Annotated in this window: 48 protein-coding genes and 3 tRNA genes (1 of these 51 only partly in view); 24 read left to right on the plus strand and 27 right to left on the minus strand. The window is 56.4% G+C overall.

What is annotated here, in order from left to right; genetic code table 11:
- Positions 1-403: 403 nt before the first annotated feature.
- Positions 404-2,101: an AMP-binding protein gene (locus CJF39_RS11000; protein WP_094993452.1), complete on the minus strand. Its 1,698-nt coding sequence runs from the start codon at positions 2,099-2,101 to the stop codon at positions 404-406.
- Between the two features lie 207 nt (positions 2,102-2,308).
- Between CJF39_RS11000 and CJF39_RS11005 the strand changes: the two genes are divergently transcribed.
- The 4 genes from CJF39_RS11005 to CJF39_RS11020 all read left to right on the plus strand — a co-directional run bounded on the left by CJF39_RS11005 (position 2,309) and on the right by CJF39_RS11020 (position 7,956).
- Complete coding sequence (locus tag CJF39_RS11005) at positions 2,309-3,472, plus strand: isovaleryl-CoA dehydrogenase (RefSeq protein ID WP_094993453.1); 1,164 nt, start codon at positions 2,309-2,311, stop codon at positions 3,470-3,472.
- A 10-nt stretch (positions 3,473-3,482) separates the two neighbouring features.
- Positions 3,483-5,090 (plus strand): carboxyl transferase domain-containing protein, encoded by a 1,608-nt coding sequence (locus CJF39_RS11010; protein ID WP_094993454.1) that lies wholly within the window; start codon positions 3,483-3,485, stop codon positions 5,088-5,090.
- A gap of 110 nt (positions 5,091-5,200) precedes the next feature.
- Positions 5,201-6,019: a gamma-carboxygeranoyl-CoA hydratase gene (locus tag CJF39_RS11015; protein WP_094993455.1), complete on the plus strand. Its 819-nt coding sequence runs from the start codon at positions 5,201-5,203 to the stop codon at positions 6,017-6,019.
- Positions 6,016-7,956, plus strand: a complete 1,941-nt coding sequence (locus CJF39_RS11020) for an acetyl-CoA carboxylase biotin carboxylase subunit (RefSeq protein WP_094993456.1) — start codon at positions 6,016-6,018, stop codon at positions 7,954-7,956. The genes CJF39_RS11015 and CJF39_RS11020 overlap by 4 nt, the downstream gene beginning before the upstream one ends.
- A gap of 72 nt (positions 7,957-8,028) precedes the next feature.
- Here the strand turns inward: CJF39_RS11020 and CJF39_RS11025 are convergent, their stop codons facing one another.
- Positions 8,029-8,685, minus strand: a complete 657-nt coding sequence (locus CJF39_RS11025; RefSeq protein ID WP_094993457.1) for a LexA family protein — start codon at positions 8,683-8,685, stop codon at positions 8,029-8,031.
- A gap of 229 nt (positions 8,686-8,914) precedes the next feature.
- Here CJF39_RS11025 and CJF39_RS11030 point away from each other — a divergent pair, with 229 nt between their 5' ends.
- Positions 8,915-9,163, plus strand: coding sequence for a DUF6124 family protein (locus CJF39_RS11030; protein ID WP_249275349.1), 249 nt, complete (start codon positions 8,915-8,917; stop codon positions 9,161-9,163).
- 65 nt (positions 9,164-9,228) lie between these two features.
- On the opposite strand, the gene CJF39_RS11035 is transcribed toward CJF39_RS11030, so the two are convergent.
- Complete coding sequence (locus tag CJF39_RS11035; RefSeq protein ID WP_094993458.1) at positions 9,229-10,281, minus strand: Glu/Leu/Phe/Val dehydrogenase dimerization domain-containing protein; 1,053 nt, start codon at positions 10,279-10,281, stop codon at positions 9,229-9,231.
- Positions 10,282-10,469: 188 nt separating this feature from the next.
- Here CJF39_RS11035 and CJF39_RS11040 point away from each other — a divergent pair, with 188 nt between their 5' ends.
- From CJF39_RS11040 to CJF39_RS11050, 3 genes are all read left to right on the plus strand, one after another.
- Positions 10,470-10,937 (plus strand): Lrp/AsnC family transcriptional regulator, encoded by a 468-nt coding sequence (locus CJF39_RS11040; protein WP_047276552.1) that lies wholly within the window; start codon positions 10,470-10,472, stop codon positions 10,935-10,937.
- Between the two features lie 535 nt (positions 10,938-11,472).
- On the plus strand, positions 11,473-12,624 hold the full coding sequence (locus tag CJF39_RS11045; protein ID WP_094993459.1) for a M14 family metallopeptidase: 1,152 nt from the start codon (positions 11,473-11,475) through the stop codon (positions 12,622-12,624).
- Between the two features lie 159 nt (positions 12,625-12,783).
- Positions 12,784-14,094, plus strand: coding sequence for a protein kinase (locus CJF39_RS11050; RefSeq protein WP_094993460.1), 1,311 nt, complete (start codon positions 12,784-12,786; stop codon positions 14,092-14,094).
- Between the two features lie 126 nt (positions 14,095-14,220).
- On the opposite strand, the gene CJF39_RS11055 is transcribed toward CJF39_RS11050, so the two are convergent.
- Positions 14,221-14,925 carry a YebC/PmpR family DNA-binding transcriptional regulator gene (locus CJF39_RS11055; protein WP_094993461.1) on the minus strand — a complete coding sequence of 235 codons (705 nt, stop codon included), beginning with the start codon at positions 14,923-14,925 and terminating at the stop codon, positions 14,221-14,223.
- 155 nt (positions 14,926-15,080) lie between these two features.
- The gene (locus tag CJF39_RS11060; RefSeq protein WP_094993462.1) at positions 15,081-15,950 is read right to left on the minus strand and encodes a LysR substrate-binding domain-containing protein; all 870 of its coding nucleotides are present in this window, start codon (positions 15,948-15,950) and stop codon (positions 15,081-15,083) included.
- A 114-nt stretch (positions 15,951-16,064) separates the two neighbouring features.
- Here CJF39_RS11060 and CJF39_RS11065 point away from each other — a divergent pair, with 114 nt between their 5' ends.
- Together CJF39_RS11065 and phnX are read left to right on the plus strand one after the other, a co-directional pair.
- Complete coding sequence (locus CJF39_RS11065; RefSeq protein WP_094993463.1) at positions 16,065-17,174, plus strand: 2-aminoethylphosphonate--pyruvate transaminase; 1,110 nt, start codon at positions 16,065-16,067, stop codon at positions 17,172-17,174.
- Positions 17,175-17,242: 68 nt separating this feature from the next.
- On the plus strand, positions 17,243-18,070 hold the full coding sequence (gene phnX, locus CJF39_RS11070; protein WP_094993464.1) for a phosphonoacetaldehyde hydrolase: 828 nt from the start codon (positions 17,243-17,245) through the stop codon (positions 18,068-18,070).
- A gap of 71 nt (positions 18,071-18,141) precedes the next feature.
- On the opposite strand, the gene CJF39_RS11075 is transcribed toward phnX, so the two are convergent.
- Positions 18,142-18,702, minus strand: a complete 561-nt coding sequence (locus tag CJF39_RS11075) for an NADPH-dependent FMN reductase (RefSeq protein WP_094993465.1) — start codon at positions 18,700-18,702, stop codon at positions 18,142-18,144.
- 205 nt (positions 18,703-18,907) lie between these two features.
- On the opposite strand from CJF39_RS11075, the gene CJF39_RS11080 reads away from it, so the two are divergent.
- Complete coding sequence (locus CJF39_RS11080) at positions 18,908-19,132, plus strand: hypothetical protein (protein WP_094993466.1); 225 nt, start codon at positions 18,908-18,910, stop codon at positions 19,130-19,132.
- Between the two features lie 125 nt (positions 19,133-19,257).
- Here the strand turns inward: CJF39_RS11080 and CJF39_RS11085 are convergent, their stop codons facing one another.
- From CJF39_RS11085 to CJF39_RS11100, 4 genes are all read right to left on the minus strand, one after another.
- A complete protein-coding gene (locus CJF39_RS11085; RefSeq protein ID WP_094993467.1) occupies positions 19,258-19,830 on the minus strand; it encodes a GNAT family N-acetyltransferase in 573 nt (190 codons plus the stop codon).
- 96 nt (positions 19,831-19,926) lie between these two features.
- Positions 19,927-20,685, minus strand: a complete 759-nt coding sequence (dnaQ, locus tag CJF39_RS11090; protein ID WP_094993468.1) for a DNA polymerase III subunit epsilon — start codon at positions 20,683-20,685, stop codon at positions 19,927-19,929.
- Positions 20,678-21,130 (minus strand): ribonuclease HI, encoded by a 453-nt coding sequence (gene rnhA, locus CJF39_RS11095; RefSeq protein WP_094993469.1) that lies wholly within the window; start codon positions 21,128-21,130, stop codon positions 20,678-20,680. Before rnhA ends, dnaQ begins: the two co-directional genes overlap by 8 nt.
- A 96-nt stretch (positions 21,131-21,226) precedes the next feature.
- On the minus strand, positions 21,227-21,985 hold the full coding sequence (locus CJF39_RS11100; RefSeq protein ID WP_094993470.1) for a class I SAM-dependent methyltransferase: 759 nt from the start codon (positions 21,983-21,985) through the stop codon (positions 21,227-21,229).
- A gap of 73 nt (positions 21,986-22,058) precedes the next feature.
- Here CJF39_RS11100 and gloB point away from each other — a divergent pair, with 73 nt between their 5' ends.
- From gloB to fabI, 8 genes are all read left to right on the plus strand, one after another.
- Entirely contained in the window at positions 22,059-22,838 is a 780-nt protein-coding gene (gloB, locus tag CJF39_RS11105) for a hydroxyacylglutathione hydrolase (RefSeq protein WP_094993471.1), read from the plus strand.
- 99 nt (positions 22,839-22,937) lie between these two features.
- On the plus strand, positions 22,938-24,338 hold the full coding sequence (locus CJF39_RS11110; RefSeq protein WP_094993472.1) for a transglycosylase SLT domain-containing protein: 1,401 nt from the start codon (positions 22,938-22,940) through the stop codon (positions 24,336-24,338).
- Positions 24,339-24,493: 155 nt separating this feature from the next.
- Entirely contained in the window at positions 24,494-26,323 is a 1,830-nt protein-coding gene (locus CJF39_RS11115) for an extracellular solute-binding protein (protein WP_094993473.1), read from the plus strand.
- Positions 26,320-28,161 (plus strand): extracellular solute-binding protein, encoded by a 1,842-nt coding sequence (locus CJF39_RS11120; protein WP_094993474.1) that lies wholly within the window; start codon positions 26,320-26,322, stop codon positions 28,159-28,161. Before CJF39_RS11115 ends, CJF39_RS11120 begins: the two co-directional genes overlap by 4 nt.
- The gene (locus CJF39_RS11125) at positions 28,162-29,235 is read left to right on the plus strand and encodes a microcin C ABC transporter permease YejB (RefSeq protein ID WP_094993475.1); all 1,074 of its coding nucleotides are present in this window, start codon (positions 28,162-28,164) and stop codon (positions 29,233-29,235) included. It begins immediately after the preceding gene.
- 1 nt (position 29,236) lies between these two features.
- Positions 29,237-30,256 (plus strand): ABC transporter permease, encoded by a 1,020-nt coding sequence (locus tag CJF39_RS11130; protein WP_094993476.1) that lies wholly within the window; start codon positions 29,237-29,239, stop codon positions 30,254-30,256.
- A gap of 1 nt (position 30,257) precedes the next feature.
- Positions 30,258-31,868 (plus strand): ABC transporter ATP-binding protein, encoded by a 1,611-nt coding sequence (locus tag CJF39_RS11135; RefSeq protein ID WP_094993477.1) that lies wholly within the window; start codon positions 30,258-30,260, stop codon positions 31,866-31,868.
- 19 nt (positions 31,869-31,887) lie between these two features.
- Positions 31,888-32,682, plus strand: a complete 795-nt coding sequence (fabI, locus tag CJF39_RS11140) for an enoyl-ACP reductase FabI (protein ID WP_047276587.1) — start codon at positions 31,888-31,890, stop codon at positions 32,680-32,682.
- Positions 32,683-32,928: 246 nt separating this feature from the next.
- Here the strand turns inward: fabI and CJF39_RS11145 are convergent, their stop codons facing one another.
- The 9 genes from CJF39_RS11145 to CJF39_RS11185 all read right to left on the minus strand — a co-directional run bounded on the left by CJF39_RS11145 (position 32,929) and on the right by CJF39_RS11185 (position 42,137).
- Positions 32,929-34,800 (minus strand): SurA N-terminal domain-containing protein, encoded by a 1,872-nt coding sequence (locus CJF39_RS11145; protein ID WP_094993478.1) that lies wholly within the window; start codon positions 34,798-34,800, stop codon positions 32,929-32,931.
- A 229-nt stretch (positions 34,801-35,029) separates the two neighbouring features.
- Positions 35,030-35,302, minus strand: a complete 273-nt coding sequence (locus tag CJF39_RS11150) for an HU family DNA-binding protein (RefSeq protein WP_003183171.1) — start codon at positions 35,300-35,302, stop codon at positions 35,030-35,032.
- A 147-nt stretch (positions 35,303-35,449) separates the two neighbouring features.
- Positions 35,450-37,846, minus strand: coding sequence for an endopeptidase La (gene lon, locus CJF39_RS11155; RefSeq protein ID WP_094993479.1), 2,397 nt, complete (start codon positions 37,844-37,846; stop codon positions 35,450-35,452).
- Between the two features lie 164 nt (positions 37,847-38,010).
- The gene (gene clpX, locus CJF39_RS11160; RefSeq protein WP_094993480.1) at positions 38,011-39,294 is read right to left on the minus strand and encodes an ATP-dependent Clp protease ATP-binding subunit ClpX; all 1,284 of its coding nucleotides are present in this window, start codon (positions 39,292-39,294) and stop codon (positions 38,011-38,013) included.
- A 106-nt stretch (positions 39,295-39,400) separates the two neighbouring features.
- Entirely contained in the window at positions 39,401-40,042 is a 642-nt protein-coding gene (gene clpP / locus CJF39_RS11165) for an ATP-dependent Clp endopeptidase proteolytic subunit ClpP (RefSeq protein WP_094993481.1), read from the minus strand.
- A gap of 91 nt (positions 40,043-40,133) precedes the next feature.
- The gene (gene tig / locus CJF39_RS11170) at positions 40,134-41,444 is read right to left on the minus strand and encodes a trigger factor (protein WP_047276601.1); all 1,311 of its coding nucleotides are present in this window, start codon (positions 41,442-41,444) and stop codon (positions 40,134-40,136) included.
- Between the two features lie 359 nt (positions 41,445-41,803).
- Positions 41,804-41,888: transfer RNA gene (locus CJF39_RS11175), tRNA-Leu, on the minus strand.
- Positions 41,889-41,944: 56 nt separating this feature from the next.
- Positions 41,945-42,020, minus strand: a tRNA-His gene (locus CJF39_RS11180).
- 40 nt (positions 42,021-42,060) lie between these two features.
- Positions 42,061-42,137 (minus strand) — tRNA-Arg (locus CJF39_RS11185).
- 280 nt (positions 42,138-42,417) lie between these two features.
- Between CJF39_RS11185 and folD the strand changes: the two genes are divergently transcribed.
- Entirely contained in the window at positions 42,418-43,272 is an 855-nt protein-coding gene (gene folD, locus CJF39_RS11190; protein WP_094993482.1) for a bifunctional methylenetetrahydrofolate dehydrogenase/methenyltetrahydrofolate cyclohydrolase FolD, read from the plus strand.
- A 112-nt stretch (positions 43,273-43,384) separates the two neighbouring features.
- Here the strand turns inward: folD and cysS are convergent, their stop codons facing one another.
- Both cysS and CJF39_RS11200 read right to left on the minus strand, forming a co-directional pair.
- The gene (gene cysS, locus CJF39_RS11195) at positions 43,385-44,767 is read right to left on the minus strand and encodes a cysteine--tRNA ligase (RefSeq protein WP_094993483.1); all 1,383 of its coding nucleotides are present in this window, start codon (positions 44,765-44,767) and stop codon (positions 43,385-43,387) included.
- A gap of 21 nt (positions 44,768-44,788) precedes the next feature.
- Positions 44,789-46,486, minus strand: a complete 1,698-nt coding sequence (locus tag CJF39_RS11200) for a glutamine--tRNA ligase/YqeY domain fusion protein (protein WP_094993484.1) — start codon at positions 46,484-46,486, stop codon at positions 44,789-44,791.
- Between the two features lie 275 nt (positions 46,487-46,761).
- On the opposite strand from CJF39_RS11200, the gene CJF39_RS11205 reads away from it, so the two are divergent.
- Both CJF39_RS11205 and lpxH read left to right on the plus strand, forming a co-directional pair.
- Positions 46,762-47,265 (plus strand): peptidylprolyl isomerase, encoded by a 504-nt coding sequence (locus CJF39_RS11205; protein ID WP_094993485.1) that lies wholly within the window; start codon positions 46,762-46,764, stop codon positions 47,263-47,265.
- Positions 47,262-48,011 (plus strand): UDP-2,3-diacylglucosamine diphosphatase, encoded by a 750-nt coding sequence (lpxH, locus tag CJF39_RS11210; protein WP_094993486.1) that lies wholly within the window; start codon positions 47,262-47,264, stop codon positions 48,009-48,011. The genes CJF39_RS11205 and lpxH overlap by 4 nt, the downstream gene beginning before the upstream one ends.
- Positions 48,012-48,118: 107 nt before the next feature.
- On the opposite strand, the gene CJF39_RS11215 is transcribed toward lpxH, so the two are convergent.
- The 5 genes from CJF39_RS11215 to CJF39_RS11235 form a co-directional block, all read right to left on the minus strand.
- Entirely contained in the window at positions 48,119-49,648 is a 1,530-nt protein-coding gene (locus CJF39_RS11215) for a DHA2 family efflux MFS transporter permease subunit (protein WP_094993487.1), read from the minus strand.
- A 63-nt stretch (positions 49,649-49,711) separates the two neighbouring features.
- Complete coding sequence (locus tag CJF39_RS11220; RefSeq protein WP_094993488.1) at positions 49,712-50,917, minus strand: efflux RND transporter periplasmic adaptor subunit; 1,206 nt, start codon at positions 50,915-50,917, stop codon at positions 49,712-49,714.
- A 15-nt stretch (positions 50,918-50,932) separates the two neighbouring features.
- On the minus strand, positions 50,933-52,402 hold the full coding sequence (locus tag CJF39_RS11225; RefSeq protein ID WP_094993489.1) for an efflux transporter outer membrane subunit: 1,470 nt from the start codon (positions 52,400-52,402) through the stop codon (positions 50,933-50,935).
- Complete coding sequence (locus tag CJF39_RS11230) at positions 52,399-52,872, minus strand: MarR family winged helix-turn-helix transcriptional regulator (RefSeq protein WP_094993490.1); 474 nt, start codon at positions 52,870-52,872, stop codon at positions 52,399-52,401. Before CJF39_RS11230 ends, CJF39_RS11225 begins: the two co-directional genes overlap by 4 nt.
- 197 nt (positions 52,873-53,069) lie before the next feature.
- Entirely contained in the window at positions 53,070-53,678 is a 609-nt protein-coding gene (locus CJF39_RS11235; RefSeq protein WP_094993491.1) for a tRNA-(ms[2]io[6]A)-hydroxylase, read from the minus strand.
- Between the two features lie 211 nt (positions 53,679-53,889).
- On the opposite strand from CJF39_RS11235, the gene CJF39_RS11240 reads away from it, so the two are divergent.
- Complete coding sequence (locus tag CJF39_RS11240; RefSeq protein ID WP_094993492.1) at positions 53,890-54,753, plus strand: universal stress protein; 864 nt, start codon at positions 53,890-53,892, stop codon at positions 54,751-54,753.
- A 7-nt stretch (positions 54,754-54,760) separates the two neighbouring features.
- Here the strand turns inward: CJF39_RS11240 and CJF39_RS11245 are convergent, their stop codons facing one another.
- Positions 54,761-55,231 carry a DUF1289 domain-containing protein gene (locus CJF39_RS11245; protein ID WP_094993493.1) on the minus strand — a complete coding sequence of 157 codons (471 nt, stop codon included), beginning with the start codon at positions 55,229-55,231 and terminating at the stop codon, positions 54,761-54,763.
- A 405-nt stretch (positions 55,232-55,636) separates the two neighbouring features.
- Here CJF39_RS11245 and acnB point away from each other — a divergent pair, with 405 nt between their 5' ends.
- A protein-coding gene (acnB, locus tag CJF39_RS11250) for a bifunctional aconitate hydratase 2/2-methylisocitrate dehydratase (protein WP_094993494.1) crosses the window boundary here: on the plus strand, positions 55,637-57,671 show its 5' portion. Its footprint extends 566 nt past the window's final position; only the first 2,035 of its 2,601 coding nucleotides appear in the window; it begins with the start codon at positions 55,637-55,639; the stop codon falls past the right edge of the window.

Raw genomic sequence — 57,671 nt, forward strand, 5'->3', positions numbered from 1 at the left:
CTGCTATCTCTATGGCATAACAAGAATAAAAACCGCAGCAACATAATAAAAACAATACGAAACGACTCTGGCATAACAAAAACAACACGGCAGAGACGCAGCTAACTGATTTTTTTGGAGAAGGTTTACTTTTCCGAGGAGCCAAAAGCCACCTCGCAACCGGGCAGAGAACAATAAAACTACCTTCAGGTAGCACCCGTTCAGGTTGGATCACAGGTTTCAACGCCGGTGATAAAAGTGGATCAGCGCTCAAAAAAATACGTTTGCTCTTGATCCCGGATGGGGATCGCCAAAACAGCAGTGAAGGGCCACGGTTACAAAAACAACAACAGACCGCCCCTCAATAATAAAAAGAGCAGGCAACAACACATTAAAGGGGAGCTTCGGCTCCCCTTTGTGTTGCTCAGGATTTGTCTTGCGCCTGCTTCCCAAGCTCCTGAATGCTGACTTCACGCATTTTGAATTTCTGGATTTTGCCGGTCACGGTCATCGGGAACGTGTCGACAAACTTGAAGTAACGCGGGGTTTTGAAGTGCGCAATACGGTCCTTGCACCAAGTCTGCAACTCCAGTTCGTTGGCGCTGTGGCCGGGGTGAAATTTGATCCATGCGACGATTTCTTCACCGTACTTCTCATCTGGAATGCCCACAATCTGCACATCCGCCACCGCCGGGTGGGTGAAGAAAAATTCTTCCAGCTCACGCGGGTAAATGTTTTCGCCGCCGCGAATAATCATGTCTTTGTTACGCCCCACGATGCGCACATACCCCTGCTCGTCCATTTGCGCCAGATCCCCAGTGTGCATCCAGCCTTCGCTGTCGATAGCGTCCCGCGTGGCGGGCGGGTTGTTCCAGTAGCCGAGCATCACGCTGTAGCCGCGTGTGCACAGCTCACCGATCTCACCTCGTGCAACGATCTGTCCTTGAGCGTCAATTAGCTTGTTCTCCAGGTGCGGTTGAGTGCGCCCGACAGTGGTCACGCGCAATTCCAGCTCGTCTGCAGGACCGGTCTGAATGGATACAGGGCTGGTTTCAGTCATGCCATAAGCAATTTGTACCTCGCTCATGTGCATGTCGCTAATGACGCGGCGCATCACTTCAATCGGGCAGGTGGCGCCCGCCATAATGCCTGTGCGCAAGCTCGACAGGTCAAAACCGGCACGCTGCGGGTGATCAAGCAGGGCAATAAACATGGTGGGCACCCCGTAAAGCCCGGTCGCACGTTCATGCGCGATGGCCTGCAGGGTCAGGCCGGGATCAAACGCTTCGCTGGGGTAAATCATCGTGGTGCCGTGGGTGATGCACCCCAGGTTGCCCATGACCATGCCAAAGCAGTGGTACAGCGGCACCGGGATCACCAGCCGGTCCTTGGCCGTCAGCCCGAGGCTTTCGCCTACCATAAAACCGTTGTTGAGAATGTTTCGATGGCTGAGGGTCGCGCCCTTGGGAAAGCCCGTGGTGCCTGAGGTGTATTGAATATTCACTGGCTGCTCGGGCATCACCGTAGCCTTGCGCGCCTGCAATTGTTCAAGCTTGACACCTGCCCCCAGCGTGGCCAGTTGCGCCCAAGGCAAAAAGCCGGGCGCCGGGGCTGCGGCGAGGCTGATTACCCCCCGCAAATCCGGCAGGTTCGCACTGCATAGGTGGCCAGGCGAGTGCGCACTCAGCTCCGGTACCAACGCCTCAATCATTGCGTGGTAGTCCGAGGTTTTGAACGCCCCTGCGCACACCAGCCACTGACATGCCGATTGCTTGAGCACGTAGTCCAGTTCTGAAAGTCGATACGCCGGGTTGATGTTGACCAGAATCACGCCGATCTGGGCGCTGGCAAATTGGCAGATAAACCACTCAAGGCAATTGGGCGCCCATATCCCCAGCCGATCCCCGGCTTGCAGGCCCAGCGCCATGAAGCCACGGGCATGCAAGTCGACGGCACGGGACAATTGCGCCCAGCTCAGGCGCTGGTCTTGATGGCGCACAATCAGCGCCTCGCGCTCGGGGTAACACGTGGCCGTGCGATCGAACGCCTGGCCGATGGTCAATGCCAGCAGGGCTTTGTCCTGTGCCCCGCGGCTATAACTGGGAACGGATTGCGACGTCATGACAACTCCTCTTGTGATTGTTGTTGGGAGTATGGGAAAGCGCACACACGCGCCCTCTTCATCAGAAGAATAGCAATCACTCTGGCTCAAGTTGACGTTAACGTAAAGGTCATTGACAGGCTCAGGTGCCAAGTTTACGTTTACGTAAAGCTTCTCCCGGGGCGACGCCGTCGCCGCCTCTTACAAGAACAATGAACAAGGTGCCCCATGAGCTACCCGACTTTGAACTTCGCCCTGGGCGAAACCATCGACATGCTGCGCGAACAGGTCCAGTCATTCGTCGCCGCTGAACTGGCGCCCCGTGCAGCGCAAATCGACAAGGACAACCTGTTCCCGGCGGACATGTGGCGCAAGTTTGGCGACATGGGACTGCTCGGCATCACGGTCCCGGAAGAATACGGCGGCACCGGCCTCAGCTACTTGGCCCATGTGGTGGCGATGGAAGAAATCAGCCGTGGCTCGGCGTCGGTTGCGCTGTCCTACGGCGCACATTCAAACCTGTGCGTGAACCAGATCAACCGCAACGGCAGCCACGCTCAAAAACTTCGCTACCTGCCCAAACTGATCAGCGGTGAACACATCGGCGCGCTCGCCATGAGCGAACCCAACGCCGGTTCTGACGTGGTTTCGATGAAATTGCGCGCCGACAAGCACGGCGACCATTACGTGCTCAACGGCAGCAAAACCTGGATCACCAACGGCCCCGACGCCGACACTTACGTGATCTACGCCAAGACTGACATCGAAAAGAAGGCCCACGGCATCAGTGCCTTTATCGTCGAGCGCGACTGGAAAGGCTTCAGCCGCAGCAAACATTTTGACAAGTTGGGCATGCGCGGCTCCAACACCGGCGAGCTGTTTTTCGACAACGTCGAGGTGCCTGAAGAAAACCTGCTGGGCCCTCTGAACGCCGGGGTCAAGGTGTTGATGAGCGGCCTCGATTACGAGCGCGTCGTACTGTCGGGCGGGCCGACCGGCATCATGCAAGCGTGCATGGACTTGGTAGTGCCCTACATCCATGACCGCAAACAGTTCGGCCAAAGCATCGGCGAGTTTCAGCTGATCCAGGGCAAAGTGGCTGACATGTATACCCAGCTCAATGCCAGCCGTGCCTACCTGTATGCGGTTGCGGCCGCCTGCGAGCGTGGCGAAACCACCCGCAAGGACGCCGCCGGGGTGATTTTGTACAGCGCCGAGCGCGCTACGCAAATGGCGCTCGATGCCATCCAGATCCTCGGCGGTAATGGCTACATCAATGAATTCCCGGCCGGACGTCTGCTGCGCGACGCGAAGTTGTACGAAATCGGAGCGGGCACCAGCGAGATCCGCCGGATGCTGATTGGCCGCGAACTCTTTAACGAAACCCGCTAAGGAGTGGCCCATGTCTATCTTGCACAGCACCATCAATCCGCGTTCCCCGGAGTTTGCCGCCAATCGCGAGGCCATGCTCAAACAAGTGGACGCCCTGCACAGTTTGCTCGCCCATGTGCAACAGGGTGGCGGCGCCCGCGCTCAGGAGCGGCACACCGCCCGAGGCAAGCTGCTGCCGCGCGAGCGCATCGACCGGCTGCTCGACACGGGCTCGCCTTTCCTCGAACTGAGTCAGCTGGCGGCGTACGAGGTGTACGGCGAAGACGTTCCGGCAGCCGGCATTATCGCCGGGATCGGTCGAGTTGAAGGTGTGGAATGCATGATTGTGGCCAACGACGCTACGGTCAAAGGCGGTTCGTACTACCCGCTGACGGTCAAAAAGCACCTTCGGGCACAGACCATTGCCGAGCAAAACCGGCTGCCCTGCATTTACCTGGTGGATTCGGGCGGCGCCAACTTGCCGCGTCAGGATGAAGTGTTCCCGGACCGCGAGCACTTTGGGCGCATCTTCTTCAATCAGGCCAACATGAGCGCCGCGGGGATTCCGCAAATCGCCGTGGTCATGGGCTCGTGCACAGCGGGCGGCGCCTACGTGCCCGCGATGGCGGACGAAGCCATCATGGTGCGCCAGCAAGCCACCATTTTTCTCGCCGGGCCGCCGCTGGTCAAAGCGGCGACCGGAGAAGTGGTCAGCGCCGAGGACTTGGGCGGCGCCGATGTGCACTGCAAGATCTCCGGGGTGGCCGACCACTACGCTGAGAGCGACGAGCATGCACTGGCGCTGGCCCGGCGCAGCGTTGCCAACCTCAATTGGCGAAAGCTGGGTCAAGTGACCCGGCGGACGCCGGTGCCACCGCTGTATGCCAGCGACGAGCTGTACGGCATCGTCCCGGCCGAGGCCAAGCAGCCGTTTGATGTGAGAGACGTGATTGCCCGGCTGGTGGACGGCTCGGTATTCGATGAGTTCAAAGCACTGTTCGGGACCACGCTGGTGTGCGGGTTTGCCCATTTGCAGGGGTATCCGGTGGCGATTCTGGCCAACAACGGCATTTTATTTGCCGAGGCGGCGCAAAAAGGCGCGCATTTTATTGAGCTGGCCTGTCAGCGCGGAATCCCGTTGGTGTTCCTGCAAAACATCACCGGTTTTATGGTCGGGCAAAAATACGAAGCGGGCGGGATCGCCAAGCATGGCGCCAAGCTGGTTACCGCCGTGGCGTGCGCCAAGGTGCCGAAATTCACAGTGATCATCGGTGGCAGTTTTGGCGCGGGCAACTACGGGATGTGCGGACGGGCCTATGACCCGCGCTTTTTGTGGATGTGGCCCAACGCCCGCATCGGCGTGATGGGAGCGGAACAGGCCGCTGGCGTGCTGGTGCAGGTCAAACGCGAACAGGCGCAACGTACCGGCGATGCCTTTAGCCCTCAGGACGAAGCCGATATCAAGCAGCCGATCCTCGACCAGTACGAACATCAGGGCCACCCCTACTATTCCAGCGCCCGGCTGTGGGATGACGGCGTGATCGACCCGGCACAAACCCGTGACCTGCTGGCACTGGGGTTGTCGGCAGCCTTGAGCGCGCCCATCGACACGACGCGCTTTGGCGTATTCCGCATGTAACCCGCTACCGGGGCAGGCCTCTGTCGGCGCGAGACCTTGAACCCGCCGCGCCGCTGCCTGCACCCCATGCGCACTCATCTACACGTACAGCCATCCAAGGACTGACGGACATGATCGATTTCAACACCCTTGAACTGCACACCGACCCCCGGGGTTTCGCCACCCTGTGGTTGAGTCGCGAAGCGAAAAACAATGCCTTCAATGCCGAGATGATCCGCGAGCTGATCCTCGCGCTGGACGCCGTGCAAAGCGATGCCAGCCTGCGGTTTCTCGTACTGCGCGGACGCGGCAAACATTTTAGCGCCGGGGCCGACCTGGCCTGGATGCAGCAGTCGGCCGAACTGGATTACAACACCAACCTCGACGACGCCCGGCATTTGGCTGAACTGATGTACAACCTGGCCAAGCTGAAAATGCCAACACTGGCCGTGGTGCAAGGCGCGGCCTACGGCGGCGCGCTGGGCCTGATAAGCGCCTGCGACATGGCCATCGGCACGGATGACGCGCAGTTCTGCCTGTCGGAAGTCCGCATTGGCATCGCGCCTGCGGTCATCAGTCCGTTTGTGGTGCAAGCCATTGGCGAACGCGCCGCGCGCCGCTATGCACTGACCGCCGAACGCTTCAGTGGCGAACGCGCCCGTGAGTTGGGGTTGCTGTCCGAAAGCTACCCGGCGTGCGAACTCGATCAGCAGGTCGCTCGCTGGATCGACACGCTGCTGCTCAACAGTCCATTCGCGATGCGTGCCTGCAAAGACCTGCTACGCGAAGTCAGCCATGGCGCACCGACGCCAGCCATTCGCCGCTACTGTGAAAACGCTATTGCGCGCATTCGGGTCAGCCCCGAAGGCCAGGAAGGTCTGCGGGCGTTTCTGCAAAAGCGCGCGCCCAGTTGGCAGATCGACTCACCCCAACAGGAGCCGCGCCCATGAGTGCCTCGACCATTACAACCGTGTTGGTGGCCAACCGTGGCGAAATTGCCTGCCGTGTGATGCGCACTGCCAAGTCCCTCGGCCTGACCAGCGTTGCCGTGCACAGTTACACCGACCGCGACGCCCGCCACTGCCGCGAAGCCGACAGGTGCGTGAATTTGGGGGGCAACAAAGCGGCCGACAGCTACCTGCAAATCGACAAAATCATTGCCGCGGCCAAGGCCAGCGGCGCGCAAGCGATTCATCCAGGTTATGGATTTTTGTCCGAAAACGCCGGGTTCGCCCGAGCGGTTGAACAAGCCGGTCTGATCTTCCTTGGCCCACCTGCCTCGGCCATTGACGCAATGGGCAGCAAGTCCGCCGCCAAAGCCTTGATGGAAGTGGCCGGAGTGCCTCTGGTGCCGGGTTATCACGGCGAAGCGCAAGATCTGGAAACCTTTCGCACAGCGGCTGAGAAAATCGGCTACCCGGTGTTGCTTAAAGCTACCGCCGGGGGTGGCGGAAAGGGCATGAAAGTGGTGGAAGATGAAAGCCAACTGCCCGAAGCACTGGCTTCGGCTCAGCGTGAAGCGCTGTCGTCGTTTGGCGACGCACGCATGCTGGTCGAAAAATACGTGCTCAAGCCCAGGCACGTCGAGATTCAGGTGTTTGCTGATCAGCACGGCCATTGCCTGTACCTCAACGAACGGGATTGCTCGATTCAGCGCCGTCACCAAAAAGTGGTCGAAGAAGCCCCCGCGCCAGGACTCAGTGCCGAACAGCGGCGCGCCATGGGCGAGTCGGCCGTGCGGGCTGCGCAGGCCATTGGCTACGTGGGCGCCGGTACTGTGGAGTTTTTGCTGGATGCACGCGGCGCGTTCTTCTTTATGGAGATGAACACCCGGCTGCAGGTGGAACACCCGGTCACGGAAGCCATCACCGGGCTTGATCTGGTGGCCTGGCAAATCCGCGTCGCACGCGGCGAAGCGCTGCCCATCACCCAGGCGCAGGTGCCACTGCGAGGGCATGCCATCGAAGTGCGCCTGTACGCCGAGGACCCGAGTCATGATTTCCTGCCCCAGACTGGCCGTCTGGCGCTGTATCGCGAATCGGCGCCGGGCCCGGGCCGGCGGGTAGATAGCGGGGTCTGCGAAGGCGATGAAGTCTCGCCGTTTTATGACCCGATGCTCGGCAAGTTGATCGCGTGGGGTGAAGACCGCGAGCAGGCACGTTTGCGCTTGTTGGCGATGCTTGATGAGTTCGCTATAGGCGGCTTGAAAACCAACCTGAGTTTCTTGCGCCGAATCATCGCTCACCCTGCGTTCGCGGCGGCCGAACTGGACACGGGCTTTATCCCGCGCTATGAGGCGCAATTACTGCCAAAAGCTGAACCCTTGTCTGACGCGTTTTGGTCAGCGGCAGCCTCTGCATTCGTACAAACCCTGCCGCCCGATTTTCGCGAAGACGATGCGGGCTCCCCGTGGGCGCAGCGCAACGGGTTTCGCAACGGATTGCCCGCGCAAACACTGCTGGCCTTGAACTGTAAGGGTGAACACAACGTTGTTGCCCTGACCGCAGAGCAGCCTAAGGTGCAGGACGATCTTCTGGTGATTGAGCAACACGGCGTACGCACTCGGCATATGGCCATTCGTCGCGCAGAGACGGTGTATGTGCAGTGGGACGGCGAACTGCAGGCCGTGAACGCTTGTGATGCGTTGGCCTCGACCAGCGCCCGGCAGACGCAGGAAGGCGGATTGAGCGCGCCCATGAATGGCAGCATTGTGCGCGTGATGGTGGCCGTCGGGCAAAACGTGGCAGCGGGTGCACAACTGGTCGTGCTCGAAGCCATGAAGATGGAACACAGCCTGCGGGCGCCACGCGACGGGGTTGTCAAAGCCGTATTCGGCCAGGAAGGTGACATGGTTGGAGAAGGCGCGGTCCTGATCGAACTGGAATAACATTGCGCGCATGAAAAAGGCGGCTACCGGTTTCGGTCGCCGCCTTTTTAGTGGATGTCTGGAAGCTGCGCTTCAGAACTTGGTTGTGGCCTGCACCACTACGCCAAGAATGCGGCAGTCTTCATCAAACAGGATTTTGGGATAGGTCGGGTTAAGCGGCTTGAGGTAACGCTGGCCACTGTCTTCGATTAGCTGACGGAACATGGCGCTTTCAGAATCCGGGGTGCGTACAACCACCATTTTGCCGGGTTCGACCTCGATATCCGGGTCTACCAGAATCATCATGCCCTGAGAAATGCTGAGGCCCATCGGGGCAGTCATCGCATCCCCTGTGACCTGCAACCAAAAGGCATCGCCTTTGGCGTAGTGATCACTCATTTCAAATACCGTGGCGGCCGAGTACCCCTCCTGGGGCGTCTCATTGATCTCGCCTGCCTTGTCCCACTCCCGCACGGGATAGCGGAATGCTGAGGTGATGACGTACGTGTTTTCTTCAGGGTTGTGGTCGTCGTTACTGGCCTTGCGTTCACGCACGACCAACGCCACCTCAAGGTGCCCAAGCCCAAGGGCATGCAGCACTTTGTTCATGGTTTCGAGGTCGGGTTGACGACGTTTGTTAAGCCAATGACCAACGCCGCCCTGGGAAGCCCCCACGCGTTCGGCGAGTTTTTCTTGCGTGAGCTTGAGCTCGCGCAATTTCGTTCTGACTAAAGCGATCCATTTATCCATTCGCCGAACAATACGGATTGCCCGCCACGCAACAATACACATATTGTATTATTTATTTCTATAGATGAAATACTATCTGTACTAATCTGCAGCCTGCTGATTCGATTAACCCCAGAAACGCAGGCAAATCATGACTCCAATAACAAAAATACCGCTCAAGATTGAAGCTGATACAGAGCTTGAAGCCCTCAAAGACAGCGCCGCAACCTAGCGCGCGCTGGACTATTATTTGAAACCATCTGTAACTCAGCGCTGCAATGAGCAAAAAGTGTTCAACGTCAGCGACGATGTGAGCCAGGAAGAAGCCTTGGTACACGCGTCCGAGTTGCTACGATTTGCATTGACTTACTCCCAAAACGGCGCGGGGAATGTACAAGGCCCTCAACTGGACCTTATCAGGGGCATGGCGCACTTTGTGGAAATGGCCAAAGACCTGATCGACAAGACTGTCGACAAGCAAAAAGTACCCGCTCACTGAGCGCAAGACCGGGTTGATTTGTGACAGGCTGCGCCCGAAGGTGCAGCCTGGGGTGATGTGTTACATCAAGCGTTGAGCCGTTCGTGGGCAAGGCTGTCGGCAATCAGCGTGGTGTTGCGATCTTCAGCCTTCGCTCGCTCAAAAATCTGACGTAGTGTTTCCCCAATGCCTTCAACGTGCTGACGCACCTGCTCAGGCGTCCCGCCGTTGTACTCGTAAGACACGTCGATAATGCCCCCGGCATTGATTGCGTAATCAGGTGCATGCAGGCAGCCCCGGCGCCACAGCATGTCGCCGTGTTCGGGACGGGCCAGCTGGTTATTGGCTGCTCCGGCAATTACCGGGGCGCGCAGCAATTGCAGGGTCTCGTCGTTGATCACCGCGCCCATGGCGCAGGGCGAGAACACATCGACATCAAGTCCGTAGATGTCCTGTGCACTGACCGCGTGGGCCCCCAGCTCTTCCACGGCGCGGCGAACGTTGGCCTCCTGAATATCGTGCACCCATAACTCGGCACCGGCTGCCTTGAGCTGTTGGGCCAGATTGAACCCGACTTGCCCGAGGCCTTGAATCGCAACGCGCAGGCCACTGAGGTCGGATCGCCCCAGACGCTGGCGCACCGCCTCGCAAAGGCCGATGTACACACCCAGCGCCGTGGCAGGCGACGGATCACCGCTGCGCGTGCCGCCGCCCAATTGTTCGCGCGTACCGGCACCCACCACGTGGCGGGTGCGTTGGCCCATTTGCGCCATTTCAGTTACACCGGTGCCCGAGTCTGCGGCGGTGATGTAGCGACCGCCCAGGCTTTCGACAAAGTCGCCCATGGCCTCAAACAACGCCTCGGTCTTGTCCTTGCGTGGATCGCCGATGATCACGGCCTTGCCGCCACCCAAGGGCAAGCCGGCCAGTGCCGATTTGTACGTCATGCCCCGTGACAGGCGCAGCACGTCATTCAGCGCCTGTTGCTCATCGCCGTAGGGCCACATCCGGCAACCGCCCAGAGCCGGGCCCAGACGCGTATTGTGCACCGCGATAATGGCTTTGAGGCCGCTGGCCTTGTCATTGCAGAACATGACCTGTTCGTGTTGATCAAACTCGGGATGAGCAAATATCGGCATTTCATTTCTCTCTTGTTGTTAGCGCGTAGGGCGTTAGACCAGAAGGTCAGTTTTCGACCCGCTGAAGGGTTGCGAAGTCAGTCTCAAGAGAGTGAAGGGTTGCAGGAGGATTTTTCTTTCTAATTTTTAGGAAATGCAGTGCTACGCTGCATGAATCATTCAACAAAAATAAGAAATCCGAAAAAGTCATGCCGATTAAATTAAGCCCCATCGACCGTAAGATTCTGCGCCTGCTGCAACATGATGCCGACCTGTCTGCCGCCGAGGTCGCCGAACGCGTCGAACTATCCCAATCGCCCTGCTGGCGAAGGATTCATCGCTTGCAGGAAGAAGGCTTGATAGAGCGCAAAGTCGCCCTGCTCAGCCCGAAGAAACTGGGGCTCAACGTCGTGGTATTCGTCAATGTGCGGTTATCGGGGCACGGGCGCCGTCACCTGACCGAATTCGAAGAAGCCATCACCCATTACCCAGAAGTCATCGAGTGCTACACCATGGCGGGAGATATGGATTACCTGCTGAAGGTGGTCACGCACGACATCGACAGTTACGAGCGCTTTTTGCGCGACCATCTCTTGCAGAAACCGCACGTGCAAGAAGCTCACTCCAATATCGCCATGAGCGAAGTCAAACGCACCACTGAGTTGTTGCTCGATTAGCGGGCTAGAGCCTTGGGCGGGGAAAAGAGAGCAGAATTCAGAAAAGCGCAGAAAAAAACACTTGCTTTGCAAATGATAATGATTACTATTGCATGCAGCTGGTCGCGAGATCAGCTGATCATTCAAGGGACCTTAGGTCGGTGCTTTGAATAATCTCCTCATCAGGCTAATCACGGTTATTTGACCCGGCTTATGGCCGGGTCTTTTTTTTGTGGCCAGTTATCTGGCTCAGCTTGCTTCAGGCTAATGAAGTCGGGTGTGCGACCGGTTTTTTTTCGGTGGTCGCTACGATGCCGGCGATGATAGCAAAAGAACATCGACCGAAGAAAGCCTGAAGCCTATGACTATAGGGGTAATGGCAATTTAGCACTTGAGAATCACTCGCAAAAACACTAAAATTGCGCCGCGTCAGGGATGACGCCCCCCTCCGCTTATCTCCCCCCCTTCTCTCTTCAAATACCTGCATTTTCGTATTGGCCCCACGCCATGGCGAGTTACAGTAACGCCCACAATTCTCAACTCAGGGATCTGGACGATGACTGTGGCGCCCTCTTCACTTCACATCAGCAGTGACTTCGACAGCGGCAATATTCAGGTGCTGGATGCCAGCGATCCGTTCGACGTGAAACTGGCGATCAAATCCGATACTAAAAGCCCACACTTCCAGTGGTTTCATTTCAAGGTCGACGGCCTCACGCCCGGGCAAACCCATCACTTTCATCTGACCAACGCCAGCCAGTCTTCCTACAACAAAGCGTGGGACGGCTACCGCGCGGTCGCTTCTTACGACCAGGAACACTGGTTCCGAGTGCCTACAGACTTTGATGGTACTGCGCTCAATTTCAGCCTTGAACCTCATCAAAGCACAGTCTGGTTTGCCTACTTCGAACCCTACAGCCGCGCGCGTCACGAGACGTTGATCAGCGAGGCGAAACAATGGGCCGGTTGCGAAGTGTTGGCGGTGGGCAAAAGCGCCGAAGGGCGGGACATTCCATTGCTGCGCAAAAGTAACGGCCTCTCCCCTAAACACAAAATCTGGATCATTGCGCAGCAGCATCCCGGCGAACACATGGCCGAGTGGTTCATGGAGGGCATTTTCAAGCGCCTCGAGCAAGGCAGCGACCCGCAACTGCTCAAGCTACTCGATTACGCCGATTTGTACCTGATTCCTAATATGAACCCGGACGGCGCGTTCCACGGGCATCTGCGCACCAATGCAAACGGCCAGGACTTGAACCGCGCCTGGCAAAACACCAGCCCCCAGCTCAGCCCTGAGGTGTTCTTCGCGCTAGAACAAATGAACACATACGGCGTCAGCCTGTTTCTGGACATTCACGGCGACGAAGAAATCCCCTATGTCTTCACCGCAGGCTGCGAAGGCAACCCGGGCTATACCGACCGGATTGCCAGGCTCGAAGAACGTTTTCGTTCGCACCTGAGCCAGCTGACAAAAGACTTCCAGACGACCCATGGCTACACTCGCGACGAACCCGGCCAGGCCAACATGACCTTGGCCTGCAACAGTGTTGGTCAACGCTTCGACTGTTTGTCACTGACGCTGGAGATGCCGTTCAAGGACAACAACGACGCGCCCGACCCCATCACGGGCTGGGATGGCAAACGTTCGAAGCAACTGGGCATGGATGTACTGACCACACTGTCAGCGATGGTCAGAGAGCTGGATTAAATAGCGCGATGCACACAGGCCGGGGCAGTGGCTGCGGCCTGTTACGCAAAAGCCGGACAGCCGCCGCGACAAAGGCTGTATTGCCTGAATCTTGCGAGCGATAAATCGCTATCATGCACGGCACTTCTACTGATCGACACGAGTGCACATCGCCTGCTTATGGACACCCTCGCTAAACTGCGCGCCGGTCAACTGACGGGGCTGAAACGTCTGGATCTGTCCTGTGGGCTGACCGAGTTTCCTGAAGAAATCTTTCAACTGGCGGACTCGCTGGAAATCCTCAATCTGAGCGGCAACGCCCTGCGCAGCCTGCCCCACGACCTGCATCGCCTGACGCATTTGCGGGTGCTGTTCTGTTCCGACAATCTGTTCACGACCCTGCCCGAATGCCTGGGCCAATGCGCGACACTGAGCATGATCGGCTTCAAGGCGAATCAGATCTGCGAGGTGCCAGGCAGCGCGTTGCCACCGCGACTGCGCTGGTTAATCCTCACCGACAACCACATCAGCCAGCTGCCGGATGAACTGGGCCGCCGTCCCTTGCTGCAAAAATTAATGCTGGGGGGCAACCGTTTGCAGGCGTTGCCGCGCAGCCTGGCTGGCTGCGAGCGTCTGGAGCTGATTCGTCTGGCCTCCAACCAACTCCGCGAACTGCCGGACTGGTTACTGGCGATGCCCGGCCTGAGCTGGCTGGCTTATTCGGGCAATCCGTTGGCGGACGAACTGAATGCCGAACACACCCCTGACAGCACGGCACACATCGACTGGTCAGAACTGGAACTGGCGCAGCAACTGGGCGAAGGTGCATCCGGGGTGATTTACCAGGCCAACTGGCGGGCACCGGGTCAGCCGGTACGCCCGGTGGCAGTCAAACTGTACAAAGGCACTATCACCAGTGATGGCTCGCCGCTTCACGAAATGCACGCCTGCATTGCTGCGGGCCAACATCCAAACCTGATTAACGTATTCGGGCGTGTGGTGGGCCATCCGCAACAACAGGCCGGGTTGGTGATGGAGCTGATTGCGCCCTCTTTCCGCAATCTGGCCGGGCTGCCGAGTCTCGACAGCTGCAGCCGTGACGTCTACGCCGATAGCACAGGTTTCAATGCTCAAAGCGCACTGCGTCTGGCACGTGGCATTGCATCGGTCGCCGCGCACCTGCACGCACAAGGCATCTGCCACGGCGATTTGTACGGGCACAATATTCTGTTCAATGAACGGGGGGACTGCTTGCTGGGCGACTTCGGGGCCGCGTGCTTCCACGCCACCGACAACAGCCCGCGCACACGCGCCTTAAAGCGTATCGAGGTGCGCGCGTTCGGCATTCTACTGGGGGAGTTGCTGCACAGGATCCACTCGGGGTTGAGCGATCAACAGCGTGCAGAATTGCAAGACTTGCAAACGCGCTGCATTCAGCCTGACGTCCTCGCCCGGCCGGACTTCATTGAAATCTGCAGCGCCCTGGGCTGAGGTCAGCCCGATCGCCACCTCGTACCTCGTCAGCAACACACTCATCGGCTGTCGTTGACGAGGCACGAGGCCAGGCCCGACGACATACTGCGTCGTAAACGGACCAATTAAATGACGGGCTCGGGTTCAGGCCAGCGCTACAAACATATCCTGCACGTCGTCCTGCTCTTCCAGCTTCGCCAGAAACTCCTCTACTTCGACCATTTGCTCGTCAGTCAGCCCCGTCACCGGGTTTTTAGGTGTGTAGCCCAACTTGGCCGACAACACGGTAAAACCCTGCTCAGGCAGCGCTTTTTGCACGGCATCCAGGTCAGTGGTCTCGGTGATGAACAAGGTCGTGCCTTCTTCTTCACCGTCTTCAAAATCCTGGGCGCCCGCTTCAATTGCCGCCATTTCAGGATCAGCATCCGGGGTATCAGGCTTGGCTTCGATCAGGCCGACATGGTTAAAGTCCCAGGCCACGGAGCCCGACGCGCCCAATTGCCCCTTGCGGAACGCCACACGGATTTCAGCCACGGTACGGTTGACGTTATCAGTCAGGCACTCGACGATCAGCGGCACCTGGTGCGGGGCAAAACCTTCGTAGGTCACACGGTGGTATTGCACAGCCTCAGTGCCGATCCCCGCGCCCTTGTTGATTGCACGCTTGATGGTGTCAGCCGGCATGGATGCTTTTTTGGCTTGTTCGTACACCAGACGCAGGTGCGAGTTCATATCAGGGTCGGCGCCGTTACGGGCTGCAACGGTCAGCTCTTTGGCCAGTTTGCCGAAAACCTTGCCGCGGCTATTGGCGGCTTCCGCTTTGTGTTTAACCTTCCACTGTGCGCCCATTTCTCACTCTCTCAATCGTGTGTGTCGCGGCACGCGGGCCGTCGAAAGTGCGCCAGTTTATACGCCCGCAAGTTCTCAATCGACCAAAAAATCCAATCCTGCCCGGCTCAACTGCTATCGGCCCGGTGCAGTGCTACGAACGCGGCGACTGACGCCTACGCGGCGGACGACGGCGCCAGTGACATGAACGCCTTTATCAGCCGCAATTGGGCACGTCGCTCCATACAGCCAAGCATGTGCCGATTGGTCAGGCCGTGCCCGTTGATCGGTACGGCGCACACCCGCGGGTCCTGACTGACTTCCGCCGACGAAACAATGCCCACCCCGAGCTGTGCTGCCACCGCTTCGGTCACCGCTTCGCGACTGTCCAGCTCCAGCAACACACGAGGGCTTACCCCTGCCTGCTTGCAGGCTTGGTCAAACGTGCGACGGGTCGTGGACGCGGGTTCGCGCAAGACCATGATCACCTGATCCAACTGCGCCATCTCAACCCCGCCCGTGAGCGCCTGCCAAGGATGACTGGACGGCACTAATGCACAGATATGCGATTGCTTCAGCGGCCGTAACATCAAGCCATTGCGCGGTTCGACCTCGGTCAGCACGGCCACGTCCGCGTGCTCTGACAGCAAGGCGGCCAGGGTTTCCTGTGCATTGCCCAAGCGTAAATTCACGGTGATACCGGGGTAACGCTCGCGCAGGCTCGCCAGCATGGGCATCACCAGATGCGGGCCATCTGCCGCCACTTCGAGGCGTCCGGTGAGCAATTGGCGATTGGCTTCAAGCATGACCTGCGCTTCATCCACCAAACCAAACATGGCACGGGTGATAGCCGCCAGTTTGATGCCCTCTTCGGTCAATTCCACACGCCGGGCTGTGCGGCGCAATAAGGTGATCTGGTAATGCTCTTCGAGGGTTTTGATATGCCCGGTGACCGCTGGCTGGCTGATGAACAACCGGGCGGCTGCCCGGGTGAAGCTGCCTTCACGTGCCACCGCATCGAAGGCCCGGAGTTGGAACAGGTTCATGAATAACTCCTGCTGATGGCTGGCATAACAACAAACAATTTGAATGATGATACATCAACCTGCAATTTAGCCGGTGTATCCAGTTGCTATCTCACCGCTTGCGAGGAACCCCGAATGAACACCGTCGCGCCGATCCTGCTGACCCCCGGTCCCCTGACCACCTCCGCGCGAACGCGTAAGGCCATGATGGTTGACTGGGGTTCCTGGGATGAGCGTTTCAACCAATTAACGGCGAGTGTGTGCGAGCAACTGCTGGCCATCATCAACGGCGCCAGCAGCCACCACTGCGTCCCGTTACAGGGTAGCGGCACCTTCGCCGTTGAAGCGGCCATCGGCACATTGGTACCGCGTGACGGCAAGGTGCTGGTGCTCATCAACGGCGCCTATGGCAAGCGCCTGGCGAAAATCTGTGCGGTGCTGGGTCGCCGTTTCAGCACATTTGAGACCGCCGAAGATCAACCCACCACAGCCGCTGATGTAGAACGCCTGCTCAAGGCTGACCCCGAGATTACCCATGTGACGTTGATCCATTGTGAAACCAGCACCGGGATTCTCAACCCACTGCCAGACATTGCCGACGTCATCGCCAAACAGGGCAAGCGTCTGATCATCGATGCCATGAGCGCCTTCGGCGCACTGCCCGTTGACGCTCAAAAAGTACCGTTCGACGCGCTAATCGCTGCCTCTGGCAAATGCCTCGAAGGGGTGCCGGGCATGGGCTTCGTGTTGGCCCGTAAAGAGTCTCTGGCCCATGCAACGGGCAATGCCCACTCACTGGCGATGGACTTGCAGGATCAACACGCCTACCTGGCAAAAACCGGGCAATGGCGCTTCACCCCGCCCACCCATGTGGTCGCTGCCTTGCACGAAGCCTTACTGCAATACAACGAAGAAGGCGGCCAACCCGCCCGTTTGGGCCGCTACGCCAACAACTGCCAGACGCTGCTGGATGGCATGGCCATGCTGGGAATTCGCAGCTTCCTGCCTGCAGCCATTCAGGCACCGATCATCGTCACCTTCCACGCCCCGAAAGACCCGCGCTACCAGTTCAAGGAGTTCTACGAACGCGTCAAGGCCAAAGGTTTCATTCTGTACCCAGGTAAATTGACCCAAGTCGAAACATTCCGCGTGGGGTGCATTGGCCACGTCACCTCCGTCGATATGCAGGCAGCGGTCGATGCCGTGGCGCAGGTACTGCAAGAAATGGAAGTGCTGGTCATCTGACGGCACAGACGCAAGTTGAACGTAAATTTCTCCGTGCGGTTACGACCGCTCTCACAGGATCCAACGACATGAACTACACCAACCCCACCACGCTTCAAGCCGCCATCCTCGACTGGGCGGGCACCGTGGTCGACTTCGGTTCTTTCGCCCCGACGCAGATTTTCGTTGAAGCGTTTGGCGAGTTCGATGTGCAAGTATCAATCGAGGAGGCGCGCGGCCCCATGGGCATGGGCAAGTGGGATCACATTCGAACCCTGTGCGATCAGCCGCAGATTGCCGAGCGGTACAAAAAAGTCGTTGGCCGCACCCCGACCGACGATGACGTGACCGCCATTTATGAACGCTTCATGCCGCTGCAAATCGAGAAAATCGCCGAGCACTCGGCGCTGATCCTCGGTGCGCTTGAGACGATTGCCGCACTGCGCGCCCAAGGCATCAAGATCGGCTCTTGCTCGGGCTACCCGGCGCAGGTCATGGCCAAGGTCGTTGAATTGGCAGCCACCAACGGCTACGTCGCCGACCACGTGGTGGCAACCGATGAGGTGCCCAACGGGCGCCCGTGGCCTGCACAGGCACTGGCCAACGTCATCGCGCTGGGCATTGATGACGTGGCCGCCTGTGTAAAGATTGATGACACCGTGCCGGGCATTCTTGAGGGGCGCCGCGCAGGCATGTGGACAGTGGCGTTGGTGTGCTCGGGCAACGCACTGGGCCTGTCATGGGAACAATACAAAGCGCTTGATGCGCAGACACTGGCGAGCGAACGCACGCGCATTCATGCCCTGTTCGAGGGGGCACGCCCGCACTACCTGATCGACACCATCAGCGACTTGCCGCAGGTGATTGCAGACATCAATACCCGCCTGAAAAACGGGCAAATGCCACAAAGCCACTGACCCAGCGCCGCTGAGGACAGCTGCCAATGGCGCCGCTGCCCTCAACCTCATCGACGTTCACACGTGCACATTCAGGCGGGCTTGGTTAGCTCGACCCACTGTGCGTACGCATCAATAAAGGCTTGCAGGAAGGGACGTGTTTTTTCCGAAAGCGCCCCTGAGGCATCGAACGCATTGCCCGCCCCACCCAGATAGGCTTCAGGCTGCTGCATGCACGGAACATTCAGAAACACCAGCGACTGGCGTAGGTGATGGTTAGCGCCAAAGCCGCCGATCGCGCCGGGCGAAACACTGATCACGGCGCCGGGTTTACCGCTGAACACACTTTGACCGTATGGGCGCGAACCTACATCGATGGCGTTTTTCAGCGCACCCGGCACTGACCGGTTGTATTCGGGGGTCACAAACAGAACCGCATCGGCTTGGCGAACTTGATCGCGAAATGCTGTGTAGGACGCAGGCGCCGGGGTGACATCAATGTCCTCGTTATAAAGCGCCAGCTCGCCAATTTCGACGATGTTCAGCTTTACGTGGGATGGCGCCAGTTCTGCCAGGGCGTGTGCCACTTTTCGATTGAGCGAGTCCTTTCTCAAACTGCCGACCAGTACTGCAACGTTGTAGACCTTGCTCATGGAAACCCCCGAGGGTGCTGTAGGAAAGCGCTTAGAACGTTAGTTATAGATGATCGGACGCCTTTCTTGCAGCCCGGTTCACCCTATCGACCGCCAAGCCTGTAAAGTAGCCGGACTATTTTTTCCACAGCGTTAAACTTCCCCGGCTGATCAACGGTCTACAAGAACCGCAAATTGGGTGTTTATCTCCAGAGGTTCTCTACAAATGGCAGCAGTGCTCGTTGGGCAGTTTCATGCAAGAGACGCGGAAGGCCGTGTTTATTCCGTGCATGAGTTTCAAGACTCCACCCCTGGAGCAGACGGTCAGCCGGTTTTCACGTACAAGTTGGCGATCGGCGACCGCGTCACCAAACTGAGTGATACCGAATTCCAGCTGGTGCAATCAGGCATTGCCCTGCTTCGCGATCCTGAACCCGCTCACTCGGTTTAAGGCTTTTTTTGTTGGGGCGCGCATGTCTGGTGATGCTCGATCCTGCGTATTGGCTGAGAAGTCGCTGCGCACTGCGAGTATCGCAAGACACGCTCAACCCGGCGTTGACTGAAGTGCCTGTCAGCTCATTCCTGTTTTTCAAATAACAGGTACCAGAAGATCGCCACCTCGGCTGTCTGCGGGTCAATCCCGCGATAGCGCAAATGATCGACCCCGCCTACCTGATACCCACAACGTTCGTACAAGCGGCATGCGCCGATGTTGTTGTTCTGGGTTTCCAGCATGATGCCCGGCAGTTTTTTCTTGTGGCTCCAGAACCTCGCCACCTCCAGTAATGATCGGGCGACGCCATGGCGACGTGCGCCTGCAATCACCGCCAATTCATCGACGTGGGCAAAACCGTTCCAGTTGGTACTGACCACGACGTGACCAACGGCCTGCCCATCGAGATAAGCCATGAACACGGCGCTGTCGGGCGCACCGCGATAGCTGGCGAATTCATCAGGATCGATCCCGTAACACTTGCGGTACGGTGTGATCCTTTCTAAAGGCCATTCATCGACGCTCTTGTGCAGCTCCACTTGGGCGTAAGCGCGCACTTCAAAACTGAAATCGTTGCACCACACATAAGGCGCGAAGCCTTCATCCGCCAGGCGTACAGAAACTTCAGGGTTTTGCGGGTTGATGACCAGATGCATGGGTGAGCAAGTCCTTGTGTGCGGGCACCTCTCACCCAGGTGCCGCCGATGGCGGCAAGGGCCGACAGCCCTTGCCGAGACCTCCAACGGGGTCGTTTATTGAAGCGTCTGCTGCTTGGCTTCAAGTAATTGCGCCCATAACGAAGGGGCGCCTGCAGACTTGGCAATCGCTTCGAGTCTCGCTGCGTGCTCAGCCATATCGCTTTCACTTGCACGAATAATCCGGCCCGGCTGACGATCCGCGGGTAAACGACGAATTTCAGTGGCCTGGTTACCCGAGCCTTCGCCCGAGCCATTGCCGTCAGACGCGTTCCCGGCCAACGACAGGCTGGTCTGCCCGCCCGTCATGGTTAGGTAAACGTCTGCCAGAATCTCGGAGTCGAGCAAGGCGCCGTGCAGCTCACGGCCCGAGTTGTCGACGCCATAGCGCTTGCACAAGGCATCCAGGCTGTTGCGCTGCCCCGGGTGACGGGCACGCGCCATCATCAAGGTATCGAGAATGGTGCAATGCTGAGTGAGGTCGGCGCGGTCGGTTTGCCCGATCAAGGCAAACTCGTTGTTCAGGAAGCCGATGTCGAACGCGGCGTTATGAATGATGAGCTGAGCGCCCTCGATGAACGCGAAGAACTCATCGGCCACTTCGGCAAAACGCGGCTTGCCCACCAGAAATTCGTTGGTAATGCCGTGGACGCCGATCGCGCCCTCATCGCTTTCGCGATCGGGTTGCAAGTACACGTGAAAATGCCGCCCGGTCAGGCGGCGGCCCATCAACTCGACGCAACCGATTTCGATAACCCGGTGGCCATCGGTAACCGGCATACCGGTGGTTTCGGTATCGAGGACAACACTACGCATGCTTGAGGCCCCTCATTTCATCCACACCCCGGTTGGCCAACTGGTCGGCACGTTCATTGCCCGGATGGCCGATGTGGCCACGCACCCATTGCCACTTCACGGTGTGACGACTGACTTGTTCATCGAGCAACTTCCACAGGTCGGCATTTTTCACCGGCTCTTTGGACGCGGTTTTCCAGCCGCGTTTTTTCCAGTTGACCATCCATTCAGTGATGCCTTTCATCACATATTGGGAGTCAGTGACCAGCAACACGTCGCACGGGCGCTTGAGTTCTTCAAGGCCACGAATAGCCGCCATCAGTTCCATGCGGTTGTTGGTGGTATTGGGTTCGCCGCCCCAGAGTTCTTTCTCGACACCCTGACAAACCAGCAATGCACCCCAGCCGCCAGGGCCAGGATTGCCCTTGCAGGCACCATCGGTGAACATTTCAACGCTATTGCTCATTACAACCTATCCGGAAAAGGGTGTTGTGGCCTGCCCGTCAAGGACGGGCAGCACCTGAGGCCGGATCGCTCCGGCCTTTCGTTTATTCAAGCGCAACTACGGTTGGCTGTGACGCCGGTTGACCTTGGCCATCGGCAAAGGGATCAGCTTGCCCATAGGCTCGCGTCGTAACGGATTGACCGGCCGCAAGCCGACCACCATCTTGCGCGCCACCAATATATAGAAGCCGCCACCGGCCAATTGCCAGTTACCTGCTTTGTGTTCCCAGCCTGATAAACGACGCTGCCAGGCCGGGGACGCGAGCGGCGGACGATAGCACCCGAAGCGGCGTTTCTCCAGCGCAAAGCCCAGCAGGTTCAGCCAATCGGCCACACGGGAGGGAGAAATACAACGCGCCTTGCTTAACCCGTCCTTGGCAAACACATGGCGCAGGCCCCAGGTGCTCCAAGGGTTAATGCCGACGATCAACAGGTGCCCTCCGGGCCGCACACTGCTGGCGGCTTCGCGCAACAAACCATGGGGCGACAGGCAGAAATCCAGACCGTGTTGCAGCACTACGACGTCGGCTGCGTGCTCGCACAGAGGCCAGGCCTGTTCTTCGCAAAAAATTTCTACACCCGGCAATGGCGCACCCAGACGCACGGTGCGCTGGACTTGAGCGGCGTTGGGCGGTGTCTCGGCGCCTGGCCCGTAATGCACCAGATAGCCGCCAAAGAACCGGCCAAGCTCGTCTTCCAGTACACGTTGTTCATCCTCCAGCAACAACTGCCCGTGGGGACCGGACAACCATTCGCGCGCCGAACGGATCAGCGCCAGCCACTCAGGGTCAGCCTGAGCCAATGCTTTATCGGTCATTGCTCCTCCAACTCGCCATCTACCCATCACAAGCCCTAAGATGCGCCATTGTTTCGCACTTGGGAATTGCGCCATGCTACAGATCGATGCACTGCCTGCCTTCAATGACAACTACATCTGGTTGTTACAGGACACTGCCAGCAAACGCTGCGCCGTCGTTGATCCGGGCGATGCTGCGCCGGTCGAAGCCTGGCTGGCCCAACACCCGGACTGGACCCTGAGCGACATCCTGATCACCCACCATCACTTTGACCATGTCGGTGGGGTTGAGCAGTTGCACAAAAAGACCAACGCCAAGGTCTGGGGTCCTGCCCAAGAAACCATCCCCGCACGCGACGTGGCCCTGAATGACAACGATCGCATCGACGTGCTGGGCTGTACGTTCGAGGTCTTCCTGCTACCCGGCCATACCCTTGGGCATATCGCCTACTATCACGCGCAGCCAACAGCCCCGTTGCTGTTCTGTGGCGATACATTGTTTGCGGCGGGTTGCGGCAGGCTGTTTGAGGGCACACCCGAACAGATGCATGGCTCTTTGAGTCGCCTCGCGGCGTTGCCGGGTAACACCGCAGTGTATTGCGCCCACGAATACACCTTGAGCAATTTGCGCTTTGCCCAAGCCGTCGAGCCGGACAATGCCGATATCAAGGCACGAATAGAACAAGTGACTGAGTGGCGAAGCAATAACCAGATCAGCCTGCCCTCCGATATCGCACTGGAACTGCGTACCAACCCTTTTCTTCGGGTTAACGAAACATCCGTTAAAGAAAAAGCAGACGAATGGAGCAAGCAGGACAATGCCTCGCCGGGCGCGGTGTTTGCCAGCTTGCGCCGCTGGAAAGATAAGTTCTAATCAGGGTCGCGGTTGGCACAAAAATTCTGAACAGTTGACCGCGTCCCACCTGCTTTCTAGAATCGCCCGACATTTTTGCCCGGAACTTACTTCCAGCCAATGTCGTCATCTATACGTAACTCCATCAAAACAGACGCATTGACGCGCCTTGCGCAAGCCATCGCGCTGGCCGTGTCCGCTGTACTTGCAGGGTGTCAAAGCATGGACCATTCGGCTCAAACGGCCGAAAGACCCACACTGAAACTGACTAAGCGCATTCCTCAAGAGCCGATCTGGCTCAGTGAAAAACCCGGCCCGACTGCCCCCCAAGATGTGTGGGAGCGGATGCGACAGGGATTCAAGCTGCAGGAAGGCGCGGACGTTAACCCGCGAATCGAACAACAGCGCCTCTGGTTTGCCAGCAACCCGTCGTTTCTCGAAAACGCCGGCGAGCGTGGCAGCCTTTATATCCACTACATCGTTGAGCGCCTCGAAGAACGCAACATGCCGCTCGAACTGGCGCTGCTGCCAGTGATTGAAAGTGCCTACAACCCGATGGCGTATTCGCACGCCAATGCCGTCGGTCTCTGGCAGTTCATTCCCTCGACCGGCCGCTACTTTAACCTGCGTCAAACCCGCGCCTATGACGGCCGCAAAGACATTACTGCCTCGACATTGGCAGCCATGAATTACTTGACCCGCCTGCATGACATGTTCAATGGCGACTGGTTGCTGGCGCTCGCAGCGTATAACGCGGGCGAAGGCACAGTGAGCCGTGCGATCGAGCGCAACGAAAAACTGGGCCTGCCGACTGACTACTGGAACCTGCCCCTGCCGCAGGAAACCAAGGACTACGTGCCAAAATTACTGGCCTTGTCCCAAGTGGTGATGGCCCCTGAAGCCTACGGCATCAACCTGAACCCCATCGCCAACGAACCTTACTTCGAGATGGTTGAAATCAAGCAGTCCATGGATTTGTCCCGTGTGGCTGCGCTGGCCGAGATCGACGAAGACGAAATGTTCCAGTTGAACCCCGCCTACAAGCAGCGGGCTACCACTGATGGCCCTCAGCATTTGCTGGTGCCAACCTCCAAGGCTCAACTGCTGACAGCCAGCCTGTCCAACCTCAAGCCTGAAGAACTGGTCAGCCTGCGCCCTAAAAAGGCAGTCTTCGACACGGTCGCCAGCAACACCCCACGGCTTAACCGTAAGTACCGGGTTAAAAGCGGTGACAACCTGACCACCATTGCCAAAGCCAACAAGGTCAACGTCCGCGACTTGCAGCGCTGGAACAAGCTCACCGGCAAAAACCTCAAAGCCGGCCAGATGCTCGTCATGCATGACACGCGCAAGCCTGCGGCGAGCAAAAAGCCCACTCACTACAAGGTGAAAAAGGGCGATTCGTTGTACATCGTCGCCAAGCGTTTCAACGTTGAGATGCAACACCTTAAACGCTGGAACCCCAACAGTGCCAAGGCCCTCAAGCCGGGGCAGATGCTGACCGTTTCCAAACCTCGGTAAGCTTCACGCAGTCAACGCAGCGGGCAATCCGGCTCCTACATAAATGTGGGAAGCAGATTGCCCGTTGTGCTTTCCAGCACAGTCTTTTTCCTACAGATACAAGCTGTTACTGTACGGAAACCCAAGCCCAATGCCCGGATCGGATCTCTGACTTGATGCGTCCCCTCCTCCCGTTACTTCTCTGCCTGGCCTTGAGCTCTCCCGCCGGCGCAACCCTCAGCGAAAGCCATGGTTATGCCCAGTTCGGCACCCTCAAATACCCGGCCACGTTTACCCACTTCGATTGGGTGAACCCTGACGCGCCCAAGGGCGGCACACTCAACGTCATGGCCTTCGGCACGTTCGATACGCTAAACCCTTACACCTTCAAAGGCACCAGTCCGGTTTCGACGCCCAATTTCCTGCAGTACGGCGTCAACGAACTGAATGAAACCTTGATGGCGGGCACGGGCCAATACGCGCCTTCCGGGGACGAGCCGACCGCCAGTTATGGCTTGATTGCACAATCCGTTGAATACAACGAAGACCGCAGTTGGGTCGTCTTTAATCTCAGGCCCGAAGCACGCTTTCATGATGGCGCCCCCATTACAGCCTACGATGTGGCGTTTTCGTACAACTTGTTGCTCAAAGAAGGTCACCCGCAATACCGCACCAACCTGCAAGAAGTGCAACGCGTGGACATTCTGGGGCCCAGACGGATTCGCTTTGTGTTCAAGCGTTCAGGTAATCCGCTGCTGATCCTGCGTATGGGCGAGCTTCCCGTATTGCCCCAGCATTACTGGGCCAAGCGCGACTTTAAAGCCACGACTTTCGAACCGCCGCTGGGCAGCGGTCCCTACCGAATTACAAAAGTCACGCCGGGGCGGCAACTGGTGTTTGAACACGTCAAGAACTGGTGGGGCGCCAACCTGCCGGTCAACCGTGGCAAATACAACGTTGACCGGGTTGAAGTCGAGTTTTATCGCGACAGCGACGTGGCATTCGAAGCCTTCAAGGCCGGTGAATTCGACATTTATATCGAGCATCAGGCCAAAAATTGGGCCAACGGCTACAACTTCCCGGCAGTGCGCCGGGGCGATGTGATCAAAGCGCAGATCCCCCACCACATCCCGACTCAAACCCAGGGGCTATTTATGAACAGCCGGCGCAGCACATTCAGTCAGACTGGCGTGCGCGAAGCCATGGGCTTGATGTTCGATTTTGAATGGACCAACCGCACGCTGTTCAATGGCGCCTATGAACGTGCGACGAGTTTCTACCCTAACAGTGATTTTTCGGCCAGTGGCATTCCACAGGGGCATGAGTGGCTGATGCTGTCACCCTGGCGCACGCAGCTGCCCCCGGCGTTGTTCCAAAAAGCATTTAGCCTGCCTCAAACACAAGGCCAGGGTATCCCGCGCGAAACCATGCGCCGAGCGTTGGCGCTGCTGGCCGAAAATGGCTGGACGCTCTCGAATCAACGCTTGATCAATAGCGAAGGTAAACCACTGACCTTCGAAATATTACTGGTAAATCCAAACCTTGAGCGCATCCTTCAACCGTACGTGGAGAACCTGGCGAGTATCGGCATCGCAGCGCGCCTGCGTACGGTGGACCGGGCTCAGTACAAACAACGTCTGGATCAGTTCGATTTCGACATGATCCTCATGACCCTTGACCAGACCCTGAGCCCAGGCCTTGAACAGTGGCAGTACTTTCACTCCAGCCAGGCCAACGTCAAGGGCAGCAAAAACTATGCAGGCGTGGCCAGTCCGATTGTCGACCAATTGCTCGAAAAGCTGCTGGCCGCGCAAACCCGTGAAGAGCAATTGGCCGCTGGCCGGGCACTGGATCGTGTCCTGTTGTGGCAGTACTACAGCATTCCCAACTGGTATCTGAATTATCACCGCCTGGCGTACCGCAATCGGTTCGCCTTCGTGACTACGCCGCCCTACACATTGGGCCTGAGTGCGTGGTGGCTAAAGCCTACGGAGAAATCCCAATGATGCCTTTGCGTTCCTTGCTTAAGCCCCTTGGCGGCCTGTTATTGGCCGGTGTCAGCTGCCTCGCGCTGGCCGCCCCGCAACATGCCCTCACCCTGTACGACGAACCGCCCAAATACCCGGCCAATTTCAAGCACGTCGATTACGTGAACCCGGACGCGCCCAAAGGCGGTACCTTCCGCAAATCCGCCCTGGGCACTTTCGACAGCCTGAACCCCTTTATCAACAAAGGCGTTCCCGCCGATGACATCGACCTGACCTACGACACCCTGGCCCGCCAAAGTCTCGACGAGCCCTTTACTTCATACGGCCTGATCGCAGAAAAAATCGAAAAAGCTCCGGATAACAGCTGGGTACGTTTTTACCTGCGTCCCGAAGCCAAATTCAATGACGGCCACCCGATACGCGCCGAAGACGTGGTGTTCAGCTTCGATACCCTGATGAAAAGCGGTTCGCCGCTGTTCAAGGGCTATTACAGCGACGTAGAAAAAGCGGTCGAAGAAAATCCTTTGCAGGTCAAATTCGTCTTCAAACACAACAAAAATCGCGAATTGCCGCTGATTCTCGGGCAACTGCCGATTTTGCCTAAACACTGGTGGGAAACCCGCGATTTCAGCAAAGGCAATCTTGAAATACCGGTAGGTAGCGGCCCTTACACCATCACCGAGATCAAGCCGGGGCGCTCGATTCGTTATGAACGCAACAAGGACTACTGGGGCAAAGACCTGCCCATCAACAAGGGCTTGTACAACTTTGATGCCATCACCATTGACTACTTCCGCGACAACAGCGTGGCGTTCGAAGCCCTCAAGGCCGGTCAGTTCGATTACTGGCTGGAGATCAGCGCCAAAAACTGGGCAGGCGCCTACAACGTACCTGCCGTCAAACAGGGCCGTTTGATCAAAGAAGAAATCCGCAACGCCAACCCCACCGGCATGCAGGGTTTCATCTTCAACCTGCGTAGACCGATATTTAAGGATGTGCGGGTGCGTGAAGCCCTGAACCTGCTGTTCGACTTTGAATGGGCCAATAAACAGCTATTCAACGGTTCGTATGTGCGCACCAGCAGCTATTTCGAAAACTCCGAAATGGCCGCTAAAACGCTACCGACTGAAGAAGAACTGGCGATATTGGAGCCTTTGCGCGGAAAAATACCCGAAAAAGTGTTTACCGAGGTGTACAAACCTGCGGTCACTGACGCCAGTGGCATGATTCGCGAGCAGCAGCGCCGCGCCTATCAGCTGTTACAAGATGCCGGGTGGCGCATCGTCGACGACAAAATGGTGGACACTGAGGGCAAGCCGGTAAAAATCGAATTTCTGCTGGCGCAGACCGAATTCGAACGCATCTTGCTGCCGTTCAAACGTAACCTCAGCGATTTGGGCATCGACGTACAGATTCGCCGTGTCGATCCTTCCCAGTACTTGAATCGCCTGCGTTCGAGGGATTTCGACATGATCATCGGCAGCTTCCCGCAATCCAGCTCGCCAGGCAGTGAACAACGCGAGTACTGGGAGTCTGAAAGCGCCGAAAAACCGGGAAGCCGCAACTTTATGGGGCTCAAAGACCCGGCCATTGATCAACTTACCGAGGGGCTGATTCATGCCGACTCGAGGCAGAGCCTGATCACTCATGCCCGCGCACTGGATCGCGTGTTGCAGTGGGGTTTCTATGTGATTCCCAACTGGCATATCAAAACCTGGCGCGTCGCGTATTCCAACCATATCGGCCACCCCGCCGTGACCCCTCTGTATGACATCGGCACCTCCACCTGGTGGGTCAAGCCTGAGGTCGAGCCGGTTACTTCCACTCAACCCACAAGCGAAAGCCTGGAGCCCTAGATGCTGGCGTATATATTCAGGCGACTGCTGCTGATCATTCCGACACTGTTCGGAATTCTGCTGATCAACTTCGTCATCATTCAGGCCGCCCCGGGCGGTCCTGTTGAACAGATGATTGCCAAGCTCGAAGGGTTTGACGGCGCCACCAGTCGCATTGCGGGTGGTGGCTCTGAAGTGTCGGTGGCCGGCTCCAACTACCGCGGCGCTCAAGGACTGGACCCCGCGCTGATACAAGAAATCGAAAAGATGTACGGCTTCGACAAATCGGCTCCTGAGCGCCTGTGGATCATGATCAAGAATTACGCCCATCTGGACTTCGGCGAAAGCTTTTTCAGGGACGCCAAGGTCATTGACCTGATCAAGGAGAAAATGCCCGTCTCGATCTCGCTCGGACTTTGGAGCACGTTGATCATGTACCTGGTGTCGATTCCGCTGGGGATCGCCAAGGCCACGCGTCACGGTAGCCATTTCGATGTCTGGACCAGTTCCGCAATTATCATCGGGTATGCGATTCCGGCCTTCCTGTTTGCTATTTTGCTGATTGTGGTTTTCGCGGGCGGCAGCTATCTGGACTGGTTTCCATTGCGTGGTCTGACGTCCAACAACTTCGATGAGCTGAGCCTGGGCGGCAAGATTCTGGATTACTTTTGGCATTTGGCACTGCCCGTCACCGCGCTGGTGATCGGCAACTTTGCCACGATGACCCTGCTGACCAAAAACAGCTTTTTGGACGAGATCAACAAACAATATGTGGTGACGGCAAAAGCGAAGGGGCTGACCAATCACCGGGTGCTGTATGGCCATGTGTTTCGCAACGCGATGTTGCTGGTGATTGCCGGTTTCCCGTCTGCCTTTATCGGCATCTTTTTTACCGGCTCCTTACTGGTTGAGGTGATTTTCTCGTTGGACGGGCTGGGACTGATGAGTTTTGAAGCGGCGATAAACCGCGATTATCCCGTGGTTTTCGGCACCCTGTTCATCTTCACGCTGGTCGGCCTGCTGGTGAAGCTGATTGGCGACCTCTCATACACCCTGGTTGATCCGCGCATCGACTTTGAAAGCAGGGAGCATTGAGATGACCTTATCGCCCCTTAACAAGCGACGCTTCGCACGCTTTAAGGCCAATAAACGTGGCTGGTGGTCGTTGTGGATTTTTCTGGTGCTGTTCGTTCTCAGCCTCGGCGCCGAACTGATCGCCAACGACAAACCACTGGTGATCAGCTATGACGGCGAGCTGTACTTTCCCGCCCTCAAACGCTACCCCGAGACCGACTTTGGCGGTGAGTTCCCGCTGGAGGCCAACTACAAAAGCCCGTACATCCGTGAACTGTTGGCAAAAAAGGATGCTTGGGTGCTGTGGCCTCCCATTCCGTATAGCTACCAGAGCATCAACTACGACTTGAAAGTCCCGGCACCCGCACCGCCATCAGCTGAAAACTGGCTCGGCACCGATGACCAGGGGCGTGATGTGCTGGCGCGAGTGATCTATGGCTTCCGGATTTCCGTGCTGTTCGCCCTGACCCTGACGGTTTTGAGCTCCATCATCGGTGTGATTGCCGGCGCGCTGCAGGGCTTCTATGGCGGCTGGGTCGATCTGGCCGGTCAGCGTTTTCTGGAAATCTGGTCGGGCTTGCCGGTGCTGTACCTGCTGATCATTCTCGCCAGCTTTGTACAACCCAACTTCTGGTGGCTGCTGGGCATCATGCTGCTGTTTTCATGGATGAGCCTGGTGGATGTTGTGCGGGCCGAATTCCTGCGGGGGCGCAATCTGGAGTATGTGCGGGCAGCCCGTGCACTGGGGATGCAAGACATGGCGATCATGTACCGGCACATTTTGCCCAACGCCATGGTGTCGACCATGACGTTCATGCCATTCATTTTGACCGGTGCGATCGGCACCCTGACCGCGTTGGACTTTCTGGGCTTCGGCCTGCCGCCGGGAGCACCGTCGCTGGGCGAGCTGGTTGCGCAGGGCAAATCCAACCTGCAAGCGCCGTGGCTGGGGATCAGTGCATTTGCCGTGCTGGCAATCATGCTCAGCTTGCTGGTGTTTATTGGTGAGTCCGCTCGCGATGCCTTCGACCCGAGGAAATGACATGACGCAGGACAATCTGATCGAAGTGCGCGATCTTTCCGTCGAATTCATCGCCGGGGAGCAACCCCAGCGTGTGGTACAGGGCATCAGTTTTGACATCAAACGGGGCGAAACCCTGGCGCTGGTAGGCGAAAGCGGTTCAGGCAAATCGGTAACGGCGCACTCGATCCTGAGGCTGCTGCCCTACCCCATCGCCCGTCACCCCAGCGGCAGCATCACCTATGCAGGGCAGGACTTACTGACGCTGGACGAGAAAAAACTGAGGCACATCCGCGGCAACCGCATTGCCATGATTTTTCAAGAACCGATGACGTCGCTAAATCCCCTGCATAGCATTGAAAAACAGATCAATGAAGTGCTGGGTCTTCATAAGGGTTTAACGGGCAAGGCAGCCACTGAGCGGACGCTGGAGCTGCTGGACCTGGTAGGCATTCCCGAGCCACGGAAACGACTGAAAGCCCTGCCACACGAGCTCTCGGGCGGCCAGAGACAGCGCGTAATGATTGCTATGGCCTTGGCCAATGAACCTGAGCTGCTGATTGCCGATGAACCCACGACGGCCCTGGACGTCACCGTGCAACTCAAAATCCTCGATTTGCTCAAAGATTTGCAGGCCCGGCTGGGCATGTCGCTGTTACTGATCAGTCACGATTTGAACCTGGTTCGACGAATTGCTCACAGAGTATGTGTCATGCAGCGCGGTTGCATCGTCGAACAAGCATCGTGCGAACAGCTGTTCCGTTCGCCGCAACATCCTTACACCCGGGAACTGCTCAGTGCAGAACCCAGCGGAGGCCCCGCTGATACCGTCGCGGGCCCGCCGTTGCTGAAGGTCGAAGACTTGAGAGTTTGGTTTCCGATCAAAAAAGGGCTGTTGCGCAAAACCGTTGATTACGTAAAAGCGGTCGATGGCATCAACTTCAGCCTGCCCCGTGGCCAAACGCTGGGCATTGTGGGGGAAAGCGGATCGGGCAAATCGACATTGGGTCTGGCTATTTTGCGGCTGATTGCCAGTCGCGGCACGATTCATTTTGGGGACAAGCAGCTAGACTGCCTGTCGCAGAAAGACGTCAGGCCGTTGCGGCGACAGATGCAGGTGGTGTTTCAGGACCCGTACGGCAGCCTCAGCCCGCGCATGAGCGTCAGCGAAATTGTCGGTGAAGGTTTGCGCATTCACGGCATGGGCACCGCTCAAGAGCAGGAAGTGGCAATTATTGAGGCGTTGCGTGAAGTAGGCCTGGATCCTGAAACCCAGCACCGTTACCCTCACGAGTTTTCAGGTGGACAGCGGCAGAGAATCGCCATTGCCCGCGCGTTAGTGTTGAAGCCAGCGTTGATTTTGCTGGACGAGCCAACCTCTGCGTTGGACAGAACAGTCCAACGCCAAGTCGTCGAGCTCTTGCGTGCTCTGCAAGCCAAGTACAACCTGACGTATTTGTTTATCAGCCATGATTTGGCGGTAGTCAAAGCGCTGAGCCACCAATTGATGGTGGTCAAGCAAGGCCAAGTGGTCGAACAAGGTGAGGCATCTTCTATTTTTGCCTCACCGCAACATCCATATACACAGCAGCTGCTGGAAGCCGCCTTTTTGGCGCCAGTGGCTGTCGATTAATCTGATAGAGGAACAACACATGGGTTTTCTCGCCGGTAAGCGCGTCCTGATCGTCGGTGTCGCTAGCAAATTGTCCATCGCTTCTGGCATTGCTGCCGCCATGCACCGTGAAGGCGCTGAACTTGCTTTCACTTATCAGAACGAAAAGCTGAAAGGCCGCGTTGAAGAGTTTGCCGCAGGTTGGGGCTCAAGCCCTGAGCTGTGCTTCCCTTGCGACGTTGCCAGCGATGAAGAAATTGCCAAGGTTTTCGAAGACCTGAGCAAGAAGTGGGATGGTCTGGACTGCATCGTTCACTCCGTAGGCTTCGCTCCGGGCGACCAGCTGGATGGCGACTTCACCGACGCCACCACCCGTGAGGGTTTCCGCATCGCTCACGACATCAGCGCCTACAGCTTCGTGGCCCTGGCCAAGGCTGGCCGCCCGATGATGAAAGGCCGCAATGGCAGCCTGCTGACCCTGTCTTACTTGGGCGCAGAACGCACCATGCCTAACTACAACGTTATGGGCATGGCAAAAGCCAGCCTGGAAGCGGGTGTTCGTTACCTGGCTGGTAGCCTGGGCCCGGAAGGTACACGCGTTAACTGCGTATCGGCTGGACCAATCCGCACCTTGGCTGCTTCCGGCATCAAGAACTTCCGTAAAATGCTGGCCGCCAACGAAGCTCAAACGCCTCTGCGTCGCAACGTGACCATTGATGAAGTCGGCAATGCCGGCGCCTTCCTGTGCTCCGACCTGGCGTCGGGCATCAGCGGCGAAATCATGTACGTAGACGGCGGCTTCAACACCACCGCAATGGGCAACATCGAAGAATAAGTCTTCGCTGTCACTGCCTTTAAAACGCCCGGTGCAGCCACTGCATCGGGCGTTTTGCGTTTAAGGCAGGAACGCTTCCTACTCGGCCCAAGCATCATGCGTCGCAATGCGGCAGCGCCCTGATGACGGGATGATCCCACTCCCCTCTCTGAATCCAGTAGCGAAGACAGGCCTGTTTTAAGGCTAAAAAAATGGCCGCTCGATGAGCGGTCATTTCAATTGAGGCTAAATGCTTGATCTCACGTCTTAGTAGCGCTCGACTTTGGCCTCGTTTTCCAACTGCTTACGGAAGGCTGCGAAGTCCTGCTGACCAGCCCGCGAAGCAAGAACGCGACGATACGTAGCTTTCTCTTCTTCTGTCGGCTGGGCACCGTCATTCACACCATTCAAGCGCAGCACGACAACACTGCCATCAGCCAGGGTGACGCTGCTGAAGGTCGGCTTGTCCTTAGAGGCTGGTTTAGGCATGCGGAACACGGCTTGCAAGACAGCCGGATCGATACCTTCCTGACCTCGGGCAACCGCTTCCTCGACTTTCCAGGAGTGACCATCAATCGGCTGATTCAACGGCAACTTACCATCACGCAGACCTTTAATGATTTCCTCAGCCTTGGTTTTGGCCTCAGCACTGGCGTGCTCTTTCACCAGTTGTGCACGAATGCTCAAAGCGACAGCTTCCAGAGGCAATTGCTCCGGTTTGCGGTGCTCCTTGACGCGCAACACAACAACGGTTTCAGGATCAAGCTCAATGGCAGAGCTGTTCGCTCCCTCATCCATCACTTCAGTACTGAATGCGGCCTGGACCACAGCGCGGTTGGCTGCAACACCCTCTCCGCCTTCACGACCAAACGGTGCGGATGTGTGCACGGTCAACTTCAGCTCCTGGGCTGGCTGAGCCAGATCAGAGGCTTCAAATGCCGAATCTTCTAGCTGCTTGCTGGCATCGACAAAGCGTTGTTCAACCTGTTGTGTTTTCAGGTCACGCGTCAGCTTGTCTTTGAGGCTGGCAAAGGTCGGAACCTCGGGCGCTTCCACATCCAACAATTTGATCAAGTGGTAGCCAAAGCTCGTACGAACCGGCTCGGACACCTGGTCTTTGCTCAACGCATAAAGGGCTGTCTCGAATACCGGGTCGTAAACACCCGGACCTGCGAAACCAAGATCACCGCCATTGGCAGCCGAACCCGGATCCTGAGAGAACTCCTTGGCCAATACCTCGAAGCTTTCGCCCTTGGCCAGACGTTGTTGAATCTCAGTGATTTTGGCCTTGGCTTGCTCGTCGCCGACCTTGTCGTTGACTTCAATCAGAATGTGCGCGCCACGACGTTGCTCGGCCAAGTTGGCGATTTCTTTCTGATAAAGCGCTTGGAGCTCGTCATCTTTAACCGCCACCTGATCAAAGAAAGAGGATTTCTTCAATTCGATGTAATCGATCACGACCTGATCCGGCGTCATGAACTCTTTGGCGTGCTTGTCGTAGTAGGCCTTGATCTCGTCATCGCTCAATTTCACCGCAGCCGGATCGGCCTTGATGTTCAGCGAATCGAAATCGCGGGTCTGCTTTTCAAGACGGGCGAAGGCGTTGACTTGCTCATCGGTCACGAAACCACTGCCTGCCAAACCGGCACGCAACTGACCAATCAGCATTTCTTCGGCCAGCATGCCGCGGAATTGCAGACGGCCGTAACCCAACTGTCGGATTACCTGATCGAAACGCTCAGGACTGAATTTGCCATCCACCTGGAACTCAGGCGTTTGCAGAATCACTTGATCCAGAGCGGCTTCAGAGAAGGAGAACTTCGACTGGTTGGCACCTTGCAACAACAGCTTGCGGTCGATCAACCCTTTGAGGGCCGATTCGCGCAGCATTTTCTCGTCCAAAAGCGATGCGTCAAAATCCTTGCCAAGTTGCTGCATCAGCTGACGACGTTGCATGTCGACGGCCTGGCTCAGCTCGGTTTGAGTGATTTCTTCACCGTTAACCTTGGCTGCATCCTTGCTGGTCGAAGTGGCTTGAAAAATGGCATCGAAACCGGTCAACGCCATTAACGCGACGATGACACCGATGATGGTCTTGGCAATCCAGCCTTGTGAATTGTCCCTGATATTTTGCAGCATGCTTCCCCCAGAAACGGTCTTGCTTAATGAACAACCGTGGAGCGTGGGTAGAGTCCGGATAGAAGAAAGGCGCATCCGAGGATGCGCCTTCTCGTAACTGGCGGAGCGGACCGGGCTCGAACCCGCGACCCCCGGCGTAACAGATCGATGTTGCCATCGACCGCACTACCGCTCCGCTGCCAAGCCTGGCGTGCGCCTGACCCGGTTGGGTAAAAGGTGTAGCAGAAACTCAGTTAACGGCTTCTTTCAGCGCTTTACCGGCTTTGAAACCTGGCTTTTTAGCAGCTGGAATTTCCAGCGTTTTACCGGTCTGTGGGTTCCGACCAGTACGAGCAGGACGATCGGTTACAGAAAAAGTACCAAAGCCAACCAGTACCACAGAGTCGCCAGCCTTAAGAGCGCCAGTGACGGATTCGATTACTGCGTCCAGCGCACGGCCAGCAGCAGCTTTCGGGATATCAGCAGATGCAGCGATAGCATCAATCAGTTCCGACTTGTTCACTCTAAGTCCCCTTATATCTATCTGAGTATGTTTCTAAAGTTTTTGGTAAAAGCAAAACGACTGCTGAAGCACTTACGGACACTTATAGAGCCGCTTTATAACAAGGGCTCTAAAAAGCGTCAAGAAAGCCCCTCAGGCGAATCCGTATTAATGCGTGCTAATTCTTTCCTTAGAGTCAGACTCTCGTTTGTCTTCCTTGGCGACAATCTCGGAAGCCACATCCGGCAAGGGCTCCGGCGCGTATTGCAGCGCAATTTGCAGGACTTCGTCAATCCATTTAACCGGTTTGATTTGAAGATCCTGTTTGATGTTGTCAGGAATTTCCTTCAGATCACGGACATTTTCTTCGGGAATAATTACTGTCTTGATCCCACCGCGGTGAGCAGCCAATAGTTTTTCCTTCAAGCCTCCAATGGCCAATACCTGACCACGTAGAGTAATTTCACCCGTCATCGCAACATCTGCGCGCACTGGAATCAGCGTCAGGGCGGAGACCAAAGCGGTGCACATCCCGACACCCGCGCTTGGGCCGTCCTTAGGCGTAGCACCTTCGGGCATATGGATGTGAATGTCGCGTTTCTCGTGAAAATCCAACGGGATACCGAGACTTTTAGCGCGACTGCGCACGACCGTAAGTGCTGCCGTAATCGACTCGACCATTACATCGCCAAGCGAGCCGGTCTTGATCAGTTGACCTTTACCCGGCACCACAGCGGCTTCAATCGTCAACAGTTCGCCACCAACCTGAGTCCAGGCAAGACCGGTAACCTGACCAATCTGATCTTGCTGCTCGGCCAAGCCATAACTGAATTTTCTTACACCTAAAAAGTGCTCCAGCAAATCAGACGTCACCACAACAGAGAAGCGTTTCTCCAATGCATGCTCTTTGACCGCCTTACGGCAGATCTTGGCAATTTGACGCTCAAGCCCCCGCACACCCGCTTCACGGGTGTAATAACGGATGATGTCGCGAATGGCTTCGTTGTCGAATGCCAATTCGCCTTTTTTAAGACCGTTGGCCTCGATTTGCTTGGGTGCAAGGTATTTGACAGCGATGTTGATTTTTTCGTCTTCGGTATAACCCGGCAGACGAATCACCTCCATCCGGTCCAGCAAGGCTGGCGGAATGTTCATGGAGTTGGAGGTGCACAGGAACATTACATCGGACAGGTCGTAGTCAACCTCGAGGTAATGGTCGTTGAAGTTGTGGTTTTGCTCAGGATCGAGTACTTCGAGCAATGCCGAAGCGGGATCGCCACGCATATCACTGCCCATTTTGTCGATTTCATCGAGCAAGAACAGCGGATTACGAACACCCACCTTGGTCATCTTTTGAATCAATCGACCGGGCATCGAACCGATATAGGTACGACGATGACCACGAATTTCAGCCTCGTCACGCACACCACCCAAAGCCATACGCACGAACTTACGATTGGTTGCGTGGGCAATCGACTCGGCAAGCGAGGTTTTACCGACACCCGGAGGCCCCACCAGGCACAGCACCGGTCCGCGGATTTTCTTCACCCGCTTTTGCACGGCGAGATATTCAAGAATCCGCTCTTTAACTTCCTCTAGACCATAATGGTCAGCATCAAGGATGTCTTCAGCACGCTTGAGGTCCAGGCGTACTTTGCTCTGAGCTTTCCAAGGCACCTGAACCAGCCAGTCGATGTAAGAGCGAACTACGGTGGCTTCTGCCGACATCGGAGACATCTGCTTAAGCTTATTAAGCTCAGCCTGGGCTTTGGCCATGGCATCTTTTGGCAGCCCGGCTGCATCGATGCGCTTTTTCAGCTCTTCAATTTCGTTGTGGCCTTCGTCGCCATCACCGAGCTCTTTCTGAATGGCCTTCATCTGCTCATTCAGGTAGTACTCGCGCTGACTGCGCTCCATCTGCTTTTTGACACGGCCGCGAATGCGCTTTTCGACCTGCAGCAGATCAATTTCGGCGTCCAGCAAAGCAAGTACATGCTCAACCCGGGTTTGCAGATCAATAATTTCGAGAATTTCCTGCTTCTGTTCGATCTTGAGTGCCATATGGGCAGCCATCGTATCGACCAGACGGCTAGGCTCATCAATGCTGTTAAGCGATGACAACACCTCAGCCGGTACTTTTTTGCCCAACTGCACATACTGCTCAAATTGCGAGAGCAGGCTGCGTACAAATACTTCGGACTCACGCTCAGGCGCAGCCGCTTCTTCAATCAAGGAAACTTCGGCGCTCAAGTAGCCATCAGCTTGCCCAAATTTTTCCACAGCGCCACGCTGCTCTCCCTCGACCAGAACCTTAACGGTACCGTCTGGCAGCTTCAGCAACTGCAAAACAGTGGCAATCGTACCTACGCCATAAAGTGCATCGGCACTGGGATCATCGTCAGCAGGATTTTTTTGTGCCAACAGCAGGATTTGCTTGTCGCCCGTCATCGCAGCCTCGAGGGCCTCGATCGACTTCTCGCGTCCCACGAACAGTGGGATCACCATGTGCGGATACACAACAACATCACGCAACGGCAGGAGAGGCAATTCGATGGTTGTCTTCATGATTTCGCCTCTACGGCGGCCATACGGCCGTAATCAGATGGAAGTAAGCTTGAAGCCAAGATGGGGGCAGTCTCTAAAAAAAACAAGCGTTGATAGGCAGTAAAAACAAAGGGGCCCGAAGGCCCCTTTGTTAAACACGCACCATGTAACAAAGAGCTACACATTTACACGTCTGGTGCAGCCTTGGCAGTCGCATCGTTGTTTTCATAAATCAACAATGGCTTGGACTTGCCTTCAATAACGCTTTCATCGATCACCACTTTACTCACCTCGGACTGCGAGGGGATTTCATACATGGTGTCGAGCAGTACGCCTTCCAGAATCGAACGCAGACCGCGAGCACCTGTTTTGCGTTCAAGTGCACGCTTGGCGACAGCTTTAAGCGCATCGGCACGAAATTCAAGATCAACACCTTCCATCTCGAACAACTTGCCATACTGCTTGGTCAACGCATTTTTAGGCTCAGTGAGAATCTGCATCAGTGCAGCTTCGTCAAGCTCATCAAGCGTCGCCAGAACAGGGAGACGACCTACGAATTCCGGAATCAGACCAAACTTGACCAAATCGTCAGGCTCGACCTCACGCAGGGATTCACCCACCTTCTTGCCCTCTTCCTTGCTGCGAACTTCAGCACTGAAGCCAATACCGCCGCGCGTGGAGCGAGCCTGAACGACTTTTTCCAGACCGGAGAAAGCGCCGCCACAGATAAAGAGAATGTTGCGGGTATCAACCTGCAAAAACTCTTGCTGAGGATGCTTGCGACCGCCTTGGGGCGGAACGGAGGCCACTGTACCTTCGATCAGCTTCAAAAGCGCCTGCTGCACGCCTTCACCGGAAACATCCCGGGTAATGGACGGATTGTCAGATTTACGCGAGATCTTGTCGATTTCGTCGATGTAGACAATGCCCATCTGAGCTTTCTCTACATCGTAATCGCACTTCTGCAACAGCTTCTGAATGATATTTTCAACGTCTTCACCTACGTAACCCGCTTCAGTCAGCGTGGTCGCATCTGCAATGGTGAAAGGTACATTCAGCAAACGAGCCAAGGTCTCTGCCAGCAGGGTTTTACCCGAACCAGTAGGACCGATAAGCAGGATATTACTCTTGCCCAGTTCGACGTCGTCGTTCTTTTTGTCACGTTGGTTAAGACGCTTGTAGTGGTTATAAACCGCTACAGCCAAAACCTTTTTGGCACGTTCCTGACCGATTACATACTGATCAAGGATGCCGCTGATTTCTTTTGGCGATGGTAATTTATGCGCGCTGCTCTCGGCCTGGGCTTCCTGCACCTCCTCACGGATGATGTCATTGCACAGGTCAACGCATTCGTCGCAGATAAAGACCGAGGGGCCGGCAATCAATTTGCGCACTTCATGCTGGCTTTTGCCACAGAAGGAGCAATAGAGCAATTTGCCGTTGTCCTCGCCGTTGCGGGTGTCAGTCATTCGATCGATCCAAATCCGATAGGCTTGCAACACAAGATGAAGGCAACTGCAGGCTTTTTCAAGCCCACAGGTGACCGGAAAAACCAGCCACCTACATTTGAGCTGCTTAAGCGGGCATTTGACGCTTGCTGAACACCGAGTCGATCAAGCCATATTCGGCTGCACGCTCGGCACTCATGAAGTTGTCACGCTCGGTGTCACGCTCGATGGTCTCGAGGGATTGACCCGTGTGATGCGCCAACAGCGAGTTCAAACGATGACGGATGTTGAGGATTTCCTTGGCATGAATGTCGATATCCGACGCCTGACCCTGGAAACCGCCCAGTGGCTGGTGAATCATCATTCGCGAATTTGGCAAGCAATGACGCTTGCCCGGCGCACCACCAGCCAGCAGGAATGCCCCCATGCTGCATGCCTGACCGATACAAATGGTCGACACGTCAGGCTTGATGAACTGCATGGTGTCGTAGATCGACATACCTGCGGTTACCGAGCCACCAGGGGAGTTGATGTAAAGATGGATGTCCTTGTCCGGGTTTTCGGCTTCAAGGAAGAGCAGTTGCGCCGCTACCAGGTTGGCCATGTAGTCTTCTACAGGGCCCACCAGGAAGATGATTCGCTCCTTCAACAGGCGCGAATAAATGTCATAGGCGCGCTCGCCACGGGCGGACTGCTCAACAACCATCGGGACCAAGCCGCCAGCGGCTTGAATGTCAGAGTTCTGCTGCATATAAGAATTGCGGGACATGTCCTGCAGTCACTCCCAAATAGTTCTGTCTTGAATACGCATAAGCCAGCTCGAGGCTGGCTTATGGTTGTGTTTTCAAACGAATCTGAAATCAGTCGGCTTGTGGAGCTTCCACCGGCTTGACAGCTTCTTCGTAAGAGACCGACTTGTCGGTCACCTTAGCCTTCTGCAGAACAGTATCCACAACTTGTTCTTCCAGCACAACCGAACGAACTTCGTTCAATTGCTGGTCATTTTTGTAGTACCAGGCCACAACCTGCTCCGGCTCTTGGTAAGCAGAAGCCATTTCCTGAATCATTTCACGAACGCGATCTTCGTCTGGCTTCAGATCGAACTGCTTAACCACCTCGGCCACGATCAGACCCAGTACAACGCGACGCTTGGCTTGCTCTTCGAACAGCTCGGCTGGCAGTTGATCCGGCTTGATATTGCCGCCGAACTGCTGAACGGCCTGAACGCGCAGACGGTCAACTTCGCTCGACAACAGCGCCTTCGGCACTTCGATCGGGTTGGCAGCCAGCAGGCCTTCCATCACCTGGTTCTTAACCTTGGACTTAATCGCCTGACGCAGCTCACGCTCCATGTTCTTACGAACTTCGGCGCGGAAACCTTCAAGGCCTGTCTCTTTGATACCGAACTGAGCGAAGAATTCTTCATTCAATTCAGGCAGCTTTGGCTCAGAAACGGTGTTGACCGTCACAGTGAACTCGGCAGTTTTGCCTGCCAGATCAAGGTTCTGATAATCCTCAGGGAATGTCAGGGTCAGAACGCGCTCTTCACCCGCCTTAGCGCCCACCAGACCTTCTTCGAAACCCGGGATCATACGACCCGAACCCAGAACCAGCTGAGTGCCTTTGGCAGAACCGCCAGCAAATACTTCGCCGTCAACCTTGCCAACGAAATCGATATTCAGTTGGTCTTCGTTTTGTGCGGCACGCTCAGTGACTTCAAAACGAGTGTTCTGCTTGCGCAGGACTTCCAGCATTTTGTCCAGATCAGCATCAGCCACTTCAGCACTGAGGCGTTCGACAGCAATAGTATCCAGACCGGTCACTTCGAATTCCGGGAAAACTTCGAAAGTGGCGATGTATTCCAGATCCTTGCCTTTTTCAAAGACTTTAGGCTCTACCGATGGCTGACCCGCCGGGTTCAGCTTTTGCTCAACCACTGCTTCATAAAAAGAAGCCTGGATGATGTTGCCCAGTGCTTCTTGACGTGCATCAGCTTCGTAACGCTGACGGATCACGCTCATTGGCACTTTGCCTGGACGAAAGCCCGGGATCTTGGCCTTTTGGGCAGTCTGTTGCAGACGCTTGTTGACTTCAGCCTCAATTCGCTCAGCTGGCACGCCAATGGTCATGCGACGCTCAAGAGCGGAAGTATTTTCAACAGAAACTTGCATGGATATTCCTCGTTGCACAGACGTTAGCCGGCCGTTTCCGACCCCATAATCAAGGGCATGCATTCTAGTGGGTCAAACTCAAGAAGTCACCCTACCGCATTTGTACATGGAAACAGCAGGCGCATTAAGAAGGAGCAGCAAGCATTCGCTTACTCCCGGAAACACAACTTTTAACCCTAATTGCTGAACCAGAGCCTTCTGTCTATATAGAGGGCTCCATCCAGCCATACATCCGGACTCAACAAGCTCGACTCTTTAGCACGACTGCTAGCGTTTGAAAATTGAAAACGCAAAAACGAAAAAAGCGCAGCCCTTTTCAGGTGCTGCGCCTTTTTCAGCAAGTGGACGAACCACTAATTTGGTGCGGACGGAGAGACTCGAACTCTCACACCTTGCGGCGCTGGAACCTAAATCCAGTGTGTCTACCAATTCCACCACATCCGCATTTCAAACTTTTGAAGCAAAGACGCCAGACTATTAATCTGGCGCCTTTCTAAATATGGGGTGGACGAAGGGAATCGAACCCTCGACAACGGGAGTCACAATCCCGTGCTCTACCAACTGAGCTACGCCCACCATATTGCCTGTACCGCTTACTTGTGCCAAAGCTGCCTAATGGCGCACCCGGCAGGACTCGAACCTGCGACCATCCGCTTAGAAGGCGGATGCTCTATCCAGCTGAGCTACGGGCGCCTTATTAATCTGTACTCTGTGACGACTACAAACTAAGTGCTTTCAGTATCACCAAGCTAGACATCAGCTTCGCTCTACCTTCTTAACCAGTGCTAGGCTGTGCCCGACAAGTGCGACGAATGTTATAGGTGAGTCGGTAAGTCGTCAACTCTTTTTTAAAAAAAGTTTAGAAATATAAAGGGGTTAGGGGAATAAGCAGACCAAGCGCCTTTGCCCTCACGCCATGGCATGCGAGAATGCACGCCCTTTTTCCACCCTTTTCGATGGTTAATCACGCGTAATGACTGCACAACTAATCGACGGCAAAGCGATCGCCGCCAGCCTGCGCCAGCAGATTGCCAAACGTGTTGCCGAGCGTCACGAGCAAGGCCTGCGCACTCCGGGCCTGGCAGTGATTCTGGTCGGCAGCGATCCTGCCTCCCAGGTTTATGTTTCGCACAAGCGTAAAGACTGCGAAGAGGTAGGTTTTCTTTCACAAGCCTATGACCTGCCTTCTAACACCACTCAGCAAGACCTGACCGATTTGATCGACCGTCTTAATGAAGACGCAAACATCGACGGTATCCTGCTGCAACTACCACTCCCTGAGCACCTGGATGCTTCCAAACTTCTGGAACGCATCCGCCCGGACAAGGACGTGGACGGTTTTCACCCTTACAACGTCGGTCGCCTGGCACAACGCATCCCGCTGCTACGCCCTTGCACCCCCAAAGGCATCATGGCCCTGCTGGAAAGCACAGGTCAAAACCTGTACGGCATGGACGCTGTAGTCGTAGGCGCCTCCAACATTGTGGGCCGTCCGATGGCAATGGAGTTGTTGCTGGCAGGCTGCACGGTGACGGTAACCCACCGCTTCACTAAAGATCTGGCTGGCCATGTCGGTCGAGCCGACTTAGTGGTGGTGGCAGCTGGCAAACCAGGCCTGGTCAAAGGCGAGTGGATAAAAGAAGGCGCTATCGTGATCGACGTCGGGATCAACCGCCAGGCTGATGGCAAGTTGGTGGGCGATGTGGTTTACGAGACCGCCCTGCCCCGCGCAGGCTGGATCACCCCCGTTCCGGGCGGCGTAGGCCCGATGACGCGTGCCTGCCTCCTTGAGAACACGCTCTACGCCGCAGAATCGCTGCACAGCTAAGCGCTCAAGCAATTCTGTCCGACGGCACCTGCGGGTGCCGTTTTTGTTGGCACTAAATATCCAGACAAACAAAAGCCCGCACGGAGCGGGCTTTTGTTTGTGCGGCGATTAATCAGTCAGCCAAACGCCAGGAGGTTGCGCCCTTACCGTCTTCGAGCACAACGCCCATTTCGGTCAACTGATCACGAATACGATCGGATTCAGCCCAGTCTTTCGCTGCACGCGCCGCCAAACGCGCCGCGATCAGCGCCTCTACCTGAGCTGCGTCGACCTTGCCCTCAGCACCTGCCTGCAAGAAATCCTCTGCTTCAAGCTGCAAGACACCCAGCACATCCGCCAATTGCTTGAGACGGGCAGCGAGGCCAGCCGCCGCGTTCAGATCAGCGTCACGCAGGCGATTGATTTCACGGACCATCTCAAATAAGACCGCGCACGCTTCCGGCGTCCCGAAATCGTCATTCATCACCTGAGTAAAACGCTCTACAAACGCCTCACCACCCGCAGGCTCAGCTTTCGGCAAGCCTTTGAGCGCATGGTAGAAACGCTCAAGAGCGGCTTTTGCGTCTTTCAGGTTGTCTTCCGAATAATTGATCGCGCTGCGGTAGTGACTGGACACCAACAGATAACGCACCACTTCCGGGTGATATTTCTCCAACACGTCGCGAATGGTGAAGAAGTTGTTCAAGGATTTGGACATCTTCTCGCCATTGATGCGGATCATCCCGCAGTGCATCCAGGCATTGGCATAGGTCTTGCCCGTAGCCGCCTCACTCTGGGCGATTTCGTTTTCATGGTGCGGGAACTCAAGATCGCTGCCGCCACCGTGAATATCGAACGTTTCACCCAGGCAGCAAGTGGACATCACCGAGCATTCAATGTGCCACCCCGGACGCCCCGGCCCCCACGGCGACTCCCAGCTCGGCTCACCCGGCTTGACGCCTTTCCACAAGACGAAATCCAGTGGATCGTCCTTGGCTTCGTCGACTTCTATGCGCGCACCGATACGCAGGTCTTCAATCTTCTTGCGCGACAACTTGCCGTAGCCCATGAACTTGGCCACGCGGTAGTACACGTCACCGTTACCCGGCGCGTAGGCAAAGCCCTTGTCGATCAAGGTCTGAATCATCGCGCGCATGCCAGCAATGTGGTCAGTCGCACGCGGTTCCATGTCCGGCTTGCGGATATTGAGCCGCGCTTCATCTTCATGCATTGCAGCAATCATGCGCTCGGTCAGCGCAGTGAAGGATTCATTATTTTGGACCGCACGGTTAATAATCTTGTCGTCGATATCCGTGATGTTGCGCACGTAGGTCAAGTCATACCCGCTGAAGCGCAACCAGCGGGTGATCAGGTCGAAAGCAACCATGCTGCGACCATGACCCAAATGGCAATAGTCATAGACGGTCATGCCGCACACGTACATGCGCACTTTATTGCCGTCCAGCGGCTTGAAAACTTCTTTGCTCTTGGTGAGCGTGTTGTAGATCGTTAGCACGACGACTTCCTTAAAACTGACTCACTGACCCCAAGAATCGCGCAGGGTCACAGTGCGGTTGAATACCGGGCGACCAGGTTTCGAGTCCTTGATATCCGCGCAGAAGTAACCTTCGCGCTCGAACTGGAAACGGTCTTCAGGTTGTGCATTACCAAGAGAAGGCTCAGCACGACAGCCGGTCAGGACCTGCAACGAGTCAGGGTTGATGTTTTCAAGGAAACCCGCACCGTCCTCAGCCTTTTCAGGGTTCGGCGAACGAAACAGACGATCATAAAGGCGCACTTCACACTCAACGCTGGCAGCTGCTGGCACCCAGTGCACGACCCCTTTGACCTTGCGGCCCTCCGGGTTTTTGCCCAGGGTTTCAGGATCGTACGAGCAGCGAAGCTCGACGATATTCCCCGCTGCGTCCTTGATCGCTTCATCTGCGCGGATCACATAGCTGCCACGCAAACGCACTTCGCCCGCAGGCTCAAGGCGCTTGTACCCTTTAGGCGGCTCTTCCATGAAGTCATCACGGTCGATATAGATCTCGCGTGCGAACGGCAGCACACGGATACCCATGTCTTCTTTGGGATGGCAAGGCAGCTCAAGGTTTTCAACCTGACCTTCCGGGTAGTTGGTAATCACGACCTTCAGCGGACGCAAAACGCACATGGCACGCGGCGCGCTACGATCCAGGTCGTCGCGGATGCTGAATTCCAGCATGCCGAAATCGACCACTCCGTCGGACCGGTTGGTGCCTACCATGTCGCAGAAGTTACGGATCGACTTGGGCGTGTAGCCACGGCGGCGGAAACCCGACAACGTGGACATGCGCGGGTCGTCCCAGCCATTGACATGCTTTTCATCAACCAACTGCTTGAGCTTGCGCTTGCTGGTGATGGTGTAGTTCAGGTTCAGGCGCGAGAACTCGTACTGACGAGGCTTGCTCGGCACCGGCAAGTTGTCGAGGAACCACTCGTACAGAGGGCGGTGACCTTCAAACTCCAGCGTGCAGATCGAATGGGTAATCCCTTCGATGGCGTCAGATTGACCATGGGTGAAGTCATAGTTCGGGTAGATGCACCACTTATCGCCAGTCTGATGGTGATGAGCATGGCGAATGCGATACAGAATCGGGTCGCGCAGGTTCATGTTCGGCGAAGTCATGTCAATTTTGGCGCGCAACACACGCTTGCCATCTTCGAACTCCCCCGCCTTCATGCGCGCAAACAGGTCGAGGTTTTCTTCGACGCCACGATCACGGAACGGGCTGTTTTTACCTGGCTCAGTCAAGCTACCGCGGTACTCTTTGGCCTGCTCGGGAGTCAGGTCGCAGACGTAGGCCTTGCCCTCTTTAATGAGGTAAACCGCCCACTCGTGCAACTGGTCAAAATACTGAGAGGCATAGCGCACTTCGCCGGACCATTGAAAGCCCAGCCATTTGACATCACTTTCGATGGCATCAATGTATTCCTGGTCTTCCTTGGCCGGGTTGGTGTCGTCAAAACGCAGGTGCGTGACACCACCAAACTCTTCAGCCAGCCCGAAGTTCACGCAAATGGATTTGGCGTGACCAATGTGCAGGTAACCGTTGGGCTCAGGCGGGAAGCGGGTCACGATCTGTTTGCATTTACCCGAGTCAAGGTCAGCCTGAACGATTGGACGCAGGAAATTGGCCGGGACAGCTGGGCCAGCCTTTGGATTCAGAGTGGGGTCGACAGTGGGCTTGCTCATAGGATCCTTGAACATAACGAGTGCGCGGCCTGGGTCGGCCGACTAAATCAAAGCGCCTATCATAGCCGATGCTGTCAAGCCACCGACAGAGCAGGCAGTCAATCAAAGCATTTGAAATCGCCGCTTTTAGTACCCATATCGTAAAAACCGCATCGAAATGGCGCGCGAGCACGCTAAACTCCGCCCCGCGGCTGTATCTACCCAGCCAGCTCAGGGGTTGAGACGCAAGATGCCACCTCCGAGCCCAACGAATTCTCTGATAGAGCGATAACCCCATGTCAAAAGTAAAATTGAGCACCAACCACGGCGATATCGTGATCCAGCTAAACGCTGAAAAAGCGCCGATCACGGTTGCCAACTTCATCGAATACGTAAAAGCCGGCCACTACGAAAACACCGTTTTTCACCGTGTAATCGGCAACTTCATGATCCAGGGCGGCGGTTTTGAGCCTGGCATGAAAGAAAAGAAAGACAAGCGCCCAAGCATCCAGAACGAAGCCGACAACGGCCTGCCGAACAAGAAGTACTCGGTTGCCATGGCCCGCACCATGGAGCCGCATTCTGCTTCTGCTCAATTCTTCATCAACGTGGCTGACAACAGCTTCCTGAACCACAGCGCTAAAACCGTTCAGGGCTGGGGCTACGCGGTATTTGGCGAAGTCGTAGAAGGTCAGGACGTTGTCGACAAGATCAAAGGTGTCGCAACCACTTCCAAAGCCGGCCACCAGGACGTACCTGCAGACGACGTGATCATCGAGAAAGCCGAGATCATTGAGTGATACTGCTGATTTCAGATTTGCATCTGGAAGAGGAGCGCCCGGACATTACCCGGGCGTTTCTGAATTTCCTGACCGGGCGCGCGCGCTCGGCTCAGGCGCTGTACATTTTGGGCGACTTTTTTGAAGCCTGGATCGGCGACGATGCAATGACGCCCTACCAGCGCTCGATTTGTGACGCACTGCGAGCCCTGAGCGATAGCGGTACCGACGTGTTTCTCATGCATGGTAACCGTGACTTCTTATTAGGCCGGGCCTTTTGCAAAGCGGCCGGCTGCACCCTGCTTAAAGACCCTAGCGTTGTGGACTTTTACGGCGACCCCGTGCTCCTGATGCACGGCGACAGTCTTTGTACCCGCGACGAAGCTTACATGCGCTTGCGACGCTACCTGCGCAACCCTGTGACTTTGTGGGTTTTGCGGCACTTGCCATTAAGCGTCCGCCATAAACTCGCACGGAAACTGCGCAGCGAAAGTCGCGCCCAAACCCGCATGAAAGCCAACGACATTGTCGACGTTACCCCTGAAGAAATTCCGCGGATCATGACCCAGTTTGGCGTGCACACCTTGATTCACGGCCACACTCATCGTCCGGCGATTCATAAATTGCAAATTGGTGAGCAGGCCGCCAAGCGGATTGTGCTCGGCGACTGGGACCGTCAAGGCTGGGTGTTGCAAGTGGATGAACAAGGGATGCAACTGGCCCCGTTCGATTTTCAGCTGACATTGCCCTCCGCCACGACCCCCTGAACGAGCCCAGCCACCTCGACACGGCATTTACCGGGCATCACCAAAGGCTCAGACCCTGATAAGTCGCGGCCTTCGGCAATCCCGGAATGTGCTTTGGTACGTGCGCCTCAATGCCCGCTGGCCGCTGGGCCCGCCTTGGCAGCGAAGGGCGGTTTGGCCAGCCATACCAGCAGAATCAAGCCCATGAAGATCCAGCCCATCATCGTGAAATAGTCCACGGTCGACAGCATATACGCCTGACTGGTCAGGATTTGATCCATCTGCGCGTAGGCCTTGGTACTGGCCCCTCCCAGATTTTCGAGGGTATGCCGGGTGATCGGATCGTACGTACTGATGCTTTCACTCATGTAAGCATGATGCTGATCTGCACGACGAATCCAGATCCATGTGGTCAATGAGGCTGCGAAACTCCCGCCCAATGTACGCAGGAATGTGGCCAGTCCTGCCCCGTCGGCAATTTGATGTGGCGGCAAATCCGACATCAAAATGCTCAAGGTCGGCATAAAGAACAGCGCCACACCAATCCCCATGAACAGCTGCACCATCGCAATGTGCTGGAAATCCACCTCATTGGTGAACTCAGCGCGCATAAAGCAACTCAAGCCAATCGCCAAAAAAGCCAACCCCGCCAAAAGCCGCAAATCAAACTTATGCGCGTACTTGCCCACGAACGGGGACATCACGACAGGCAGGATACCGATGGGTGCAACGGCCAGGCCGGCCCAGGTTGCGGTGTAGCCCATTTGGGTTTGCAGCCATTGCGGCAGAATCAGGTTGATACCGAAGAAGCCGGCATACCCCAACACCAGCACGATTGTTCCGATACGGAAGTTGCGATGGGCGAACAGGCGAAGATTGACGATCGGGTGTTTGTCGGTCATTTCCCAAATCACGAAAGCCGCCAGCGCCACCACTGACAGGGCAGTGCCCATCAGAATAAAGCTGGATTCAAACCAGTCCAGATCATTGCCTTTGTCGAGCACAATTTGCAGGGCGCCCACCCCGATAATCAGCGTAATCAACCCCACATAATCCATAGGCTGACGCGTGATGACGACCGGACGCGCTTTCAGTTGCTGACGCACGACCATGACCGCGAAGATCCCGATCGGGATATTAATAAAGAAGATCCATGGCCAGCTGTAACTGTCCGTGATCCAGCCACCCAAAATCGGCCCGGCAATGGGCGCAACCACCGTGACCATCGCCAGCAATGCCAATGCCATCCCCCGTTTTGCGGGCGGGTAAACCGCGATCAGCAAAGTTTGCGTCATGGGATATAAAGGCCCCGCCACCAACCCTTGCAGAACCCGAAAGCCCACCAGCTCAGGCATGGAGGTGGATATTCCGCACAAAAAAGACGCCAGCACGAACAGAATCGTCGCCCACAGAAACAGTTTCACTTCTCCGAAACGTCGGCTCAGCCAACCGGTCAGTGGCAACGCAATCGCATTGCTGACAGCAAAAGATGTGATAACCCACGTCCCCTGCTCCGAACTCACACCCAAGTTGCCGGAAATAGTGGGCAGCGCAACGTTGGCAATAGTGGTATCGAGCACTTGCATAAAGGTGGCCAGCGACAGACCAATAGTGGCAAGCAGCAGGCTGGGCGGCGTAAAAGACGCGTTTGTACTCATCGCAAATCCTTTAAAACAGGGCGCGCAGCCCCGCAGCAGTGGCGGGACCAGTGGATTGGCGAATCAACGCGCAGCAGCAGAATTGCCTACAGCAGCACTGTTACTGTCAATCAGCCGCGCGATCAGGGCTTCTGCATCGGCCAGTTGTTTTTCGTACACATTGGTTGTGAACATGGCTTTTTGCGGTGGCTGTTGCGCCAGCACCGGGCCACTTTGATCGTGCAAATTCACATCCACCACCATCGACAATCCCACCCGCAACGGATGCTCAGCCAGTTGATCGGCATTGATGTGAATGCGCACTGGCACGCGCTGGACAATTTTGATCCAGTTACCGGTAGCGTTTTGCGCGGGCAGTAAGGCGAACGCGCTGCCCGTCCCGGCACCGATGCTGTCGATAGAGCCGCTGTACTTCACCTCACTGCCGTAAATGTCCGATTCGATCTCCACCGGCTGACCAATGCGCATGTTGTGCAACTGGGTTTCTTTGAAGTTGGCATCGATCCAAAGCTGATTCAGCGGAATAACCGCCATCAGCGCCGTACCCGGCTGAACTCGCTGACCCAACTGAACCGTGCGTTTCGCCACATAACCGGTCACCGGGGCGATCAGCGTGGTGCGCGCATGCTCCAGATAGGCTTGGCGCAGTTGCGCAGCGGCCGCGAGCACATCTGGATGGTTAGCGACTGCAGTGTTATCCACCAAGGCCGTGGTGGTATTTAACTGTTGCTCGGCATTGCGCAACGCACTCAACGCCGAAGACAGATCGTCCCGCGCATGAGACAGCTCTTCCTGCGAAATGGCCCCCCCAGCCGCCAGACTTTTACGACGGTTATAGTTGTCCTGAGCTTTTTGCACCTCGGATTTTTGCGCCGCCACTTGAGCCTTCATGCCGCTCACATTGCTGAACAAACCCCGCACCTGACGCACTGTTCGCGCAAGATTGGCTTCAGCACTTTGCAGCCCGACTTGAGCATCGCTCGGGTCAAAATTGAGCAGCACCTGACCTTCGTGAACCAAGTCGCCATCATCGGCCCCAATGCTCACCACCGTACCAGTCACTAACGGCGTAATTTCAACCACGTTGCCATTGACGTATGCGTCATCAGTGCTTTCACTCCAGCGACCGTACAACTCGTGCCAGGCCCAGACGCCCAAGGTACCGAGTACGACCAGCAGCGCGAGGGCACCCAGCCAGCGTTTGCGTTTACGCGAGTTAGGCGCGTCTTCGTTGTGTTGTGTTTCATTCGGTGTTTGCACAGAAGCCATGACGAGTACCTGAAATTATTCTGCCAGCGAGGCTTGGGAGGGAACGGCCAACGCCGTGTGAGCGGGCTCGAAGCCGCCGCCCAAGGCCTGCATCAATTGAATCGAGAAGTCGATCTGTTGCGCATTCAAGTCAGCCAACTGGCGTTGGGCCTGAAGCAGTTGCTGTTCAATGCTCAGCACGTCCAGATAATTACCGACACCCGAGCCATAACGTTGCAATACCGTGTTGTAGGAGTCCTGCGCGATATCGGCTGCACGCTGTTGAGCCGTAATCTGATGGCCCGTCGCCGCCAATTGCCCGAGGGTGTCGCTGATTTCACCGAGAGCGCCCACCACTGTTTTGTTGTATTGCGCCACTGCCAAATCGTAACGGGCATCTTCTGCATCCAGCCCGGCGCGTAAACGCCCGCCATCAAAAATCGGCAGCGACAGCGCTGGCGCAATGTTGAAGAAGCGACTGGCCGACCCGAATAAAGCATCCCCCAGTAATGATTCGGTGCCTGCGACGGCCGTCAAATTCAGATTGGGATAGAAACGGGTTTTAGCTGCTGCAATGTTTTTGCTGGCCGCTTCAACACGCCAGCGCGCTGCGACCACGTCTGGCCGACGCCCCAGCAAGTCGGCTGGCAATGTACTGGGCAACGCCACGGCGCTCGGCGCCAGAACATTGGGCCGCGTGATTTCATCACCGCGATCCGGCCCCTTGCCAAGCAGCACTGCGAGCGTAATACGCGCCGAATTGAGCTGTTTCTCAGCGTCGATCAGTTGCTCTTGAGCAGTGGCCTCAAGGCTTTCGGTTTGCTGAAACTGGTAATGGCTGTCGATACCTGAAGCCAAGCGACGCTTGCTCAGGTCCAGCATCTTTCGTGTGCGTTGCAGATCCTCTTGTGAAAGATCACGCACTCGGAAGGCATGTCCCAAATTGCTGTAAGCGCGCGCCACATCGCCCGCCAGCGTCAGACGCGCAGCCTGGCCATCCACTTCCGCTGCACGCGCTTCGCCCAACGCAGCTTCCCACGCATCGCGCTGGCCGCCCCACAAGTCAAAGGTGTAATTGAAGGTCAGATTAAGGTCACGTTCAGTGCTGTAACGCCCACCCTGCCCGCTGGGATCTTGCGATCGCGACAGGCGCGAGCGTGTGACATCTCCATTAGCGTCCAGCGTTGGCATCCGCGCCGCATTGGCCGAACTGGCGGCTGCCGTGGCCTGACGGATGCGGGCGCTGGCCACTTGCATATCCGGACTGTCACGCAAGGCTTGCGTAACCATGCGGTTGAGTTGCTGATCGCCCAACCGCGCCCACCATTGCTTCTCGGGCCAGGCGGCCGGAGTGACGTTGGCGCCCTTGAAAGATTGACCGGGTTTCAATTGATCGGCTTCAAGGCTGAGGCCTTGAGGGGTTAGCCCGTGGTCATTGGCACAGCCGGCCAACACCATTGACGCAAATACCAGGCTCAAGCCTGTACGCAAGGTTTTGTTGCTCATTTTTCACCCAGGCGCTGCACCGTGATCGCGTCACCGGCTGCGAGCAATATTTTTTTCAGGATATGTTCAAGGCTTTGTAATTCTTGCGGGGTTATCGCGCCTGCCAACTGATTCATGGCAGCTGCGCCGATGGTCGGAAGTTGATCGGCCAGTGCCTGCCCCTCGCCTGTAAGCACCAGGCGCACCTGACGCCTGTCCGCATCTGAGCGCTGACGCACCAACAGATTTTTTTGCTCAAGGCGATCGAGCATCCGGGTCATCGAACCGCTGTCGATACACAAGTGCCGACAAAGCTCAGCCGGGGTATCCACCTCAAACTGCGCCATGATGATTAGTACTTTGAACTGCGCAGCCGTGATGCCATACGGCTCCATGTGCGTGTCAATGATGCGGTCCTTGAGCAACGCAGCGCGACCAAGGAGCAAACCCAAGGTGCAGTTTTGAAAGTTATCGGGGGAGAAATGCTTCATCGGCCACCAGGAAGCTGCTTAAGCAGTAATGTTTCAAAATATTACTGTCTAGGCAGCTAATGTCAAGGCGATAAATAGCCAGCTATCTATTTGAACCCATGTAGACCGCGTCACGAGGTTCGCCTGATAGCGCTAAGCATGGGCCATGCAATAAAAAAGCAGACGCTGACGCAAGGTATGCCTGCGTCAGCGATAAGCTACGCCTGAGCCGGCACGCCACTGTGGAAGCGAAACTCAACGTCTGGGCTTTCAATAAGCGCTTGCTCGGCGACGCGCACGCGCTCAATTACCTGAGCAATGTCCTTGGCGTCACCGTATTGATAGGCCAATTTCAAATAACTCTGAAAATGCCGCGCTTCGCTTTTAAGCAATCCGAAATAGAACGTGCCCAGTTCTTCGTCCAGATGCGGCACCAGCGCCTCGAAGCGCTCACAACTGCGCGCCTCGATAAACGCCCCGACCACCAGCGTGTCCACCAGCTTTACGGGCTCATGGTTACGGACCACTTTGCGCAAACCAGAAGCGTAGCGCCCTGCTGACAACTGGCGAAGTTCGATTTTGCGCTTTTTCATCAAACGCATGACCTGCTCGTGGTGCACCAGCTCTTCACGGGCCAGGCGCGACATCATATTGATCAGGTCAACATGGGAGTGATATTTGGCAATCAGGCTCAGCGCCGTGCTGGCAGCCTTGAACTCACAGTTTTTGTGATCGATGAGCAGGGTTTCCTGATCGGCCAGCGCTGCCGTGATCCAGCCATCAGGCGTTCGGCAACCAAGAAACTCGTTAATTTCAGGAAGAATCACGCGAACGCCCCCGATATAAGAAGGTTGCGCGACGAGTCGACAGTAGGCAGAAAAGTGACAGGCATGGGGCTCACACAGCTGGAGTGACAAAGCCGCCGATTATACGGGGCGCACAGCACAGCACCAGCCTGACGGATTGATATGCATCAAGGCGCGGGCAACCCGTGAGCAACTATAGTGGTTGCACTCAATCCTCCATGGAGCCTCTACCATGCAAAAGATCAACAAGCTGCTGGTGGTGATCGAACCCGAGTTAATGGAAAGCCTTGCCCTCAAACGCGCCAAACAAATCGCTGAAAAGACCAAGGCCGCCCTGCACCTCTTGATTTGCGACAAAGAGGATAAACACGCGGCATTGCTCAGCGTGCTCGAGAATGCATTAAGGGCACAAGGCGTTGTTACCACCAGCGAACGGTCCTGGCATGAGAGCAAGCACCAGACCATCATTCGTGTGCAGCAGGCTGAAAATTGCGGGCTGGTGATCAAGCAGCACATTCCCGACAACCCCTTGAAAAAGCTCTTGCTCACACCCGAAGACTGGAAGCTGCTGCGCTTTTGCCCAGCCCCGGTATTGCTGGCTAAAAGTGCGGGGCACTGGGAGAACGGTGTCGTACTGACCGCCGTCGACGTGGGTAATGACGATGCCGATCATAGGGAGCTGCACCAGAGCATTGTTGACGCTGGTATTGAGATCGCCAGCCTGGTTAAAGGCCAGCTTCATGTGGTCAGCGCTTACCCGGCCCCCATGCTGGCCGCTGTAGAAGCCGCTTACCCCATTGAGACTGAATACGAAGCGAAGTATCGCCAGGCGTGCGAAGCGCTCATGGCGCATAACCCCATTGACAGCAAGTGCTTTCATGTCGAAGAGGGTCCGGCCGATGTGATTATTCCTAGGGTCGCCGGCGAGCTACACGCTGCTGTGACAGTTATGGGCACCGTGGCGCGCACAGGCTTTTCGGGTGCGCTGATCGGTAACACCGCAGAAGTCGTCATCGACAAGCTCAACAGTGACATTTTGGTGCTCAAACCTGAAGAAATGACGCGTCATCTGGAGAAATTGGCGTCCGGAGGTTGATCCTTCATCAATTGCCCAATGCATCTTTTAAGAAACTGGGGGCGATGTAACGCTGATAGTGAGCTTCAGACAGCAGGAAAAACTCCCGATCAATGGCATCACGCAGTTCGGGCAAATTCCAGTCGCGAAACTCGGGCAACAGGACCATCCCGTACGCTTCCAGCTGATTGATCACCCGCGCCCCGCGGGCAATCAGCTGGTAGGCCCAGCAATATTCGGACTGATGGGGCACAAATCGAATTTGCCGCGCCAGCAACTGGCCACGCAGCTTTTCGGGATCAAATATTTCAACCTTGCCCGCCATCACCTGCACGAGCAACTGCTCCAGACGCATCCACACTGCGCGTTTTTCGTCATCGTTGTAACCGTTCCAGTGGATCACTTCATGATGGAAGCGCTTGCATCCACGGCACACCAGGTCGCCGTAAACCGTCGAACACAGGCCGATGCAGGGAGTCTTGATGGTTTGGTTGGGCATGGCGAAATAGAGCACTGCAGAGCGAAACAGGCGGGCATGTTAGCCCTTTGTCTAACGCAGATCACCCCTCAACCTTCAGGGGTTAACTTACCTTTACCAAGTTTTTCCCGTAGAATCGGCCTGCCTTTTAAGGCGCCAATGTCCGTTAGAAGCTGTTTTCAAAGCGTCACGAGCACAGTTGATCCTGAAGAACGGTGTTGGTGATGGGTACTTGCCAGGCAACTGCCCGCACCAACATGCACCATCCCTCCGTTCAGAAGGCGTAAAACTTTGAAAACAGCTTCTGTTGGGAATCTCTGTAACTCTGGCTAAGCGGCTCATAAAGCCCCGCAGCGCATGAGTGTCTTGCATTCCTGGATGAGCGTCCCGGACACCCATTTGGGACCAATGATGAGGGTAATAACTGTGCTTGAAGCCTACCGCAAACATATCGAAGAGCGCGCAGCACTGGGTATCGTTCCCCAGCCGCTTAACGCCGAACAAACTGCAGGCCTGGTTGAGCTGCTGAAAAACCCGCCTGCTGGCGAAGAAGAATTCCTCGTTGACCTGATCACCAACCGCATTCCACCTGGTGTTGACGAAGCGGCCTACGTAAAAGCCGGCTTCCTCGCCGCCATCGCGAAAGGTGAAGCCACTTCCCCCCTGATCAGCAAAAAGCGCGCTGTTGAACTGCTTGGCACCATGCAAGGCGGCTACAACATCGTCACGCTGGTTGACCTGCTGGACGACGCAGAGCTGGCTCCGGTAGCTGCCGAGCAGCTCAAGCACACCCTGTTGATGTTTGACGCCTTCCACGACGTGGCTGAAAAAGCCAAGAATGGTAATGCCCACGCCAAGGCTGTGGTGCAATCCTGGGCTGACGGCGAGTGGTTCAAAAACCGCCCTACCCTGGCAGACAAAATCAGCTTGCGCGTATTCAAGGTCACCGGTGAAACCAACACCGACGACCTGTCGCCTGCCCCTGACGCCTGGTCGCGTCCTGATATCCCGCTGCACGCACTGGCCATGTTGAAAATGGCCCGTGACGGCATCGTGCCAGATGTCCAGGGCTCCATCGGTCCGATGAAGCAAATCGAAGAAATGCGCGGCCAGGGTTTCCCTATCGCCTACGTCGGTGACGTGGTCGGCACGGGCTCTTCGCGTAAATCGGCCACCAACTCGGTACTGTGGTTCTTCGGCGACGACGTTCCTTACGTGCCGAACAAGCGCGCCGGTGGTTTCTGCTTCGGTAGCAAAATTGCTCCGATCTTCTACAACACCATGGAAGATGCGGGCGCACTGCCTATCGAGTTTGACGTCAGCAACATCCATATGGGCGACGTGATCGACCTGTACCCGCACGCAGGCAAAGTCTGCAAGCACGGCACTGACGAAGTCATCACCACCTTTGAATTGAAAACCCCGGTTCTGCTGGATGAAGTCCGCGCTGGCGGCCGTATTCCGCTGATCATCGGTCGCGGCCTGACTGAAAAAGCCCGCGCCGAACTGGGCATGGGTCCATCTGACCTGTTCAAGAAGCCTGAAGCACCGATTGAAAGCACCAAGGGTTTCACCCTGGCGCAGAAAATGGTTGGTAAGGCATGCGGCGTGACCGGCGTTCGTCCGGGCACTTACTGCGAGCCGAAGATGACCACCGTAGGTTCTCAGGACACCACCGGTCCAATGACCCGTGACGAACTGAAAGACCTGGCGTGCCTGGGCTTCTCCGCTGATCTGGTGATGCAGTCGTTCTGCCACACCGCGGCTTACCCCAAGCCGATCGACGTGACCACCCACCACACCTTGCCTGATTTCATCATGACCCGCGGCGGCGTTTCCCTACGTCCGGGTGACGGCATTATCCACAGCTGGCTGAACCGCATGCTGCTGCCTGACACCGTCGGCACCGGTGGCGACTCTCACACCCGCTTCCCGATGGGCATTTCGTTCCCCGCCGGTTCGGGCCTGGTGGCATTCGCCGCAGCCACTGGCGTCATGCCACTGGACATGCCGGAATCGGTTCTGGTTCGTTTCAAAGGCGAAATGCAACCGGGCATCACCCTGCGTGACCTGGTACACGCCATTCCTTACGTGGCGATCCAACAGGGCCTGCTGACAGTAGAGAAGAAAGGCAAGATCAACGAGTTCTCGGGTCGCATCCTGGAAATCGAAGGCCTGAACAACCTGAGCATCGAGCAAGCGTTCGAACTGTCCGACGCATCGGCAGAACGTTCGGCTGCTGGTTGCACCATCAAACTGTCCAAAGAGTCGATCACCGAATACCTGAATTCCAACATCACCCTGCTGCGCTGGATGATCGGTGAAGGTTATGGCGATGCTCGCACCCTTGAGCGTCGTGCTCAGGCGATGGAAGCCTGGATTGCCAACCCTGAATTGATGGAAGCCGATGCTGACGCCGAATACGCGCACATCATCGAAATCGACCTGGCTGACATCAAGG

This window comes from Pseudomonas lundensis (assembly GCF_002269125.1).
In the GTDB taxonomy this organism is placed as follows: Bacteria; Pseudomonadota; Gammaproteobacteria; order Pseudomonadales; family Pseudomonadaceae; genus Aquipseudomonas; species Aquipseudomonas lundensis_A.

Coding starts and splice junctions, on each gene's coding strand:
- CJF39_RS11000 (WP_094993452.1), bottom strand. CDS start 2,101: ATGACGTCGCAATCCGTTCCCAGTTATAGCCGCGGGGCACAGGACAAA.
- CJF39_RS11005 (WP_094993453.1), top strand. CDS start 2,309: ATGAGCTACCCGACTTTGAACTTCGCCCTGGGCGAAACCATCGACATG.
- CJF39_RS11010 (WP_094993454.1), top strand. CDS start 3,483: ATGTCTATCTTGCACAGCACCATCAATCCGCGTTCCCCGGAGTTTGCC.
- CJF39_RS11015 (WP_094993455.1), top strand. CDS start 5,201: ATGATCGATTTCAACACCCTTGAACTGCACACCGACCCCCGGGGTTTC.
- CJF39_RS11020 (WP_094993456.1), top strand. CDS start 6,016: ATGAGTGCCTCGACCATTACAACCGTGTTGGTGGCCAACCGTGGCGAA.
- CJF39_RS11025 (WP_094993457.1), bottom strand. CDS start 8,685: ATGGATAAATGGATCGCTTTAGTCAGAACGAAATTGCGCGAGCTCAAG.
- CJF39_RS11035 (WP_094993458.1), bottom strand. CDS start 10,281: ATGCCGATATTTGCTCATCCCGAGTTTGATCAACACGAACAGGTCATG.
- CJF39_RS11040 (WP_047276552.1), top strand. CDS start 10,470: ATGCCGATTAAATTAAGCCCCATCGACCGTAAGATTCTGCGCCTGCTG.
- CJF39_RS11045 (WP_094993459.1), top strand. CDS start 11,473: ATGACTGTGGCGCCCTCTTCACTTCACATCAGCAGTGACTTCGACAGC.
- CJF39_RS11050 (WP_094993460.1), top strand. CDS start 12,784: ATGGACACCCTCGCTAAACTGCGCGCCGGTCAACTGACGGGGCTGAAA.
- CJF39_RS11055 (WP_094993461.1), bottom strand. CDS start 14,925: ATGGGCGCACAGTGGAAGGTTAAACACAAAGCGGAAGCCGCCAATAGC.
- CJF39_RS11060 (WP_094993462.1), bottom strand. CDS start 15,950: ATGAACCTGTTCCAACTCCGGGCCTTCGATGCGGTGGCACGTGAAGGC.
- CJF39_RS11065 (WP_094993463.1), top strand. CDS start 16,065: ATGAACACCGTCGCGCCGATCCTGCTGACCCCCGGTCCCCTGACCACC.
- phnX (WP_094993464.1), top strand. CDS start 17,243: ATGAACTACACCAACCCCACCACGCTTCAAGCCGCCATCCTCGACTGG.
- CJF39_RS11075 (WP_094993465.1), bottom strand. CDS start 18,702: ATGAGCAAGGTCTACAACGTTGCAGTACTGGTCGGCAGTTTGAGAAAG.
- CJF39_RS11080 (WP_094993466.1), top strand. CDS start 18,908: ATGGCAGCAGTGCTCGTTGGGCAGTTTCATGCAAGAGACGCGGAAGGC.
- CJF39_RS11085 (WP_094993467.1), bottom strand. CDS start 19,830: ATGCATCTGGTCATCAACCCGCAAAACCCTGAAGTTTCTGTACGCCTG.
- dnaQ (WP_094993468.1), bottom strand. CDS start 20,685: ATGCGTAGTGTTGTCCTCGATACCGAAACCACCGGTATGCCGGTTACC.
- rnhA (WP_094993469.1), bottom strand. CDS start 21,130: ATGAGCAATAGCGTTGAAATGTTCACCGATGGTGCCTGCAAGGGCAAT.
- CJF39_RS11100 (WP_094993470.1), bottom strand. CDS start 21,985: ATGACCGATAAAGCATTGGCTCAGGCTGACCCTGAGTGGCTGGCGCTG.
- gloB (WP_094993471.1), top strand. CDS start 22,059: ATGCTACAGATCGATGCACTGCCTGCCTTCAATGACAACTACATCTGG.
- CJF39_RS11110 (WP_094993472.1), top strand. CDS start 22,938: ATGTCGTCATCTATACGTAACTCCATCAAAACAGACGCATTGACGCGC.
- CJF39_RS11115 (WP_094993473.1), top strand. CDS start 24,494: ATGCGTCCCCTCCTCCCGTTACTTCTCTGCCTGGCCTTGAGCTCTCCC.
- CJF39_RS11120 (WP_094993474.1), top strand. CDS start 26,320: ATGATGCCTTTGCGTTCCTTGCTTAAGCCCCTTGGCGGCCTGTTATTG.
- CJF39_RS11125 (WP_094993475.1), top strand. CDS start 28,162: ATGCTGGCGTATATATTCAGGCGACTGCTGCTGATCATTCCGACACTG.
- CJF39_RS11130 (WP_094993476.1), top strand. CDS start 29,237: ATGACCTTATCGCCCCTTAACAAGCGACGCTTCGCACGCTTTAAGGCC.
- CJF39_RS11135 (WP_094993477.1), top strand. CDS start 30,258: ATGACGCAGGACAATCTGATCGAAGTGCGCGATCTTTCCGTCGAATTC.
- fabI (WP_047276587.1), top strand. CDS start 31,888: ATGGGTTTTCTCGCCGGTAAGCGCGTCCTGATCGTCGGTGTCGCTAGC.
- CJF39_RS11145 (WP_094993478.1), bottom strand. CDS start 34,800: ATGCTGCAAAATATCAGGGACAATTCACAAGGCTGGATTGCCAAGACC.
- lon (WP_094993479.1), bottom strand. CDS start 37,846: ATGAAGACAACCATCGAATTGCCTCTCCTGCCGTTGCGTGATGTTGTT.
- clpX (WP_094993480.1), bottom strand. CDS start 39,294: ATGACTGACACCCGCAACGGCGAGGACAACGGCAAATTGCTCTATTGC.
- clpP (WP_094993481.1), bottom strand. CDS start 40,042: ATGTCCCGCAATTCTTATATGCAGCAGAACTCTGACATTCAAGCCGCT.
- tig (WP_047276601.1), bottom strand. CDS start 41,444: ATGCAAGTTTCTGTTGAAAATACTTCCGCTCTTGAGCGTCGCATGACC.
- folD (WP_094993482.1), top strand. CDS start 42,418: ATGACTGCACAACTAATCGACGGCAAAGCGATCGCCGCCAGCCTGCGC.
- CJF39_RS11200 (WP_094993484.1), bottom strand. CDS start 46,486: ATGAGCAAGCCCACTGTCGACCCCACTCTGAATCCAAAGGCTGGCCCA.
- CJF39_RS11205 (WP_094993485.1), top strand. CDS start 46,762: ATGTCAAAAGTAAAATTGAGCACCAACCACGGCGATATCGTGATCCAG.
- CJF39_RS11215 (WP_094993487.1), bottom strand. CDS start 49,648: ATGAGTACAAACGCGTCTTTTACGCCGCCCAGCCTGCTGCTTGCCACT.
- CJF39_RS11220 (WP_094993488.1), bottom strand. CDS start 50,917: ATGGCTTCTGTGCAAACACCGAATGAAACACAACACAACGAAGACGCG.
- CJF39_RS11225 (WP_094993489.1), bottom strand. CDS start 52,402: ATGAGCAACAAAACCTTGCGTACAGGCTTGAGCCTGGTATTTGCGTCA.
- CJF39_RS11230 (WP_094993490.1), bottom strand. CDS start 52,872: ATGAAGCATTTCTCCCCCGATAACTTTCAAAACTGCACCTTGGGTTTG.
- CJF39_RS11240 (WP_094993492.1), top strand. CDS start 53,890: ATGCAAAAGATCAACAAGCTGCTGGTGGTGATCGAACCCGAGTTAATG.
- CJF39_RS11245 (WP_094993493.1), bottom strand. CDS start 55,231: ATGCCCAACCAAACCATCAAGACTCCCTGCATCGGCCTGTGTTCGACG.